This window comes from Streptomyces sp. NPDC030820 (genome assembly GCF_055572075.1).
The window spans coordinates 166,159-216,600 of sequence record NZ_JBVIEB010000002.1 but is presented as its reverse complement, the minus strand read 5'-3'; the positions used below and the strand labels follow the sequence as shown (position 1 = coordinate 216,600).

The following is a 50,442-nucleotide window of genomic DNA, read 5'->3' as shown; positions in this document are numbered from 1 at the left end:
CCCTTTTTTTCGCCCCGTGCGTCTCTCTTCTTGTTTGTCTTTTTTGGGGGTGGGGGGGGGGGGGGAGCCCCCCCCCCCCCCCCCCCCCCCGACGCGGTTCGGGAATGGTTCTATGATCGAAGCAGTGTTTTCCGCTCAGCCTCTCCTCATGGCGCTGCTGGTGACGATTTCTGCGGTACTGGCCACGACAGGCCTTTTTCTTGGCCGCAGGTTCAATCACCCAAAACGCTTCTTTTGGGCACTGGCGGGAGCCGGACTGGGCATCGCGATCTCGGCAACGCTCACACCGGCCAAGGAGTCATCGGGCTATTCGGGCACATGCACGATCAACAAGGACCTCCTCCAGTCCATGGACACCGAGCAGTGGCTCTTCAACCTGCTGCTGTTCGCCCCGGCTGCTCTCTTCCTGATCCTGGCAGGCGCCTCACGCATGAGCTCCGTGGCAACCGTGGCGACCATGTCGATGGCCATAGAGTTCACGCAAGCCACGCTGCCGGGGATCGGGCGCGCATGTGACAGTGACGATTTCGTCGCGAACACTCTCGGCGCAGCGATCGTCGCAGTAGTGATCACCGCTTCGTCATCTTTGAGGGGCGGCTTTCATGCGAGCCGGCCCAAAGCCGGACGGCATCGTCGAGCATTCGTGGTCCACGGCGCCGCCATCGCACTGGTGGCCGTCACGGGATTCTCCACGTTGACCATGAATTACGTGGACTCGGACACCCCCATCAAGGAAGCGAGTTCGAGTCAGGAGCGAAAAGTTTCGCGCACACTTGCGGCACTTTTCGGCTCCAGCCCCAGGCTCACAAGGACTCAGGTCTCGAACCTGCCGAATAGTTACGAGCCGGGACAGCAAACACTTATCGCCTCATGGCAGAGCGGAAACGCAGAGTTTTCCTGGCCGAGCGCCAAGATCCATAAGATATGGACCAGCGAAGGAATAGCCCTCCGCGGGCCCAGACAGGGCTCGAACATCTCCAGTGGGTCCGCGGCGAAGTCCCTGGCCTCCTGGCTCGTCGCCAGGAGTTTTCCGTGGGCCGCCGCAGCCACCAAGATTTCCGCTGCGCCGGATCCGCAGTTCTCGCAGGCCTGGCGCGTTGCCTATCAGCAGAAGCAGAATGACATCACCATGCCGCTTCTGTTCGATGTGACGTTCTCCAAAGACGGCCGTCTTATGGAGCTCACGGCGGAAGACAGTCCGGTACCGAACCGTGTCCCACCGGCCAAGGTGCCCCTGAAGACGGCCTCTCGTACAGCTGCATTGCATGCGCCTGCACACTGGCTTCAGTCAGCCGCAGAGCTCAGGCTTGTCAAAGAAGGCACGGATTGGGTCACCGCATGGGATTTCACGTATGTCCGGTCGAAGGACGCCAGTAATTCCTACAGTCCGCTCTCCGTGCTGGTGAACGCCACCTCCGGAAAGTGGCTTCCTCGGGACGGCTCCGGGATCGATTGACAGTCTTCTTGCCCAGCGCGGGATGCGTGACGGTTTCTCACACCTCTCGAACCGGCGCCACACACCTACGACTTGGGCTCGAAGGAGGCCGTGAGCGTCTTCCACGTGTCCTTGCGCAGCTCGCTGTCCCAGTTCGCGGCCTTCGCGGTGTACATCATCCCGTACCCGAGACGGCCGTTGACCACGAAGCCGCGGTCGATGGCACGGTATTTGGTGCCGCCGTCGACGTAGGTGAACTCCCAGTCGGCCGTGTTCCAACCGCGGTAGTCCACCTTCTCGATGCGGATGCGCTGGTACTGGGACCGGATCATCGCGTGTTCCTGGTTCTCCCAGTCCGCCACCGGGTCGGACTTGGGAGCACTCGTCCATCCGATGAGCAACGTCTGCCCGTCCGGACCGGCGTAGTGGTCTCCCGCGCGGCCGGTGGACTGGTACGACCACCCCTTCGGCAGCCCGATCGAGTACCCCTGACCGCCCTTGCGGGTCGACGCCACCGGCGCGCTCCCGCCGCCCTTGGCACCGGACGCGCCGGAGGAGCCGGCCGAGCCGGAGTCGTCGGTGGACGCGCTCGCGTCGACGCCGGCGCCCGACGTGGCACCGGTACCGCCGGTCGACGGGCTCGCCGCGCCCGTCCGCGTCCCGCTGCCCGTGCCCTTGGCGCCCTTGTCCCGCTTGGTGGACGCGCTCGCGCTCGCCGCCGTCCTGGCCCCGCTGCTCTTGTCGTCCTTGCCGTCGCCGCTCAGGGCGAAGGCCAGGATGATGCCGAGCACCGCGAGGACGACCACCACGGCGGTGATCACCAGCGTGCGCTTGGGCACCACGTCGGTCAGCGGCGCCCTCGGCACCGGCCGCGGCGGCAGGTCCAGGTCCGGCGGCGGCATCACGGGCCAGCCGGAACTCGGCTTGTTCGCGCTGGAGTTCGGTCCACCGGCGCCACCGACGGCATGGGTGGCCGGACCCGCCTGTCTCCCGGCGGATCCGGCGCCGCCCCCGCCGGAGACCGTGGGCCGCGCTCCGCCCGAGGAGGACGTGGGCCGCGCTCCGCCGGGGGAGGCCGGCCGCGTCCCGCCCTGGCCGGCAGGACGTGCCCCGCCCGCGGTGGCACCGCCCGCGCCCGTGGCCGCACCGGCACCCGGCGCGGCCGAGTCGCCGCCGTTCTTCGTCCGGGCGGACGCGGCCGACGTGGCCGCCCCGGCCGCCTTGCGGACCGAACGCAGCGCGCCGCGCAGCTTCTCCCCGGCCTCCTCGCCCCGCCTGCCCTCGGACGAACCCGGCTGCGGCGGCAGCGGCACCACGCGCGTGGCGTCCATCGGCTCCGGCTCGGGTGCGTGGATCACGGCGTTGAGCATGGCCCGGGCGCCCGCGTCGTCGAGCCGCTCGGCCGGGTCCTTGGTGAGCAGGCCGTAGATGACGTCCTTGAGCGGGCCCGCGTTCTTGGGCTCCTCCACGGGCTCGGTCATCACCGCGGTGAGCGTGGCGATGGCCGATCCCTTGTCGTACGGGGGCACGCCCTCGACCGCCGCGTACAGCAGGCCGCCGAGCGACCACAGGTCGGCCGCGGGCCCCGGCTTGTGGCCGCGGGCGCGCTCGGGGGAGATGTAGGAGGGGGCGCCGACGAGCATGCCGGTGGAGGTGATGGACGGGTCGCCCTCGACCTGCGCGATACCGAAGTCGGTGAGCACGACCCGGCCGTCCTCGGCGATGAGCACGTTCGACGGCTTCACGTCCCGGTGCAGGATGCCCTCGCGGTGCGCGGAGCGCAGCACGTCGAGGACGGCGAGCCCCACCTCGGCGGCCCGCTTGGGCTCCAGCAGGCCGTCCTCGCGGATGACCTCGGCGAGGGACTTGCCCTCCACCAACTCCATGACGATCCACGGCCGGTCGTCCTCGTCGACCACGTCGAAGACCGTCACCGCGCTGTTGTTGCGGATCCGGGCGATCGCCTTGGCCTCGCGCAAAGTGCGCGTGATCAGGCGCCGCTTCTCCTCCTCGTCGATGTTCGACGGGAACCGCAGCTCCTTGACGGCGACCGTCCGGCCCAGGGTCTCGTCCTCGGCGCGCCAGACCGTGCCCATGCCGCCCCGGCCCAGCACGTCTCCCAGCCGGTACCGCCCGGCGAGGAGACGACGCTCGCTCTTGTCCTGACGAGTCCCCTGACGAGATGTACCCGCCCGCTCCGCCTCCGACATGCGTCCCCTCATACAACCCGCCCTGACCGAGGCTCCATTGTCTCTCACCCGACAAGTGCCCAACGCCCAGGGGGCCCTTCGTCTCAGGCCGGATCCGGTGCACCGGTTTCGGGGAAATGCGCCTGGTTTCGGCGGGGGTGACGGGCGTTCGGCTGTCCCCGGCGCCCGGCTCATGGGGCGGCTCCGGCCGCGCTCGCTCAGGTGAACGGCACTATGTCCGGCGCGCCCAGCCTCGCCGCGTCCGCCGTCAGGTCGTCGGGCTGGCGCTGGGACTCGCGCTCGGCCTCCACCCGCTTCTCGTAGTGCTCGACCTCGCGCTCGATCTGGTCCTTGTCCCAGCCGAGGACCGGTGCCATCAGCTCGGCCGCCTCCCGGGCGCTGCGGGTGCCCCGGTCGAAGGTCTCGATGGAGATACGGGTGCGCCGGGTGAGGACGTCGTCCAGGTGCCGGGCGCCCTCGTGCGAGGCGGCGTACACCACCTCGGCGCGCAGATAGTCGTCGGCCGCCTGCAGGGGCGCGCCGAGGGCGGGGTCGGCGGCGATGAGGTCCAGGACTTCCTCGGCCAGGGAGCCGTACCGGTTCAGCAGGTGTTCCACGCGGGCCACGTGGAGCCCGGTACGGGCGGCCGTCCGGGCGCGCGCGTTCCACAGCGCCTGGTAGCCCTCCGCGCCCAGCAGCGGGATCTCCTCCGTCACGCTGTCGGCGACCCGCGTGTCCAGGCCGTGCACCGCCTCGTCGACCGCGTCCTTCGCCATCACGCGGTAGGTGGTGTACTTGCCGCCCGCCACGACCACGAGCCCCGGCACCGGATGGGCGACCGTGTGCTCGCGGGACAGCTTGCTGGTGGCGTCGGACTCGCCGGCGAGCAGCGGGCGCAGGCCGGCGTACACCCCCTGCACGTCGTCGCGGCCGAGCGGGACCGCGAGCACCGAGTTGACGTGCTCCAGCAGGTAGTCGATATCGGCGCTGGACGCGGCCGGATGGGCCTTGTCGAGGTTCCAGTCGGTGTCGGTGGTGCCGACGATCCAATGTCGGCCCCAGGGGATGACGAAGAGGACGGACTTCTCGGTGCGCAGGATCAGGCCGGTGGTGGAGTGGATGCGGTCCTTGGGCACGACCAGGTGGATGCCCTTGGAGGCGCGGACGTGGAACTGGCCCCGCTCCCCCACCATGGCCTGCGTGTCGTCGGTCCACACCCCGGTGGCGTTGACGATCTGTTTGGCGCGGATCTCGTACTCCCCGCCGCCCTCCACGTCCTGCACCCGGGCACCGACCACGCGCTCGCCCTCGCGCAGGAACCCGGTCACACGCGCGCGGTTGGCCACCTTCGTGCCGTAGGACGCCGCCGTGCGCACCAGCGTGGCCACGAAGCGGGCGTCGTCCATCCGGGCGTCGTAGTACTGCAGGGCGCCGACCAGGGCGTCCTTCTTCAGGCAGGGGGCGACGCGCAGGGCCTGACGGTGACTCAGATGACGGTGCAGGGGCAGGCCCCGGCCGTGGCCGCGGGCCATGGACATCGCGTCGTAGAGCGCGACGCCCGAGCCGGCGTAGAGCCGCTCCCAGCCCTTGTGCTGCAGCGGGTAGAGGAACGGCACCGGCTTGACCAGGTGCGGGGCGAGCCGCTCCAGGAGCAGGCCGCGCTCCTTGAGGGCCTCGCGGACGAGTGCGAAGTCGAGCATCTCCAGATAGCGCAGACCGCCGTGGATCAGCTTGCTGGACCGGCTGGAGGTGCCGGACGCCCAGTCGCGGGCCTCGACCAGACCGGTGGACAGGCCACGCGTGACGGCGTCCAGCGCGGTGCCCGCGCCGACGACCCCGCCGCCGATCACCAGCACGTCCAGCTCCCGCTCCGCCATCGCCGCCAGTGCCTCGGCGCGCTGCGTCGGCCCCAGAGTCGCTGTCCTCACGCTGCCTCCCGCTGTCGCAGACTCGCTCGCGTCGGCCGCACCCCGGTGGGCGAAGCCCGGTTCATCCCCTCCTCATGCCCAAATTCTGACCGGCTTGCCCGACTTCAGCCACCACGCGTTCCCAACCTGTGGACAACTCGCGCACAACCCTCGGAAGACACACGAACAGAATCACACATAACAGTCATATGTGTACCTAGTCTGACATTGCACGCGCTCATCCTGTCCACAGCGGTTGCGCGCCTGTCCCGCTTCGGCTATGGGAAGGACCGCCCCACGCCATGCCCGCAGACCTCGCCGTCATCGGACTCGGCCCCTACGGCTTGCCGCTCGCTCAGGCCGCCGTCGCCGCAGGCATCTCCACCGTCGGTTACGCCACCGGCCCCGAGGCCGGCTCCCTCAGCCCCGCCGAACTGCGCCGGATGCACGCCGCGGGCTTCCGGCCCGGCACCGACCCGGCCCAGCTCGGCCGGGTGCGCACCGCGGTGATCTGCGCGCCGACCCCGCGCGGCGCCGACGGCGGACTCGACCTCGGCCAGGTGGAGGCGGCCGCCCGCACCCTCGCCGAGCGGCTGCGCCCGCACACCACCGTCATCCTGGAGTCGCCGGTGCTCCCGGGCACGACCGACGAGTTCCTGCGCCCCCTGCTGGAGGAGGGCTCGGGACTGCGCGCCGGCCGCGACTTCCACCTCGCCTACTCGCCGAGCCGGGTCGACCCCGGCAACCGCGACCACGTCCCCGCCAACACCCCCAAGGTCATCGGTGGCCTCACCCCCGCCTGCACCGAGTCGGCCGCCGCCTTCTACGGGCGGCTCACCGACAAGGTGGTACGCGCGCGTGGGCTGCGCGAGGCGGAGACCGTGCAGCTGCTGGAGACCAACTTCCGGCACGTCAACATCGCCCTCGTCAACGAGATGGCCGTGCTGTGCCATGAGCTGGGGGTCGATCTCTGGGACGTCATCCGGTGCGCGGAGACCAAGCCCTTCGGCTTCCAGGCGTTCCGGCCGGGCCCGGGCGTCGGCGGGCACGGGGTCGCGCAGGACCTGACCGGGCACGCCACCCGCACCCTGCGGATGGTGGAGCTGGCCCAGCAGGTCAACAGCCGGATGCCCCGGTACGTCGTCCAGCGCGCCGCCACCCTCCTCAACGAGCACGGCAAGTCCGCCCGTGGCGCACGGGTGCTGCTGCTCGGCGTCACCTACAAGCCCGATCTCGCCGACCTGCAGGGCACACCGGCCCAGGAGATCGCGATCCGGCTGATGGAGCTGGGCGCCTCGGTGAGCTTCCACGACCCCCTGGTGGCCTCCTGGAGCGTGCTGGACCGCCCGGTCCCGCGCGCGGACTCGCTGTACGAGACCGCCGCCGACGCCGACCTGACGATCCTGCTCCAGCAGCACCGCACCTACGACCTGCAGGGGCTGTCGGTGAAGGCGCAGTTGCTGCTGGACACGCGCGGGGCCACGCCCACGGGGGCGGCGCACCGGCTCTGAGCCCGGTCACGAACGGAAAACAGCCGGGGGCGTTGTCGTCCCCGGCTGTTAATCTCCCCCGGACTCGCCGCACACGCGTGTGCCGGGGGTTTTCCGTTTCCGTCCTTCAGTTGTGCTCCATATCGGGGGATTTCTGTCATGAGCCAGTCAGCTCCACCGCCGCAGTCGCCGCAGCCCGGTCCTGTCGACGGCAACCCGTACGCGCAGCAGGCCCCGGCCGGCACGCCCTACCCGCCGCAGCCGGGCGCCCCGGTCGGCCCGGCGGGCGCTTTCGCCCCGCCGTCGCCGACCGCTCCGGCCCGGAACAACGTCCTCCTCGGCATGGTCGCCGCGGTCGTCGCCGCCGCGGTCGCCGCCGCGCTCTACGGCCTCGTCATCGGCGCCACCAAGCACGAGATCGGCTACGCGGCCGTCGGCGTCGGCTTCGTCGTCGGTGTCGCGGCCGGCAAGGTGGGCGGCCGTAACCCGGCGCTCCCCGTGGTGAGCGCGATCCTCGCGCTCGGCTCGGTGTACATCGGCCAGCTGGTGGGCGAGGCCATGATCGGCGCCGACCAGCTGCACGTCGGCTTCAACCAGCTGTTCTTCCAGCACTTCGACGTGGTCCAGAAGGTCTGGAAGGACGACGCCGACCCGCTGACCTTCCTCTTCTTCGCCATCGCCGCGTTCGCCGCGTTCTCCGGCGCCAAGAAGGCCGCCGCGTAACGCCTTCCCGCAAGCGGCAGGGCCCGGCCACCTCGTCGGTGGCCGGGCCCTGTGCGTCGTACTGCTGCGGTGGGCGCGTCAGCGGCGGTGCTGGCTGTCCGCGACCGTCACCTCGACCCGCTGGAACTCCTTCAGCTCGCTGTAGCCGGTCGTGGCCATCGCGCGGCGCAGGGCGCCGAAGAAGTTCATCGAGCCGTCGGGGGTGTGGGACGGGCCGGTGAGGATCTCCTCGATGGTGCCGACCGTGCCGAGGCCCACCTTCTTGCCGCGGGGCAGCTCCTCGTTGACCGCCTCCATGCCCCAGTGGTGGCCCTTGCCGGGCGCGTCCGTGGCGCGGGCCAGCGGGGAGCCCATCATCACCGCGTCGGCGCCGCACGCGATCGCCTTGGGCAGGTCGCCGGACCAGCCGACGCCGCCGTCCGCGATCACGTGCACGTACCGGCCGCCGGACTCGTCCATGTAGTCACGGCGGGCCGCGGCCACGTCGGCGACGGCCGTGGCCATCGGGACCTGGATGCCCAGCACGTTGCGCGTGGTGTGGGCGGCGCCGCCGCCGAAGCCGACCAGCACGCCGGCCGCGCCGGTGCGCATCAGGTGCAGGGCCGCGGTGTAGGTGGCGCAGCCTCCGACGATCACCGGGACGTCCAGCTCGTAGATGAACTGCTTCAGGTTCAGCGGCTCACTCGAGTGGGAGACATGCTCCGCGGAGACCGTCGTACCGCGGATGACGAAGATGTCCACACCCGCGTCCACGACCGCCTTGGAGAACTGGGCGGTGCGCTGCGGGGACAGCGCGGCGGCCGTGACCACGCCGGAGTCCCGCACCTCCTTGATGCGCGCGCCGATCAGCTCCTCCTTGATGGGCGCGGCGTAGATCTCCTGGAGGCGGCGGGTCGCCTGCTCGGCGGGCAGCTCGGCGATCTCGTCCAGCAGCGGCTGCGGGTCCTCGTACCGCGTCCACAGGCCTTCGAGGTTGAGCACGCCGAGGCCGCCCAGCTCGCCGATGCGGATCGCGGTGGCCGGGGAGACCACGGAGTCCATGGGGGCGGCCAGGAACGGCAGCTCGAAGCGGTAGGCGTCGATCTGCCAGGCGATCGAGACCTCCTTCGGGTCCCGCGTACGGCGGCTGGGGACGACGGCGATGTCGTCGAAGGCGTACGCCCGGCGGCCGCGCTTGCCGCGCCCGATCTCGATCTCAGTCACGTCTCTAGGCCTTTCCCTATGCGTTGCAGCGCCTTCCAGTATCGCCGACGGGTACGGCAGAAGCCCTCCGCGGGGACGACAACGGCGGCCCCGGATGCTCCGGGACCGCCGCTGGATGTGCTTCACGCGCGCGTGGAGGCGCGGTCGTGCCGCCTGGGAGCTACCTCTTGCTGCTGTAGTTCGGCGCCTCGACCGTCATCTGGATGTCGTGCGGGTGGCTCTCCTTCAGGCCCGCGGAGGTGATCCGCACGAACCGGCCGTTCGCCTGCAGCTCGGGCACGGTCCTGCCGCCGACGTAGAACATCGACTGGCGCAGACCGCCGACCAGCTGGTGCACGACGGAGGACAGCGGGCCGCGGTAGGGCACCTGGCCCTCGATGCCCTCGGGGATCAGCTGCTCGTCGGAGGCGACGCCCTCCTGGAAGTAACGGTCCTTGGAGAACGACCTGCGGTCGCCGCGGGACTGCATCGCGCCCAGCGAGCCCATGCCGCGGTACGACTTGAACTGCTTGCCGTTGATGAACAGCAGCTCGCCCGGGGACTCCTCGCAGCCCGCGAGCAGCGAGCCCAGCATCACGGTGTCGGCACCCGCGACCAGGGCCTTGGCGATGTCGCCGGAGTACTGCAGACCGCCGTCGCCGATGACCGGGACCCCGGCCTCCTTGGCGGCGAGCGCGGCCTCGTAGATCGCGGTGACCTGCGGGACACCGACGCCGGCGACCACGCGCGTGGTGCAGATCGAGCCGGGGCCCACGCCCACCTTGATGCCGTCGGCGCCCGCGTCGACCAGGGCCTGGGCGCCGTCGCGCGTGGCCACGTTGCCGCCGATGACGTCGACGCCGGAGGAGTTCGACTTGATCTTGGCGATCATGTCGCCGACCAGCCTGGAGTGGCCATGGGCGGTGTCCACGACGATGAAGTCGACACCGGCCTCGATCAGGGCCTGGGCGCGCTCGAAGGCGTCACCGGCGACACCGACCGCGGCACCGACCAGCAGGCGGCCCTCGGCGTCCTTGGCGGCGTTCGGGTACTGCTCGGCCTTGACGAAGTCCTTGACGGTGATCAGGCCCTTGAGGACCCCCTCGTCGTCGACCAGCGGCAGCTTTTCGATCTTGTGCTTGCGCAGCAGCTCCATGGCCTCCGGGCCGGAGATGCCGACCTTGCCGGTGACCAGCGGCATCGGGGTCATGACCTCGTGCACCCGGCGGCCGCGGTCGCTCTCGAAGGCCATGTCACGGTTGGTGACGATGCCGAGGAGCCGCTTGTCGCCGTCGGTCACCGGGACGCCGCTGATGCGGAACCGGGCGCACAGCGCGTCGGCCTCGGCGAGCGTGGCCTCAGGGTGGATGGTGATGGGGTCGGTGACCATGCCGGACTCGGAGCGCTTCACCAGGTCGACCTGGTTGGCCTGGTCCTCGATGGAGAGGTTGCGGTGCAGCACGCCGACGCCGCCCTGGCGGGCCATCGCGATCGCCATGCGGGACTCGGTCACCTTGTCCATGGCGGCGGACAGCAGCGGGATGTTCACCCGCACGTTCTTGGAGACGTACGAGGCGGTGTCGATCTCGTCGGGTGCCATGTCCGACGGGCCCGGCAGCAGCAGCACGTCGTCGTAGGTCAGCCCGAGTGTCGCGAATTTCCCGGGCACTCCGTCGACGTTGGCAGTCATGACACCTTCCCCAAATGGCCTTGATCGGTGCGGATGTCCATGCTAACGGGAAGCACCGCTAGCAAATTCCACGGTACGGGGTGACTTCAGGCTTCGTATGTTCGTACGGAAGCAGAAGCATGCCTGTTCAACAAAGGGAGCTGCAGGCGCTCCGTACAGGGGTGTTACTGCTCGGCGAGCGCGCGCAGACGGCTCAGCGCCCGGTGCTGGGCGACCCGGACCGCGCCGGGTGACATTCCCAACATCTGCCCGGTCTCCTCCGCGGTCAAGCCCACGGCGATGCGCAGCAGGAGCAGTTCGCGCTGGTTCTCCGGCAGGTTGGCCAGCAGCTTCTTGGCCCACTCGGCGTCGCTGCTGAGCAGGGCGCGCTCCTCGGGGCCGAGGGAGTCGTCCGGCCGCTCGGGCATCTCATCGGACGGCACCGCGGTCGACCCCGGGTGGCGCATCGCGGCGCGCTGCAGGTCGGCGACCTTGTGGGAGGCGATGGCGAAGACGAACGCCTCGAAGGGGCGGCCGGTGTCGCGATAGCGGGGCAGCGCGAGCAGGACGGCGACGCAGACCTCCTGGGCGAGGTCCTCGACGAAGTGACGCGCATCGCCGGGCAGCCGCGACAGCCGGGTACGGCAGTAGCGCAGCGCCAGCGGGTGGACATGGGCGAGCAGATCGTGCGTGGCCTGCTCGTCCCCGTCGACGGCCCGATGGACGAGCGCACCGATCGCCCCATGGGCCGTGCCCGCCTCGTCGTCGCGCATCGGTCCATGGTGCCTTGTGGCCGTCCGGTCCGTCGCATTGTGCTCGTGGTTGTGCACCGAAGCGTTATGAGCAGGTGCGCCGGCACTCATCTCCTGCGCCCTCCCCTTCCGCTCGACCGACTCGTCCCCGAGAGACTCCACATCTCAAGGATGCGGCATCCGCGCCGAAACGAGCAGCGCGCGTCCGGCAGGCCGACTTGCGCAAGCTCCGCCGAGGCGGCCTGCGGGGTCGTAAGCCGGGGGCGCCGGGCGCCTCACCGGGCGGCGCGGACCACGGCTGTTGACGGAGTGGATCTCCGTACGCGCGCGTGGCCGACCATCCGGCCGGCCGCCTGCCGCGCGACTGCTCGGATGTGACCGGGTCCACCCCGCGAGCGCCCCTCACGGCCGCGCCCACGGGCAACCGGAACACCCGTCACGGCATTTCACCGGCACCCACCTCCGTGAGCGGACCGGAACCCGGACGCGTGGGCACGACGGCAGGGCCGAGGGGTGCGATCGCCCAGGCTGCGCGTGGGCGCCGCGTCGAGGGACGGGTCGAGGGACGGTCCGTGGTCCGGGCAGCGCGTGCACGCCACACGCCGTGCGCGGGCGATCGTCCACACAGGAGCAGGGCGCCCCGCCCGCAGGTGGTCGTCCGCACAGCGCATGGCCGCCGCGCCCCGCGGCAACGGAACCGCAGCGCGTTTCGGTGCACGCGTGCGTGCCGCTCTCCGCAGGGCGGTCGCCCACGCCAGGCACCGCACGGCTGGGGCATAGCCGAGCAGAGAGGCGCCGTCGCCCACGCAACGCACCGCACGGCAGGGCACGACGCGCCGGTACGGCAGCTGAGCCGCAGGACGTTTCCGGGCACGCGGGCGTACCGCCCCCCGCAAGGTGGCCGCCCACACCGGCACCGCATGGCTGGGGCATAGCCGAGCAGAGAGGCGCCGTCGCCCACGCAACGCACAGCACGGCTGGGCAGAACGCGCCCGGCAGCGGAGCCGCAGGGCGCTTCCGGGCACGTGGGCGTGCCGCCAGGGTGCGTCGATGGGCCTCGGGACCGGCAGCGCCTCCGAAGGGCGCGGTCGGCCGGCCCCGCGCTGGGCCAAGGCACGGTGCTCCGGTGCCTGAGCCCGGCGCGGTGCCGTACGTGCGTCGCGTTCGGGCCGGGACTCCCCGAGGGGGCCGGTGAGACATCCCGCTGCTGCCAGGGGAGGCGGATACGTGCCCGGTGCCGGGCCGGCCCCGCCTGCCCCGCAGGGCTGGGCACTGCCTACCGGACCAGTCCCCAGCGGAAGCCGAGCGCCACCGCGTGGGCCCGGTCCGAGGCGCCGAGCTTCTTGAACAGGCGCCGCGCGTGCGTCTTGACGGTGTCCTCGGAGAGGAAGAGCTCGCGGCCGATCTCGGCGTTGGAGCGGCCGTGGCTCATGCCCTCCAGGACCTGGATCTCACGCGCGGTGAGCGTGGGCGCGGCGCCCATCTCGGCCGAGCGGAGCCGGCGGGGGGCCAGCCGCCAGGTGGGGTCGGCGAGGGCCTGCGTCACCGTGGCGCGCAGTTCCGCGCGCGAGGCGTCCTTGTGCAGGTAGCCCCGGGCGCCGGCGGCGACCGCGAGGGCCACGCCGTCCAGGTCCTCGGCGACGGTGAGCATGATGATGCGCGCGCCGGGGTCGGCGGACAGCAGGCGGCGCACGGTCTCCACGCCGCCCAGGCCGGGCATGCGCACGTCCATCAGGATGAGATCGGAGCGGTCGGCGCCCCAGCGGCGGAGGACTTCCTCGCCGTTGGCCGCCGTCGTCACACGCTCGACACCGGGCACGGTCGCGACCGCGCGGCGGAGCGCTTCTCGGGCAAGCGGGGAGTCGTCGCAGACGAGGACGGATGTCATGACCGCCCTCCGCAGCTGATGCGCGTCACCTTGAGCCTCCAGGCTGGTACGGAATCGTCACCTGTGCGGTCGACCGTCTCGGACGCCTGCCCGAGCGCTTCTGTTTTCAACCGCCTCCGCACTCTCAACGACGGTCACTCGAAAGAGTTACGGGGCTACGTGCCGTCTTCGGCACTCTACGTGAGGGTCTCGTCACGGTGCAGACGTGGACATCAGACCCTCAACTTTTCATCACAACTATGCCCCGTTTGGCCCCTTTTCTTCCCGTTTTGCGGTGTCTGCGGCTAGATTCGCAATGAGTCATATTTTCATCTCCTTAGACCGGAGATGTACGGTCGTTGGCACCGTATCCGCTCAGAACGGCTACAAGGGGTCACGTAATGGCAGATTTCTCCCGCCTTCCCGGACCGAACGCGGACCTGTGGGACTGGCAGCTGCTGGCTGCCTGCCGCGGCGTGGACAGCTCGCTCTTCTTCCACCCCGAGGGCGAGCGCGGGGCGGCTCGGAGCGCTCGCGAGAACTCGGCCAAGGAGGTCTGCATGAGGTGCCCGGTCCGCGCGGAGTGCGCGGCGCACGCACTGGCGGTGCGCGAGCCGTACGGCGTGTGGGGCGGCCTGACCGAGGACGAGCGTGAGGAGTTGATGGGGCGCGCGCGCAACCGCCTGGTGACGGCTTCGGCCGCCGGCGCGGACACCGCCCCGAACCACTGAAGGAACGTTTCAGCACCTACAGCCCGCTGGGTGCGCTCATGTCCACCACCCCAGGGCACGCTGCGTCACCACGTGCGTGCCCTTGACTCTGCCGACGCTCGCGTCTGACTCTGCCGACGCCCGCCTCGCGTCAGCCGCGCCCCGTCGCCCGGGCCAGTTGTTCCACCGTCGCCGCCACGGCCGGCACCTGTGCCAGGTCGGGCAGGGTGAGGGCGACGATCTCGCGCCGTACCGCCGGTTCCAGGCGCACCGCGCGCACACCCCTGGGCCGTACCGACTCCACCGCCAGCTGGGGCAGTACGGCGACGCCGAGGCCCGCGCCGACCAGGCCGACCACCGCGGGATAGTCGTCGGTGGCGAAGTCGATGCGCGGGGTGAAACCGGCCCCTTCGCACACCTCGACCAGCTGGCCGCGGCAGCGCGGGCAGCCCGCGATCCAGGGCTCCTGGGCCAGCTCGCCGATGGCGACGCTCTCCGCGCGCGCGAGGCGGTGCCGCTCGGGCACCAGCGCCACCAGGCGGTCCATCAGCAGGGGCCGTACGACCAGGTCGTCCCAGTCCTCGGCGACGGCCGCGCCCTCGTAGCGGAAGGCCAGGGCCAGGTCGCAGTCGCCCTCGCGCAGCAGCTCGACGGACCTCGGGGGCTCGGCCTCCTCGAGGGAGACACGGGTGCCGGGGTGGGCGGCGCGCAGGGCGGCCAGGGCGGTGGGGACCAGGGTGGAACTGCCACTGGGGAAGGAGACCAGCCGGACCCGGCCGGCCCGCAGGCCCGCGATGGCGGCGACCTCCTCCTCGGCCGCGGTGAGCCCCGCGAGGATGCCGGCCGCATGTCTGACCAGGGCTTCGCCGGCCTGGGTCAGCCGCATCTCGCGGCCGCTGCGGACCAGCAGCGGGGTGCCGACCGAGGTCTCCAGGGCCTTCATCTGCTGGCTGACGGCGGGCTGGGTGCAGCCGAGCTCGCGCCCCGCCGCCGAGAAGGAACCGGTGGCGGCGACGGCGCGCAGGACGCGGAGATGACGGGCCTCGATCACCCTTCGAGCATAAGGGCAACTTGGGGTTCGCTGGCGATATTCGCTCGACGCTTTGAGGTTGGTCTCGTATCGTGCGGTCATGAAGCTCCTTTCGGTCAATCTGGGCCGCCCGCAGCCGGTGCCGTACACGGACCAGGCGGAGGGTGTGACAGGCATCGACAAGAAGCCGGCCGACGGGCCGGTGCGAGTGGCGCCGCCGGGCCCCAAGGGCGTCGGCGCGAGCGGGCTGGCCGGGGACGCGGTCTGCGAGCTGCGGCACCACGGCGGGGACGACCAGGCCGTGTACGCCTACGCGCGCGAGGACCTCGACGACTGGGAGCGCGCACTCGGCCGACCGTTGGCCGACGGGTGCTTCGGCGAGAACCTGACGACGGACGGTCTGGACGTCTCCGGGGCGCTGATCGGCGAGCGCTGGCGGATCGGTTCCGGGGTGGTCCTGGAGGTGACCTCGGGCCGGATCCCGTGCCGCACGTTCCAGGGCCATATGGGCGAACGCGGCTGGGTCAAGAGGTTCACACAGAAGGGCGTAACGGGTGCCTACCTCCGGGTGATCGAACCGGGTGAGATACGGGCGGGCGATCCGATCGAGATCGTGCACCGGCCGGATCACGGGGTGACGGCTGCGATGCAGTTCCGCGCGGTCACCACCGAGCGGGAGCTGCTGCCGCGGCTGCTCGCGGCGGGCGAGGCACTGCACCCGGAGGCGCTGAAGAAGGCTCGCAAGTACGTGGCGGAGCAGCAGGGCTGAGAAGCCGTCAGCGATGATCCCGGTGGTCCGGCACGGGCGAGGCACCCGTCAACCGGTCTGCGGGTCCGTCGTGGCTGCTCGTGCCCGCGCGGCGGTAGCCGCCAACTCCCGTGTCCGAGGGGAGCGGACGCGCTCGCTCCGGGTCAATACCCTTGGGCCATGACAACGGCTCTGATTACGGGATCGACCGCGGGGATCGGTGCCGCGTTCGCGCGGCGGCTGGCGGCTGACGGGCACGACCTCGTCCTGGTGGCCCGGGACACCAAGAGGCTGCGCGAACAGGCGACCGAACTGCACGACCGGCACGGCATCGAGGTGGAGGTGCTGACCGCCGACCTGGCCGAGGACAAGGGCATCGAGGCGGTGGCCCACCGCCTCGGCGACCGGAAGAACCCGGTCGACCTGCTGGTCAACAACGCCGGGTTCGGCAACAAGGGCCGCTATCTCGAGGTGCCCATGGCCGACGAGCTCAAGATGCTCAAGGTGCACTGCGAGGCGGTGCTCCGGCTGACGTCGGCGGCGACCGAGGCGATGCGCGAGCGGGGCCGGGGCGGAGTCGTCAACGTCGCCTCCGTGGCCGCCTTCGTGCCCCGGGGCACCTACGGCGCCTCCAAGGCGTGGGTCGTGCAGTTCACCCAGGGCGCGGCGAAGGACCTGGCCGGCAGCGGCGTCCGTCTGATGGCCCTGTGCCCCGGCTTCGTGCGCACCGAGTTCCACCAGCGGGCCGGGATGGGCACGGACAACATCCCCGGCTGGATGTGGCTGGACGCCGACAAACTGGTCGCGGCGGCCCTGTCCGACCTGGCCCGCGGCAAGTCCCTGTCGATCCCCGACCCCCGCTACAAGGCGCTGATGGGCCTGGTGAAGGTCACCCCGCGCGGGCTGCTGGGCGGGATCACGTCGAAGACGGGGCGGAAGTACGGGCCGCAGTAGCCACGGCCCGGGTCCCGGCGGGCGCCTCCCGTCCGGCCACCGGCCACGCTGCAGAGCCAGAGCCAGGTGCACTCTCGCCCGGGGCCCCGTCACAGTCCGGGCGAGGGTCAGATGCGCCCTGGCCGCCTCCCGTCCCGTGCCGATCTGCCGAGCCGGGTATTCCGCCTGGGCCGTGGCCCTGTCGGACAAGCCCGGGACTCTCTGTGAGCGACTGCGCGGTCGAAGTCCCCGAGCACGACCATGGCATGCACTAGGTCCCGCACCACCAGATGCAGCGCTCCCCCCGAGCATGCATGACTCATAGTGGCAAAAGACCGGCAAAAGACGGCAAGCGGTCGGCCCGGATATGCGCATCACAGAGCACTAAGCGACAAAAACCAGCAAGTGGGACAATTGTGCCGTCCTATCCAAGCGAAGGGAGCCGGGAGGCGGCGTCATGACCTTCGTACAGCTCATCGAGTGCAGGACCAGCCGGCTGGACGAGATGAACCGGCTCATGGACGACTGGGTCGCGCAGACCAAGGGGAAGCGGACGGCGACGCACGCGCTGGTCGGCAAGGACCGTTCGGACGCGTCGCACATCGTCGAAGTGGTGGAGTTCCCGTCGTACGAGGATGCGATGCGGAACTCGAGGCTGCCGGAGACCGACAAGATCTTCCAGGGGATGGCCGCCCTGTGCGACGAGGTGCCCACGTTCATCGACCTGGACGTCGTACGGGACGAGCGGCTGGCCGAGGACACGGTACGACGGTTCTACGCGGCGCTGCAGGCCCCCGGCGAACTGCCGCCGCTCAACGACCTGCTGGACGAGGACATCCACAGCCACGATCCGGTGAACCCCCAGGACACCATCGGGCTGGACAACGCCCGCAGCGAATTCCGGATGTGGCGCGGGGGCTTCGACTTCACGTTCACGGTCGAGGACGTGCTCACCCAGGGCGACCGGGCCTGCGCCCGGTGGACCTGGAACGCCACGCACAACGGCGACTTCCTCGGCATCCCGCCCACCGGCAGGCAGGTCACCATGACCGGGATGACACTGTTCCGCCTCACGGAGGACGGCAAGATCGCCGAGATGTGGTGGCAGCACGACCAGCTGGGGCTGATGCAACAGCTGGGGGCGCTGGACGAGTTGGAGCAGTAGCCGACGTGCAGTGGAAGGCCCCCGTCGTCGGGGGCTTTTCCGTGCAGCCCGATCGCCGTCCGTGCACGGCCGCTGACCGCACTCCTCGGTCCGCGCGGCCGTAGCGACTCGTCCTGGCCCGCGATCGGATGTCAGAGGGGCGGATTACGATTTGTTCCCTGCCATCGAGGGGGGCACGGGGTCGCGTCGTGTGCTCCTCCTCATCCACTACTCGGAGGTGCTCGGTGCCCGCTGTCCCCAAGCCGACGGCTCCTGCCCCGCGGGAGCGCTGGTTCCAGCCGCGGCGATCCGGGTTTCAGTGGGAGCAGGACGGGCTCGACCACCTCAAGGAGCTGATGCCCGGGACCGAGCCGTTCCGGGCGTGGGTGACATTCCAGTTCACGGGAGCGTCCGGTCGCGTCAACGAGTGCGACGTGCTGATCGCTGTTCCCGGTGGCCTCTATCTCCTGGAGCTGAAGGGCCATCCCGGCAGGGTGGTCAACCACGGCGACACCTGGCAGTTCCATGGTGACCGGGTGCGTACTTTGCGCAACCCCCTCTATCTGACCGATCTCAAGGCCAAAGAACTGAAGGGGCGGCTGGAGCGCGCGGCGCGCACGCTCGGCATGAGCGCCAAAGACGTCCCGTTCATCAAGCCGGTGGTGTTCCTGCACGATCCGGGACTGGTCAGTGAGCTGGACGAGTTCCAGCGGACAGCGGTCTACGGCCGCAACGACGGCACCAGCGGGCTGCCGAAGATCTGGGACGATCTGCTCGGCCGGCCCCCGGAGCGGGAGAGCTGGCGGATCACCCCGCTGATCAGCCAGCGCCTGGAACGGCTGATGCAGACGATCGGCATCAGCCACTCCACCGCGCACCTGCGGTTCGGCGACGACTGGAAGCTCGAACCCCGTGCTCTCGACGCGGGCCCCGGCTGGGAGGACCGGCTGGCGGTGCGGGACGACGGCCTCGTCCAGGAGAGCGGACGCGTCCGTATATATCTTGCCGGCGCGGCTGCCTCGGAGGAGCAGCGCGCGAAGGTGGACCGGGCCGCGCGCCGGGAGTACCAGGTGCTGCAGGGCATCAACCACCGCGGCATCGTGCAGGCGGTGCAGATCCGCGAGCACCAGGGTGGGCCGGCGATCCTGTTCCGGCATCGCGAGTCGGACCTGCGGCTGGACGCCTACCTCGACGCGTACGGCGGGCGCCTCGCCCCCGCCCAGCGTCTCGACCTGGTGCGACAGCTCGCCGAAGCCGTGCGGTACGCGCACAACCGGTCCCTGTACCACCGGGCGCTGGCCGCACGCTCGGTCTATCTCTCGGCACGTGAGGACGGCGGCGACCCCGTCCTGCGGATCGCCGACTGGCAGACCGCGGCTCGTGACTTCGAGACGACGCTGCACCGCTCGCTCGGGGACACCCCCCTGGACGCGGGACTGATCGCGGACACGGCACAGGTGTACCTGGCGCCGGAGACGGACCAGGAGTTCGCCGACCCGGTGGACCTGGACGTCTTCGGGCTCGGCGCGCTCACCTACCTGCTGCTCACGGGCCGGCCGCCGGCTGACCGTCGCAGCGCGCTGCTGGAACGCCTGCAGAGCGACGGCGGGCTGCATCCCTACGCCGTCTCCGACTCCGTCTCGGCAGCTCTGGACGCCCTCGTCTTCCGGGCCACGTCTGCGGACGTCCGGGACCGCCTTGCGTCGGTCGACGAGTTCCTGGAGCTTCTGAGCGCGGCGGAAGCGGACGCAGCGGCGCCGCCGTCGGGCGCCGGGCCGGTCGCCGATCCGCTCACCGTGCAGCCGGGACGACCGCTGGACGGCACTTGGACGGTCGTCCGCGTTCTGGGCACCGGTGCCACGGCCCGCGCGCTGCTGGTCCGCCGTACCGACGCCGAGGACGGGGAGCAGGCCCTTCGTGTCTTCAAGGTCGCCCTCGACCAGGAAAAGGACGCCCGGCTGCTGGCGGAGGCCAAGGCGCTGCAGGAGGTGGGCGGCGGCCATATCGTGAAGCTGCTCGCCGAGCCGCGGGAGCTGGCCGGTCACACGGTGCTCGAGATCGAGTACGCGGGCGGCTTCCGGGCCGAGGACGACCGTGAACCGGTGAGCCTGGGATCCCGGCTGCGGGATCAGGGACCCTTGGGCTACGACCAGCTGGAGCGGTTCGGCACCGACCTGTTCCAGTCACTGGACATCCTGGCGGCTCGCGGAGTGCGCCACCGGGACATCAAGCCGGACAACCTCGGGCTGTTCAAGCGCAGCGACGGCTCCTGGCAGCTGATGCTGTTCGACTTCTCGCTGGCGGACGCCCCGGACCAGGACCTGCATGCGGGCACCCGGGGATACCTCGACCCCTTCCTCGGCGGGGCCGGACGGTCACGCTACGACGATCACGCCGAGTGGTATGCCGCCGCCGTGACCCTGCACGAGATGGCCTCCGGGGAGCGGCCGGTGTGGGGCGACGGGCAGGGCGACCCGCGCATGGTCGCTGACGCGACGCTGCACGTGTCGGCCGAGTTGTTCCCGCAGGCCCTGAGCGAAGGGCTGAAGGCCTTCTTCGAGCGTGCGCTGCACCGGGACGTGGAGCAGCGGTACGACACGTTGCCGCAGCTGCAAGAGGCGTGGCGCCAGGTGTTCCGAAAGGCGGACGCCGCCCGTCCCGCGACCACGCCGGCCACGGTCGGGCTTACCGCGGACGACCTGGAAGACGCCCGGGAACAGGCCGCCGAGGCCGCCGGTCTCAAGACTCCGCTGGCCGCGGCGGGGCTCTCACCGCGCGCGGTGTCGGTGGCCGAGAGCCTGAAGGCCCACACCGTCGAGCAGTTGCTGGACATTCCGCCGCACCACATCTCCCGGGCGCGCGGCGCGGGCAACGCGATCCGCAAGGAGCTGAACCGCCGGCATCGCCAGTGGACACAGAACCTGCGCCGCAAAGCCGCCGCCAAGAGGCCCGTGGCACTCCAGCCGGACGCACCGGAAGAGGTCCTGGAGTCGATCGACACCCTGGCCGCGCGTCTCACGCCCCCGGAGGGCAAGCGCCGCGCCCGGCCTCGCCCCGACGTGGTGCGCGCGACCCTCCAGCTCCCGGGTGTCCTGGAAACAGGCGAGCCGCTGGAACCATGGCCGGCGCAGAGCCTGATCGCGAAGGCCCTGGGCATCAGCCAGCCGACCGTTTCCCAGAACCAGCAGGCCGCGGTCGAGCAGTGGGCCGGGCTGCCCTGGCTCAGCCGGGTCCGCGACGAGCTGGTGGCGATCCTGGCAGACCGGGACCGTGTGTCGACGGCGGAGGAGCTGGCTTCGGAGCTTCGCGCCCGGCATGGTGCTGGCACCAGTGATCCGGCCGAGGCCCAGGCCAGGGCGCTGGCCGTGGTGCGTGCCGCGGTCGAGACGGAGATCCGCAAGCGGGAGGACGAGCGGTCCGACGGCGAGCCCGCTGAGGGAGGCGAGGCGCCACCCCGGTTCGCCGTGCAGCGCCGTGGCGGCCGGGTCGTCATCGCGCTGGAGGACCAGCCTGGCGCCGACGACCCCACTCCCGCTGAACTCGCCGACTACGCAACCATGTTGGGTGAGCAGGCAGTGGACCTGGCCGGACGCGATCCCCTGCCCGGTCGCGCCACCGTGCTGCGGGAGCTGCGCGCCGTAGCGGCCCCCGAGGGCATGGCCCCGCTCGCCGACACCCGGCTGGTGGAGCTGGCCGCCTCGATGGCGGGCGGTGTCGCGTTCTCGCCCAGGCTGGAGCTGTTCCCGCTGTCGCTCGATCTGGAGCGGGCCCTGCGTATCTCGCAGGCACCGGCAGGCGTCCGCCCCGACACCGGCATCTCCACCACCGACCTGCTCGCCCGGATCCGGGCACGGTTCCCGGGCCTGTCAGTGCTGGACGAGACGACGTACGTCGAACTGGCCGAGGCGCTGGTGGAAGCAGGATTCCCCCTGGTCTACGACCCGGAGCGGCGCCGTTTCCTCCCCCAGGTGCAGGAGGGTACGGGCAGTCGTCTGAACCTGTCCTCCTCGGTGCTGACCAGCACGAGTTCTCTCTACGCCGCTGCTCAGGGCCGCATGGCCGAGGGCCGGGACCCGAGAGAGGTGCTGTCCGCACGGCTCACGGAAGCCCATCGTCGCGGTGGCTTCCTGGCGCTGACGTTGAAGGGCGCCGAACTGCCGGGCGTCGCCGAGGCATTGACCGAGCGGTTCCACACCACCGCCGTGCCACTGAACGGACTGTTCCTGGACGCGCTCAAAGAGCTGGCCGAGGAGCAGTCGGTGCGCTGGCCGGCCCTGCTGAAGGCGGATGCGAAGTTCACGGCGACGGGCACCCTGGGTGCCGCGCTGGCCTCCTACACCCGGCTGGCGGCGGAACGGGTGCGGCAGCGGGTCGTCGAGCTGGCGGAACGGTCCGGCCCCCGCGCCGTCCTGCTCGCCCATGAGGCGGGTCTGATCGCCCGGTACTGGGAGGCGGGAGGCCGGGAGCTGCTGGCCTCGCTCCAGCAGTCGGCGCGCCGCCCCGCCGATGTCCCGCACGGGTTGTGGCTGCTGCTGCCGGTGGAGGATCCACGGGCCACCCCGACGCTGGACGGGCGGACCGTGGAGGTGGTGGACCGGGCCACGGAGTGGGAGGTGCTGGACGGGCTGTTCCTGAAGAGCCTGCGGATGGCCGGTGCGCCCTCCTGATTGCCCGATTCCGCTTGCCGAGCGTCTTACGAGCAGATTATTTGTATGACGTCGGGTGGGACTGGATGGCTGCCAAGCCAGGGCGACCCAGGGGGATTGGCTGTCATGAACGTCGGTGAAGGGCTACTCGGCAAGAAGATCGTAAAGACCCACCCACCTCGTGGCGGCATGCAGCTCGTCCGCTTGGCGGCCGTGGCGTCGTTCACTTGCTCGCGGTGCGCTCAGACGAAGACGGCACGTTCTGTTGCCGTACGCGGTGACGCCCTGTTCTGCAACGGCTGTTACGGGCGCGTGGAAGCGTTGGCCGCGGAGTCCGCTGAGCGATCGTCGTCCGCGCAGACGGAGGACCCCGCGCACGTCGTCGTCGAGGAACTCGACGGTGGGCTGCCTCACTCGGTGGTCAACACGGGGCTCTCTGTGGAGTGGAAGTTCTACGTGCGTGCCGAACATCTCCTGCACGGCACGTGTCCCGTGCCTGCCGAGATGGCCGCCCGAGCCGCTCCCCAGGAACCGCTGCACCTCTGGTTTCTGCGGGGGCGTCACCGCATACGTCTCCTCGACGAGCAGCAGGGCGCGAAGCTCCGGGTGAGCGGCGGCGAGACCGTGCTGACGGGGCTGGCGTGGCAGCCCTTCGTCCTCCCCGGGACGCGTGTGTCGGTGCGCTGGGACATGCGGAGGAAGCTCCGTCTTGTCTACACACCGCTGGACGAGCCCATCGTGTTCGGCGGTACGGTCGTGCGCTACGCCCACGACCCGCGCATCATGACCCGTGAGCTGGCGGCGTTCGACGCCCGCGTGGACCGGGTAGAAGAACTCGTACTGATCGCCCTGCGTGAGCTCGGGTACCTCGACGAGGGGGGTCGGGCACTGCTTCCGCGGGAGGCGCTGGTCCGCAACACCCTTGAGCGCGCGCAGTCGGAACGACCGGCGAGGAAGAAGGTCCACGGGGCGATCGAGCGGCTCCTGTCCCGCGGGATCCTCACCTGGGAGCAGGGCAGCGTCAACCGGGCAGGCATGCTGCGCTACCCCGCCCGGCGCGGGGAGACGCCGGTGCGGCTGCTCTGCTACACCCCCACGCTCCGCCCGGCGGAACGTGAGGACCTGCGCAAGGACGAAAGCGCCGCGCACAGCGTGACCGCCCACCGCGTCGCGGGACATCTGATGCGCATCGGCCACCTCGGCAAAGGAGCCAGCGCGGAGGCGGAAGCCGCCTATCGAGAGGATCACCAGAGGGCCGGTCTGGCGGGGCCGCACGAGCTGCCCCGCGGTTACACGTACGTTCGTGAGCATGAGCGTGGCATGTAGGCAGCGCGGGACACCGGTCGCCTCTCGTGGGAGTCCAGCGCTGCTCGCCTCCTGGCCGACGGGCCGCAGCACCGGCTGACGAGGGGACGGCCTCACCCGCTGCCGGCGGGACGAGGCTTGGTTTCCTGGGGTCTCGTTCCGCTCGTCTTCGTACGGCCTCGGGCCGTCCCGGACTTCTTCGCCGACTGCGCCGCCTTCTTCTTCGCCAGCCGTTCCGCCTCCTTCTTCTCCCGGGCCTCCCGCCGCCGACGCTCGCGCTGTATTTCTTCCGGGGTCAGTCGCATATAGGCCGACGCGACCTTGACGGGAGTCCGTACACGCCCCTGGTTGCTGTTCTTGACGAATGGAACGTAGGAAGTCCTCCCGCGGGCATCCGTAACCTTCGTCGACTTCTTCCTCCGCCGATTCAGCGGCACGGTCCCGGCGGGACTCGCCGGCTTCTCGGTCCTGACCGGAGCAGCCCCTCCGTTGCGTCGCCGCTCGGCGTCCCGGGCGAACTCCGCGGCCTGTAGGGCACGTCGGCGCTGGAGGTCCTCCTCCTGCTTGGAGAGCCTCGTCGCGGCTCCCTTCGACGTGCCCCCGCCCCTGGCCGACGGGTTTCCGACCCGGGCACTCGTGCCGTTGCCCATCACACCCCCACGCATCACACATCACAGGGCGTCGTAGCCCGTGTCAGCGGTCTCAGTCGTTCAGCAGGACGTAGCAACGCGACCAGTGGACGGTCCACTCGCCGCCCATCTCGTAACCGGCCTCGCCCACTTGCTCGGTCGCCCGTCCCAGGAAGTCCCGCAGCCCTTCCAGGGTCTCGGTGTCCGGGACCTCGCCGCCGGGTGCCGACACGGGTTGGCAGTACACGACGTGCTGCTCTCCCCAGCGCGTCCCCACGATCTGCAGGGTCGGGGTGTCATCGTCGTTCTCGATCGAGGCGCAATAGCGGATCTCGCCTGATTCGTCATTCAGGTCGTCGCCGGAGGAGTCGAAGTCCTCACCCTTGTACAGGGGATGGGTGACGTCGCTCTCGCAGGAGGACCATGTCAGAAGCCACAGCCTGTCCGTGTCCCATCCCTCCGTGTCCAGCTTCCCCTGGGCGGCTTCGGTGAGAACGGTGAGCTCCCGGATCGAGCGCGCGGAGAAGTCCGGCGGGAGTTCGCCGCTCAGGCCGTAGGACGGGTCCTCCCCCATCCCTCCCGGGTAGGTGTTCACGAACTGAAGGACCCAAGGGTCGCCGTCGCCGTCCTCAGGGTCATAGTGGCTGTCGATCTTCGCGTAGCGCTCCTTGTCCGGCTCGCAGTGCCAGCAGAGGCCAGGCATGCCGTCACAGGTGCAGGTGTCCGCCTCGTCGTCCTCATCCCTCTCGTCGGCCTCCTCGTCCACCTCGGCCTCCGGGGACTCCTCGGCGGGCTCCTCGCCCGAAGAGGGAGCGGACCGCGTCGGGTTGAGGAAGACCGCCTCCAGCCGCGCGTCTCCGACACGGCTGTTGGTCAGCGATTCCGGCACCCACCCGCCGCTCGCGTCGACGGGACGTACCTGCAGAGGCAGGTCCCCGTTGCGGTAGAAGGCGATGTCGCTGTGGCTGTCGAGCCACTCGTCGAAGATCTCATCGGTCCCCGGCCTGCCGAGGCCGGTGCACTCGGCCGTGCGGAACAGTTCCCGCGCGGCGGCGCGATCGATGAGCGGAAGGCCCGCGCGGCCTGCCTCGGTTTCGGAGGGTACGGGCATGTCGAACAGCCTCCCGGAGTCTGAGGACCCCGGTAGCGCGCTGGCGCACCCCGGTGATCTGCACTTTCCCACGCACCTCGCGCGGGACGGCCGTCGCCTGCAAGCCAGGATCTGGCGCCGGATCACACGACCGAGCGGGAAGCTAACACCCGCAACAATCTTCCGCAAGATCTTCACAACCCCTTGATTTCGGGGTGACGATCATGAAATCTTGCGGCTTGGCCGACCCGGGCCGAGTGCGACCGGGTCGGGGACAAGCACCGATCTCCCTGCACGAGCTGTAAGGGGGTCTTCGTTCCACAGGAGGCCCTTGTGCGCATCATCGAAGCAGCCGTCACGCCCCGTAACTGGGGCCTTTACCGGACCGCGGTCGTCGACATCCGCTTCCAGCACCGGACCGTTCGCGTGGAACCCCGCCCTTCGGGCACGGCCGACGGTTCCTTCCCGGAACCGGCCGGCGGCGCCACCGTCCATGTGATCACCGCGTGGAACCCCCTTGGCCGTACCGCGTCCGCCGAGGCCAACACCCGCGCCCACCGCCTGTTGCTCGACGAGATCCGCCGCCGGGGCCTCACCTGGTGGTCCGCGGAGGGCGGCGACGTGCACGGCACCCACAGCGAGGAGAGCGTCGCCGTCGTCGGCCTGAGCGACACCGCCGCGCGTGACCTGGGTCGCCGCTTCGGACAGGACGCGATCTTCGCCTGGACTCCCGGTGCCTGGCGTGTCCTGGCCTGCGACACCGGCGCCGCGTCGGTGAGCGGATGGGCGGCGTTCGAGAGGACTGCCACACAGGTGCGGCCAGGCGCTGAGGCAAGCGGGAGGAGAGCGATGGGCATGTACCCGATGCGTACGCCGGACCACTGTCCGCGCTGCGGCAGGCGTCTCACCGGTCCACCGGCCGAGCGCGTCAAGGTCGACGGCTTCCCGGCCGAGGTGACGTATGCGACCGATCCGGTGTGCCGTGCGCGCTGGCACGTGTGGGACAGGACGTCGCCGCTGCGCCGTCTGGCCCGTCCTTATGTGGAGGGCTCGGGGTGACGTCCGGCCGTGCCGGGGTCGGCGCGGGTTCGGGTGACTGTCGGCCGATGTCTACGGCCGCTGTGGCCAGGCTGGCAGGATGGGACGGCGGACCTTGGGGGGTTCGCCGGGAAATCGGTGCATCCGCGGTGATCGCGGGGCCGTGAGCAGGATGAGAGGTGCGGCTGTGACGGTGACCGCTGAGGGGACGCAGGAGGCGGGGGCCTCGCTCGATCGCACACGGCTGCTGAAGGATCTCCAAACGCAGGCGCGACTCCTCGAGGACGATCTCCGGGAGCGGACCGAGAGCGAGCCCGAGTTCCGGGACGCCCTGCGGGTCGAGTACGAGAAGGCCGTCGCTGCGGAGCGTACGGCGGCCATGTACGAGACGTGGCGTGACGAGCGGGTCGTGCAGATCGCCGCCGCGTGGGTGCTGGCGTGCGTCTTCGTGCGGTTCAGCGAGGACAACGGGCTGATCCCGGACGCGTGGCTGTCGGGGCCGGGTGACCGGCTGGCGGAGGCGCAGGACCGGCACGACGCGTACTTCCGGGACAACCCGGCCAAGAACGACCGGGACTGGCTGGAGGAGTCGTTCGACGCGCTGGCCAAGTCCCACCGGACGGTGGAGGGGCTGTTCGACGCGGCCCACAATCCGTTGTACGAGGTCACGCCCTCGTATGAGGCTGCGACGGCTCTGCTCGCGTTCTGGCGGCAGCGGGGCGCGGACGGCGAGATCGTCCACGACTTCACCGACCCCGAGCTGGACACGCGGTTCCTGGGTGACCTGTACCAGGACCTGTCCGAGCACGCCCGCAAGACGTACGCGCTGCTCCAGACCCCGGTGTTCGTGGAGGAGTTCATCCTCGACCTGACGCTGGAGCCGGCCGTGGAGGAGTTCGGCCTCACGCCCGCATGGAAGCACCGGCCGGCGGGCTGGGACGGTGAGGTGTGGGCCGACGGTCCGGGCGGCGAGGAGGTCGTCCGGGGGCTGCGGTGCATCGACCCCGCGTGTGGTTCCGGGCACTTCCTGCTGGGGATGTTCGAGCGGTTGCTGGGGAAGTGGCGGGACGCTGAGCCGGGGACTGAGCCGTGGGTGCTGGTGCGGCGGGCGCTGGAGTCCGTGCACGGCGCCGACAAGAACCCGTTCGCTGTGGCCATCGCCCGGTTCCGGTTGCTGGTGGCTGCGCTGAAGGCGGGTGGTGTACGGGAGTTGAGCGCGGCTCCTGGGCTGCCTATTCGGGTGGCTGTGGCGGACTCGTTGCTTCATGGGCGGGGTGCGGAGACGGTTACCGAGGCTCTGGACACGTTGTTCGCGGAGAACGAGCCGTTCTATTTCCGGACCGAGGACGTGGAGGGGTACGCGCGGGAGGTCGACCTTCTCGGGCGGGGGTCGTATCACGTGGTGGTGGGGAATCCGCCTTACATCACGGTCAAGGACGCGAACGAGAACAAGAACTACAAGGCCGCGTACGACGCCTGTTATCGGCAGTACGCGTTGTCCGTGCCGTTCGCTCAGCGGATCTTCGAGTTGGCGGTGCGGGCAGGGGGTGACCATCGGAATGGTGGGTTCACCGGGCAGATTACGGCCAACTCGTTCATGAAGAGGGAGTTCGGGAAGAAGCTGATTGAGGAGTTCTTTCCGAGGGTTCAGCTTACGCATGTGATTGATACGTCCGGGGCCTATATTCCGGGGCATGGGACGCCGACGGTCATTTTGGCGGGGCGGAATCAGGTGGCTCGGCAGGGTGAGAGTGTGCGGGCTGCGTTGGGGGTTCGGGGGGAGCCGAGTCAGCCGGAGAAGCCCGAGGACGGGTTCGTATGGCGGGCGATCGTGAATCAGGTTGGGGTGCCCGGAAGCGAGTCGGAGTGGATGTCGGTGGAAGACGCGCTCCGAGCGCGGTTCTCGGCACACCCATGGTCACTCAGCGGTGGAGGCGCCGGAAGCGTGATGAAACTCTTGGAGGCCGACACTGGACGACTTGGCAACTCGGTGGACAGTATCGGGTTCGGCGCCGTAACACGTGAGGATGACGCGTATCTACTCGGCAACGCAGCCTGGCTACAAGGGCAGTGGGCAAGCGACAACTACAGGTCCCTCATCGTTGGCACTTCTCTGCGCGACTGGCTGAACGACGGCGGGCAGCCTTCACTATTTCCCTACCGAGAATCCGATCGATCTGCCTGGGTCAGCCAGCCCGCTGAAAAGTTCCTGTGGCCCAACCGTACGCTCCTCAAGCTTCGGCGAGCACTCTCCGGCACCCAAGAAGACCAGGGGCTAACGTGGTTCGAGTACTCAAGCTTCTCGCGCTCTCGATGCTGGTCGCGTCACCTCATTAGCTTTGCGTTCGTTGCTACACACAACCACTTCACCGTGATGCGAGGAGGCGCGGTTCCTATTCGTTCCGCGCCGGTGATCAAGTTGCCAGAGGGTGCGGATGAAAATCGGCATCTGGAGCTGCTAGGGGTGCTCAACTCCTCGGCCGCTTGTTTCTGGCTCAAGCAGGTCAGCCAGGGCAAGGGCGGCAGCGGCGTAGGCTGCGGCATCAAGGATGAAGCGTGGGAGGAGCGCTACGAGTTCACCGGTACTAAGCTCCAGGAGTTCCCGCTGCCCAGGGAGCTCCCCCTCGACCTCGGGCGTGAACTCGACTCCCTTGCTCAGGCGTCAGCCAAGCACGCCCCCTCCGCCCTGACCGACAACGCCGTACCCACCCGCGAAGCCCTGGACGAAGCACGTCGCGCCCAGGAGCAGATCCGTGCCCGGATGATCGCGTTGCAGGAGGAGCTGGACTGGACCGTCTACGGGGCCTACGGGCTGCTTACCGCCGAGGAGGTCGCGCGGACCACCACTGATGACGTCCCGGAGGTCGCCCTCGGTCAGCGGGCTTTCGAGATCGTGCTCGCTCGGAAGGTGGCCGCCGGGGAAGCCGAGACCGCCTGGTTCGAGCGCCACGGGTCCACCCCCACCACCGAAATCCCCGCCCACTGGCCCGAGGCATACCGCAAGGTCGTCCAGGCTCGTATCGACCTCATCGAAGCCAACAAGGACATCCGCCTCATCGAGCGCCCCGAGTACAAGCGCCGCTGGTCCACGGAACCCTGGGAGAAGCGCGAGGCCGCTGCTCTCCGGAACTGGCTGCTCGATGCCGCCGAGCGGGAAGACTTCTGGTTCGAGGAGCGGGACGGGTTCACAGTGCCTCGCCCCCTCACCGTCAACCAGCTCGCCGACGCCCTGCGCCATGACAAGGACGTCCACGCCGTGGCCGAGCTGTACGCCACCGACCACCTCGGCAAGCGGGACGCCTCCCTCGCCACCGTTCTCGCCGCCGTGATCGACGCGGAGCACGTGCCCTACCTCGCCGCCCTCCGCTACAAGGACTCTGGCCTCCGCAAGCGTGCCCAGTGGGAGCAGGTCTGGGAGCAGCAGCGCGAGGAGGACCGCACCGGGCAGCGGCTCGACATCAAGGTGCCGCCGAAGTACACCAGCGCGGACTTCCTGAAGAACTCCTACTGGTCCAACCGAGGCAAGCTGGACGTGCCCAAGGAGCGGTTCATCTCCTACCCCGGCGCCTCCCCCGACTCCGACGGATCCCTCCTCCTCGGCTGGGCCGGCTGGAACCACCGCGACCAGGCCGACGCCCTCGTCGGCATGATCCGCGACCGCGTGGAGAACGGCGGCTGGGCCAAGGAGGACCCCCGCTTCGTACCGCTGCTCGCCGGTCTGCGCGAGGTCCTGCCCTGGGTCCACCAGTGGTACGGCGAATACGACGAGGAGTGGGAGGGCAACCCCGCCGAGGAGTTCCAGTCCGCCCTGGAGACCGGCCGTACGGAACGCCAGCTCTCCGAGTCCGACCTCGTCAACTGGCGCCCCGAGAAGAAGTCCGGCGGGCGCAAGAAGAAGAGCGAGTAAGCGAAGAGGGGCGGTCGGCTGCCGACCGCCCCTCCTTGCTCACCTCAGCCGCGCGCGGCCATCCGCACGAACGCGGCCCACTCATCGGCGCCGACGGAGAAGAACGCCTCCCCCGGCCGCTTGGAGTCACGGACCAGCACGGCCGTACCGGCGTCCGCGACCTCGACACAGTCACCACCGTTGCCCGCGCTGTAGCTGCTCTTGAACCACCGCAGTGTGTCAGCGGCAGGCGCGGGACTGCCTGTCTTCATAGCTCTCCCAACAGCTTCTCGACGAAGGCCAGCGACTCGCGGGGAGTCAGCGCCTGAGCCCGGAGAACGCCGTACGTCGCTTCGAGCGGGCTGACCTTCTTCGGCTCCGCGTACAGGGCACTCACGTCCTGCACTTCCATGTAAGCCATCCTGCGCTGATTCTTCGAGTGGATCAATGTGAACGGCCCAGCGAGACCTGCATGTTCATCGCGCCCCATCGGCATGACTTGCAACTCGACGTTGCGTTGATGCCCGTAGAGCAGAAGCTGTTCCAGTTGGCCCCGCCAGACATCGCGGCCGCCCAGAGGCCGCCGAAGCACATGCTCGTCAATAACAAAGCTCAAGAGCGGAGCTGGACGCCGACCGAACAGCTTCTGCCGTTCCATACGCGCGGACACGCCCTGCTCGATGGCCTCCTCGTCCAGCAGCGGGCGCCACATACGGAACACCGCACGCGCGCACTCCTCCGTCTGCAAGAGGCCCTTCACCACATGGTTCATGTAGGCATGCAGCTCGACGGCCTCCGCCTCCAGTTGCACGTACCGCCGGAAGAACGACGGATACCGAGCCTTGGCCACCTCCTCCTTCATGGCCACCAGCACACCCCGCGCCCCCAGCACCCGGTCCACCGCGTCGATCAGCTCCGGCTTGGGGATCCGCCGCCCCTGCTCCACCGCCGCGATCTGCGCCTCGCCGTACCCGACCCGCTCCCCCAACTGCGCCTGAGTAAGCCCAGCAGCCTCCCGCAGCAGCTTCACCTGCCGCCCGAAACATCGCAGGAACTCCCCGCCGGCCTCTCCCCCCACCCCCGCGCCCGAGTCCGCCCCCGACTCCATACGACCCTCCTCGCCCACCGCTCACTGTCGTGATCGCAGAGTAGGAGCGGCGTACGTCAACCGATCGCAAACTCGGGCAGGTTGACTCGTGTGAGTGAACGCCGACCAGCGAAAGCTTTCTTCACTCAACGCGTTCATGTGCGCACTCTCCGTGCGGTACGGTCACCCCACAGCACACAAAAAACTCGGCCCCCGCAACGGCGGCAACCGTTCGCGAGGGCCTGAACCACCAGTGGAAGTTAGGGCTCCCACCGTGATTTACCGGCACCATATCGCGCCCCCGCGCGCCTACACCCAGTTCTCCCACGACATCATCCGGCACCCGCGCCTGTCCTCCGACGCGGTCCGCCTGCTGACCTGGCAGCTCTCCCTCCCCCAAGGCACCCGGGAATCCCTCTCCCGCACCGCCGAACGAGCCAACATCGGCGCCTGCGCCTTCACCCGCGCCAAGCGCCAGCTCAAGGAGGAAGGGTTCGTACACGAGAGGCGTGTCCAGGGCTCCGGCGGTCACTGGACCACCCAACAGCTCGTCTCCAACGTGCCGTTGAGCCCTGCGGAAGCCGCTAAGCTCCTCGCCCGCATGCCTGTATCGCCGCCGCAGGTCGCACCGAGTGCCCTGCATCCGGCGGCCGGTGAGCGGACCAGTCGGCTCACCGACGGTCTTCCCTACGGCGACACCCATGAGAACACCCACAACCAACCCCCCAAACCCCCCGAGGACGCACCCGATGCCCCCGCACCCGCCGAAGCCCCCGAAGCCGCGCACACCTCGTCAGCCCCGGAAGCCCCGCAAGCCCAGGTAGCCCTCGCGAACCACCGGCCCGATCCCTCGCTCCCCCACCTCGAAGAGGCCCGCACCCTCGCCGCCTCCTACCGCGACCTCGATCCGGCCCTGCGCGCCATCCCCCGCGCGATGCACGCCGAGCTGACAGACCTCACCGCGCGCTGGCTCGTCGCCGGACACCCGCCCGCCGCGATCCGCGCCCACATCCTCCGCAACCTCCCCGACGGCGACACCCGCGTCCACCGCCCCGGCGGCCTCCTGCGCTACCTGCTCCGTGAGACGCCGCCACCGTCCCGGACCCCAGCCGCCCCGGCCGCCCCGGCCACCCCGCCCGCACCCCACCAGCCCGCCGCGCAGGACCCCGCACCCGGCCGCCGTATCTCCCCCCGCCTCACCGGCGCCCGGGAATGCGAAGGCCCGCACGTCCAGCCCACCCTCTTCCGGCCGCTCGGTGACGAAGCACTCTGTCCGCGCTGCGCAGACACCAGGTCGGCCTGGTCGGCCGGCCACCAACCGGCTTAGGCAGGGCCGGATCCTCCGGGTGACGGAAGGAGCACACGGGCGCCCATGGACGCCCGTGCCGTCTACTCGCGCTCGGTGAGGTCGTCGCCCCTCTCCTCTCCCCTCACTTGCGCACGACCGGCGCCCCCACCGCACCGTGAGCCGACGCGAGCGGCCCCACGAACGTGATGCGCAGAAGTCCCACGTTCGAGATGTCCAGGCCCTTGAGGGTGTAGGACTTGCCGTACTCCAGCGTCTTCGAGTACAGGACCTTTCCGGTGCCTTGATCGGCCACGGTCAGTTCCAGCGTCTGGGTTTTGTCGCTCCCCGGAGAATCCGCGGCGATTCCGAAAGTCCCGTCGAATTTGGTGTACTTGCCGGCCAGCTTCATCTGGAAGTAGCCGTTGTCGTTCGCTCCGCACGCGATCGAGCAGGTCAGAACGAAACCTGTCCTGAAGGACTGGTTTCCGATGACCACGTTGTCGGCGCTCCAGGTGGCGCATATACCCAGATCGCACCCGTCCCCGGAGTCCCGGAGCCCGTCCGGAAGGTTTCCGCCCGACAGCTCGACCCGCACCGGAGGCGCCTCGCCCTGTTCCGTGCTGGTGCTGCCCCCGTCGGAGCTTCCGCTGGAACCGGTGGTGCCGTCCGTGCCCGAGTCCCCGCCCCCTTGCCCTCCATTGTCGCCGCTGGGCGTGGAGGTCTCGGTCGACGGCGTGTCGGTGGGTGAGGACTCGCCGCCGGCGGCGGAAGAGGTGTTCTGCCCACCCGAGGAGTCGCTGCCGTCACACACCGAGCCCTGCGCACAGACACCGGCATCCCGGCCCGCGTGTTGGTTGATGGTGGTGTCCTTGCACGATGTGGCGGCAAGGGCGCACAGCGCCACGAGGGCGAGCCCTGGCGCCACTCTTCGCCATGTCTGCGTCATGTCCGTCCCCCGCCTAGCACTGCGACTGAATGCAGACTTTGCCGTCCCTGCCCGTCTTCTGGGTCACATGATTGGTATCCGATTTCATCAGGCCGGTGAGGACGGCCCCGATGATCACGGCCAGCGCTCCGAGCACAGCGACGATGATCTTGACTTTGTGGTCCGTGGTGAAACCCGCCATTTCAGAACCCCCCTGCATAAAGCGGAGGTTGATGGTGACACATGTGTCCGGTTGATCACCAGGAAATGCAGGGGGCGTACGATCCTGTGTCCCGCTCGTTACCGGTCCGCCCTCTTTCTTCCCTGCCTCAACTCCCCCGCATCCCGGAGCAGTCGCCGTATGCCGCCCCCACCGTGGGGTCCGGTCCTCACATGACTCCCCGATGTCAGAGGCCGCTGGCAGCATGCACACCATGGGAGCGAGACACGACAGCGACGAGGCGTACGTCGTCGGCCTGTGCAACCGGGTTCTCGGCGAAACGGCCCTGACGCAGCACAGGTTCGACTGGCTGCTCGGGGACCCCGGAACCGGGGGCCGGCGGGTCAGACTGCCGGTCGACGCGTACTGGCCCGGTCACCAACTGGTGGTGGAGTACCGGGAGCTGCAGCACGACCAGGCGGTGCCGCACTTCGACAAACCCGACCGGCTCACCGTCAGCGGAGTTCACCGGGGCGAGCAGCGGGCACTGTACGACGCGCGCCGTGAAGCCGAGATCCCCGCCCACGGACTGAGGCTGGTCGTGATCCGGCCCGCCGACCTGGATGCGGACGGGCGCGGGCGGCTGCGGCGCAACGAGGAGGCCGACCTGGCCTGCCTGCGGAAGATCCTGGCCCGGGACAGCGACGAGGACCGGGTCACCGACGCCTTCCGCACCTGGCTGCTGGCCGAGGACTGGACGCCGGTCGAGCCCACGGACCATTGGACCGACCTCGAAGCGGTGCGCGGCGACGAGCGGCTGATCTGCGAGGCCAAGGGCCGCACGAGCGACAAGGGCATCGACGCCGACATCGCCTACGGGCAGTTGCTGCGCCGCATGACGAGCCAGGACGCCCGGATACGGTACGCACTGGTCGTACCGTCCTCGTCCGTGAAGGCAGTCGAGCGCGTTCCGGGTCACGTCCGCGACCTGCTGCGGATCGAGGTGTACGAGGTGACGGACGACAACAGGGTGCGGCGGCTGTCCGCGTGACCGTGCCCGCGCCGACGGGACGCGGTTCGAGTGACGCTCGCCCCGACAGGCCCGACACCATCGCCCGCCGCCCCGACAGAGCGCCGCAGTGGGGGCGTCACACCTGGTGAGCGGGGGTGGCGGCGCGGGATCTTCGAGGCATGACCACTTCCCCCCGTCGGGAGCGACGGGCCGCGCTCCCGCTCCCGCTCCCCGATCAGACGGTGTTCTCCTTCCGCTTCACCTCCTCACCGCGCGGTGCCCGGCTCGCCCGCAGGCTCGCCTCCTGCCAGATGGACGCCTGGGGTTGGCGCCACGGCACCCCCGCGCACGACGCGGTGGAACTGATCGTCGCCGAACTGGCGGCCAACGCCGTCACCCACGGGCTGGTCCCGGGCCGGGACGCCGAGCTACGGCTGAGCAGGCAGGACGGCGGGGGCCTGGTGCGGATCGAAGTGAGCGACACACGCGAGGAGGGGCTGCCCGTGGTGCGGGACACCGAGGGAGAGGAGGACGGCGGAAGGGGGCTCGTCCTGGTGGCGGCACTCGCCATGGAGTGGGGCGCGGTGTCCCGCCTCGGCGCTCCCGGCAAGACCGTGTGGGCCGTCGTACCCACCGAGTGTGGACGAGAAGGAATCCGAGGCCGGACGACGGTGGACGGCATGCCGCGGTCGATGAGCTGACCAAACTGAACCAGGAGGGTCGATCACCGCTCGAAGGACGCCGCCCTCACGGCGGCAGGTGAACGGCACCGGTGCGGCCCTCCCGTGGGACATATGCTGCTGAGGAACCTGATCCGGCCGGGCGAGGGCCGGCTGCACCGCCTGGGAGGACGGATGCTCACACGGCTCGAGGTCGACGGCTTCAAGAACCTTCCGGGACTCACGGTCGAGCTGGGTCCGTTCACCTGTATCGCGGGCGAGAACGGGACGGGCAAGTCCAACGTCTTCGACGCGATCCAGTTCCTGAGCCTGCTCGCCGACCGTTCCCTGATGGAGGCGGCCCAGGAGGTCCGGGGCACTCACGGCGAGCGGCACGGCGACGCACGCGACCTGTTCTGGAACGGTTACGACGAGGGCACGCACCGGATGCGGTTCGCCGCAGAGATGCTGGTACCACCGCAACCGGTCGAGGACGATTTCGGACGGCCGGCCGTACCGACGACGTCCTTCCTGCGCTATGAGCTGGAACTCGGCTATCAGCCTCCCGCGGGAGCCGAGAAGATCGGCAGACTGTCACTGCTGCACGAAAGCCTGCGGCACATCAAGCAGGGCGACGCGCGGGCCCGGCTCCGCTTCCCCCACTCCAAGGCGCGGTTCCGCGACGCGGTGGTCACCGGACGGCGTTCCGGTGTCTCCTACATCTCCACCACGGTGGAGGGAGCCGAGTCCGTGATCCGCATCCACCAGGACGGGGGGAGCCGTGGCCAGCCGCGCCCCGCGGCGGCATCGCGAGCCCGGGCCACGGTTGTCTCGACGGTCAACACCAGTGACGATCCCACCATCTTGGCGGTGCGCCGCGAAATGCAGTCCTGGCGGCGGCTCGCCCTCGAACCGTCCGCGCTGCGCAGCTCCGACAGCTACACCGGTTCACGGTCGATGGGCCCCGACGGGCTGCACCTGCCGGGCACCCTGTTCCGCATCGCGCTTCATACCTCGCCGGACGACCCCGCCCAGGTCTACTCACGCGTGGCCGGCCGGCTGTCCGACCTGTCGGGCCTCCAGGTGCGCACACTCGACGTGCAGGAGGACGACGTACGAGAACTGCTCACCATCAGGCTGCACGAGATCAGCGGCATGGTGCTGCCCGCCCGAAGCCTCTCCGAGGGAACACTGCGGTTCCTCGCCCTGTGCGTGCTGCTGGAGGACCCCGAGATCAGGGGCCTGGTGTGCATGGAGGAACCGGAGAACGGAATCCATCCGGCCAACCTCTCGGCGATGGTGGACCTCGTGCGGGATCTGGCCGTCGATCCGCAGGAGACCCCAGGAGACGACAACCCGTTCCGTCAGGTCCTCATCAACACGCACTCTCCCGGCCTCGTGCAGCTCGTGGACTCCCAGGATCTGCTCTTCGCCGACACGGCCGCCTTCCGGACAGACTCCGGGCAGGTGACCCGGCGGCTGAGACTGCGCCCGCTGGCCGGAACCTGGCGGGCGGCAGGCGGGACGGGTGACTACGTCACCAAGCTCGACATCCTGCCGTACCTGGAATCACCACCGGACGCGCAGCTCACCCTGGACGTGGACGGGCGGGCCGCATGACCGTACGTGTCCTGTTCCTGAGCGAGGGCACCAGCGATCAGGGCCTCGTAGCCCACGTTGAGGGGATCGCGGCGGATCTGGGAGTTCCTGTGACGGTCAGCGCACCGGACTTGCGTTGGCTGCGGTCCTCGGCGGGACACTCCGTCGCGGACAAACTGCGCACGGCAAGGGATCTCGGGTCCACCTACGATCTCGCGGTGGTCCAGCGGGATGCGGACGGCGGGTCACCGGACATCCGCAAAGCAGAGATCGCGGACGCCATCCACGAGACCTGGCCGGGCCTCGCTCACGTTCCGGTCGTACCGGTGCGCATGCTCGAAGCCTGGCTCCTCCTCGACGAGCAGGCCATCCGGGAAGTGGCCGGCAACCCTCGAGGACGTATACCACTGGAGTTGCCGAAAGCAGCCGCTGTGGAGCGCATCGCCGATCCGAAGCAACGCCTCAAGGACACCTTGGCGAAGGCCAGCGGCTGCAAGGGCCGACGCCTCGCGGACCTGCAGCAGCGCTTCCCGCGAAACCAGCACAGACTGCTCGACCTGCTCGACCGCAACGGGCCGGTGGGCGAGGTTCCCTCGTGGCAGATGTTCGTGGCGGATCTGTCCGCCGCGCTGCGCGGCCTCTGATCCGGGTGGCCTCTCGCCACCGCGCGGCCATCGCGACCGGCCTGTGAAAGCACAGAGCCTGGTCGATGACCGACCGGTGACTCCGGGGTCCGCAGAGCCGGCCGAGCTGGCAGGATATGGAGGAGTTGTAAGGGGCACGGATTTCACCGGGGAGCGGGAGCAGCCGATGGCCAGGGGTGGCGAGACGGTCGTACTGAGGGACGTCCTCGACATCAAGGAGGACGTGTACGCCGGCGACTTCAAGGTCGAGTTGTCCCAGGGGTTCAAGGGCGACTCGGCCGGGCGGGTCGAGGAGTACGTCGTCACCCCGCAGCTGCGGGAGGAGTTCGACAAGGCGCTGAAGCTGGTCCGCGGCGCCGTGCGCAAGAACGCCTCGTACGCCGCCTACCTGCACGGTTCTTTCGGTGCCGGTAAGAGCCACTTCCTGACCGTGCTGCACGCCGTGCTGAACGGAGACGCCTCGGCGCGGGCCAAGCCGCGGCTGCGCGAGGTCATCGCCGAGCACGACGAGTGGCTGCGCGGGAAGAAGTTCCTGATGGTGCCGTACCACCTGGTGGGCGCGGCCAACCTGGACGAGGCGCTGCTCGGCGGGTATGTACGGGCCGTACGAGACCAGCACCCGGAGGCGCCCACCCCGACCGTGTTCCGCTCCGATGCGATGCTGGCCGACGCCCGGCGGATGCGCGAGCAGCTCGGGGACGACGCCTTCGTACGGCTGCTGCCCGCCGACAGCGGCGGCGCGGCCGGTGACGGCGACGATGACGAGCTTCAGGTGATCGGCGCCGGCGGCGCCTGGACGTCCGGTGAGCTGGACGACGCCTTCGGCGCGCCCGCCGGGGACTCACGCCGTGAACGCCTGGTGTCGGCGCTGCTCAGCGGTCCGATGCAGTCGTACGCGCAGAGCGCGCGCGGCGACGCCGCCAAGTACGTGCCGCTGGAGAACGGGCTCGCCGCGATCAGTCGGCACGCGCGTGCGCTGAACTACCACGGTGTCGTGCTCTTCCTCGACGAGCTGGTCCTGTGGCTCCAGGCGCACATGCGGGACCGCACCTTCGTCAACAGCGAGATCCAGAAGCTGGTGAAGCTGATCGAGTCCGGTGACGCCGACCGGCCGGTGCCGATCGTGTCGTTCATCTCGCGTCAGCGCGACCTGTCCCAGCTCGTCGGCTCCGACGTGCTCGGCGCCGACGTCAAGGCGATGGAGCAGGCCCTCGAATACCTCAACGAGCGGTTCGACACCGTCGATCTCGAAGACCGCAACCTGCCGGAGATCATCAAGGAGCGCGTGCTCAAGCCGCTCCCCGGCAAGGAGACGGTGCTGGAGAACGCCTTCGGCGGGGTCGACCGGTCCAACCAGCAAGTCAAGGACATCCTGCTGGACGGCGGCGGCGCCACCCACGCCGACTGGGCGGACTTCCGGGCCGTCTACCCCCTCTCCCCCGCACTGCTCAACGTGCTCGTCGCCCTCTCCGGCGCCCTCCAGCGCGAGCGCACCGGTCTGAAGCTCGTCCAGCAGCTGCTGCAGAGGAACGCCGATGCCGCCGTCGGACAGCTGATCCCGCTCGGGGACCTGTGGGACGTTCTGATCGACGGCAGCGGTGCCGCCTTCACCGACAAGCTGAAGCGCGAGTCCGACGCAGCCGTGAAGTTCTACGCCAAGGCGCGCGGTCATCTGCTGGAGAAATACGGCTCGGACACGCACACCGACTTCCGCGCCGACGACCGGTTCGTGAAGACGCTGCTGCTCGGCGCGCTCGCGCCGGACGTGCCCGCGCTGCGGCGGCTGACCGGGGCGCGGCTCGCCGCCCTCAACCACGGCTCGGTGCGCTCCCGTACCGTGCCCGCCGGAGACGTGGTCGTACGGCGTATGCGGGACCTTCAGGCCGCGTTCCCCTCCGAGGTGCGCTCGGACGGCGAGGCCGACCCGGTGTTCTCGCTCCATCTGTCCGAGCTCGACATCGAGCCGCTGCTCGACGCCGTCGCCGAGGAGGACAAGGCGGGCGTGCGCCGAGTGTGGCTGCGCGACCGGCTGTGGGAGGCGGTCGGCGTGCGGGACGGGCAGTTCGTCGCCGAGAAGGAGATCGTCTGGCGAGGCACCCGCCGGGTCGCCGAGTTCGTCTTCGGCAACGTACGGGACCGCGCGGACCTGCCCGACGAGCAGTTCACCCCCGCCACCGCCGGCAATGTGCGGTTCGTCGTGGACTACCCCTTCGACGACGGCGACCACTTCCCGAGCGACGACTTCCACCGCGTCGAGCAACTGAAGAAGGACGGGGTCACCGCGCCGACGCTGGTGTGGCTCACCGACTTCTTCTCCGACCAGCGCCGCGCCCAGCTCGGCCGGCTCATGCGCATCAACTTCCTGCTGGAGCGCGACCGACTCACGGACTACACCGGGAACTTCCCGCCCGACGACCGGGCCAAGGTCCGGCGGCAGCTGGAGGTAGCCCGCGACACGCTCACCGACCAGCTCACTGGGGCCCTGGCCGAGGTGTACGGGCTGGCTCGGCCGACCGACTCCAACCCCGGCCCCGAGGTCCCCGACGGGCGCCATGTGCTCTCGCTCCAGCCGGAGTTCGCGCAGCCCCGTGAGGAGGGCGGCAAGGGTTTCGAGGCGAACGTACAGCACCTGGCCGACGGCATGTTCTCCGCGCTGTATTCCAAACACCCCGACTTCGGGCTCGACGGCAAGGGCCAGCGCAAGGCGGTGACGGCCGCCGAGCTGCGCACCGCCCTGGAGTGGATCACAAGGGCGATGGACGAAGGCGGGCGCGCCCAGAACGTCGACAGCCACCACCTGAAGACCGTCAAGCGCATCGTCGAACCGCTGGAACTGGGCACCGTGCACGACGGACCGCTGGTCATGCGTCAGGACTGGCGCACCCGGATCAACCAGGCCGCCGCCGCCCACAAGCAGCGCGGCGACCTCAGCGTCGAGGAGATCCGCACCTGGATCACCAAGGACCTCGGCTACGGCGGGCTCGACAAGCTCACCGGCAACCTGCTCATCGCCGCCTACGCACTGCTCGACGACCGGGCGTGGGCCTTCCAGGGCGGGCCGGAGCGCGAGGCGCCCGCGCTGCACGAGATCGGCCCCGGCTGGTCGTTGCGCGCGCAGCCACTGCCCAGCGAGGACGAGTACGCGGCGGCCCGCGAGCGGGCGGCCCGGCTGTTCGGCGTCCCGGCGAAGCCGAACATGTACGCGCGCAACGTCAACCGGCTCGCCGAGGACATCCGCGCCAAGGCCGAGACCTGGGAGAAGCAGGTCGCCGGGGTACGGGCCTCGCTGGACCGGCATGCCGCGCTGCTCGGCCTCGACACTCCCGACCAGGCCGCCCCGCGGGTTGCGATCCTGCGGGAGGCCGCCGGGCTCCTGGCCCGGCTGACCCGGCACGGCAGCGACGCCACCGCGCTCGTCCGCGAGCTGGCCGGAGCCTCGTACTCCGCGAGCGAGCGGGACCTGAACACGGCGATGGGCAGTGCCGGCGAGGTGCTGGGGGCGCTGGACGACGCCGCCTGGCCCGTGCTGACCAACGTCCGCGGGCTGACCGGCCGCGAGGACGGCGTGGGCGACCGGGCTCGACGGCTCTTCGACGAGATCGCCCAGGCCGCGCACGCCTCCGAGTTCGAGCGCTCGCTGGTGCCGGTGCTCGGCGCGGCCGGCGAGAAGGCCAACGCGATCATCAATGCCGCGCTCCAGGTGGAGAACGTGTTCGCGCCGCGGCAGGAGCCCGCTCCCGGTGCGCAGGACATCCGGGTGAACGAGCCAGACGTGCCCACCCATCACCCCCGGCCGGAACCGGCTGCCGTACCCGCGCAGCCGGAGCCCGCGCCCGGCGAGGGGACGGAAGCACCGGCCCCGACCCGCCGGTCGGGACGCCGGCTCATCGCCGCCGGTGGTGCCACCCCGCTGGAGGAGCGCCTCGCCGGCGAGCTGGCCGGTGTCCGGGACGACATCCGGGCCTTCCTGGCCGCCCACCCGGGCGTCACGGTGGAGGTGAGCTGGCAGCCGGTCGACTCCGCCGACTCCGGGCAGGGCATCGAGGGGGCTCGCTGATGGCGGCCCGGCCCGCCGCGGGGCGGCGCGCCATCGAGGTGCTGTTGGAGGCGGAACTGCCGCGCGCCGAGGGGCGTCGGCTCGTGCTGGTCGACGCCGTGTGGGCGGGCGGCGAGGAGGAACGCGAGTTCACCGTGAAGGTGGGCGAGACCGCCCGGCGCGTGCACGTCACCGACCAGGACTCGCCGCTCGGTATCGCCGAGGCGTGGCGGCGGCACACCACCGACACGGATCCCGAGGGGGACAGCGTCCTGGTGGTCACCGGCAAGGTTCCCGCCGACCAGCTCGGCTGGGACCTGCGCGGGCACGCGGTGCGGCGCCGCCCGCTGGCCGTCGAGCGGGCCGACATCGTCAAGCAGCTGTTCGGCGCCGGTGACCTGGACACCCGGATGGTGCGGGAAACCTGGCTGCTCGACGCGTTGCTGGAGGCCGAGCCGACCGGGGGCTGGCCCCGAGCGGGCTCCGTACTGACCCGCGACCAGGCCGTGCGTGCCCTCCTCGCCGCCCGCATCGGCCTCGGTGACACCCGCGACGAATCGCTGGACCTGGACGCCGACACGCTCTTCGACTGGAGCCGTACCCCGGCCGGTCCCCGACGCTACGCCGAACTGCCGGAGCAGGAACGCGCCGGTCTGGCCGCGTGGTTGGAGCAGGCGACCGGCCCCGCCGCGCCCACGCTGCTCGCCCTCGCCGCCGACGGGCGTGGTGCCGACGCGCTGCCACTCGGTGCGCTCGCCTCGGCCGCCCTGGCCTGCCCGTCCGCCGCCGATGCCGGATTCGCGCTCGGCACCCTCTTCGGCCGGGCGCTCGGCTCCTTCGACGCACTCGCCCCCTATGCGACAGCCGCCACCGGTGTCCTCAGCCGGTGGATCGCGCAGGCGGAGGCGGGCGGCAGCGCGGGCGCGGACGCGCGGGCCCGCGTCCTGGCCGTGCTGGAGCGGGCCGACCAACTCGCCCAGACCGCGCTTCTGACCGGGCTCCTGGCCGGGGACCGGCTGCTTCCCTCGGGGTACCGTGCCCGGCTGCGGGCTCTCGCCGCGGCGCTCGACGGACGGCCCGGCCCCGCACAGGCAGCGCTTCGTGACCTCGCCGACCACCAACTGGCCCTCCTCCACGCCGACTCCACCGAGCGCGCCCGGACCGCCGTACGCCTGCTGCGCTGGCTCGACGCCCCGCAGCCCGTGCTGGACGCGGTCGGCAGCAGTGTGCGCCACCACCTGGACTCCACCGGCTGGGTCGACCTGGCGACCGGCATCCTCGCCGAGGGCGACGCCTCGCGCGACAGCGAGGTCGGCGAGGCCTACCACCGGCTGATCAGCCGGGTCCGGGACCGGCGTCGGCAGCTCGACGAGCAGTTCACGGCGGCCCTTGCCACATGGACGGAGGCGGCCTCCCAGCAGGCTCCGAACGGTGCGCTGCTGATCGAGGAAGTCCTCGCGGAGGCTGTCGCACCACTCGCCCGTGACGGCGGGCGGCCACTCGTCCTGGTCCTGGACGGGATGAGCGCCGACGTGGCCATCGAACTCGCCGCCGGACTGGACCGACGGGCCTGGACGGAGATCGTGCCGACCGCGCCGACGGGCGGTCGTCCCGGCCGGCTCGCCGCGGTCGCCATGCTGCCGACCCTGACCAAGATCAGCCGGGCGTCGTTGTTGTCCGGCGCCCCCGCCGAGGGCGGGCAGGACGTGGAACGCGCCGGATTCACCGCCTTCTGGAAGAAGCGCCGACGCGAGGCGGTGCTCTTCCACAAGGGCGGCTACGAGGGCACGGCCGGGCACCGGCTGGCACCCGAACTGCTCGGCGCCCTCGCCGACGAGAAGCAGATCGTCGGGGTGGTCCTCAACACCATCGACGACGCGCTCGCCGACGGCCGGGAGAACGGGCGCGCCCGCTGGCGCATAGGGGACATCGCGAAGCTGGCCGACCTGCTCGGCGCCGCCCTGGGCGCGGGCCGTCCCGTCCTGCTCGTCTCCGACCATGGACATGTCCTGGACCGCAGTCCCCGCGACGCCGGTCCCACGGTGGCCGACGGCGTGCAGGGCGCCCGCTGGCGCATCGGCGCGGTCGAACCCGGGGAAGTCGGACTCTCCGGACCACGCGTACGCGCCGCAGGCGGGCGGATCACCGCCGCCTGGCGGGAAGACCTGCGCTACACCGCCCGTCAGGCCGGGTACCACGGCGGTGCGTCGCTCGCCGAGGTGACCGTGCCGGTCCTGGCGTTCATCCCGGCCGGCAGCGAGATCCCCGCGGGCTGGACGGCCCTGCCCGCCGAGAGCACGGCTCCGGAATGGTGGCTGGGCGGCTCCGAGCCCGCGAAGCCGGAATCGCCGGTGCCGACACCTCGTGGCAGGAGCACGCGCAAGCAGCAGCCGCAGTCCGAAGGGCTGTTTCCGCAGCCGGGCCATCGCACGCTCGGCGAGCGAACGGTACGCAGCAAACCCTTCGAGAGCCAGCGCGAGTTCGTGCGGAACGCACCCACCAACACGGCGGTTTCCGCCGCGCTCGACGCGCTGCTGGAGGCCGGCGGCAAGCTGTCCCCGGCCGCCGTCGCCGCGGCCGCCCAAGCCGCCACCGGAAAGTCCGAACGGAACCCGCAGCGGTTCGTGACCATGCTCGAAAGGCTGCTCAACATCGACGGCTACCCCGTGCTCCAACTGGTGGAGTCCGGCCGTACCGTCCACCTGGACAGAGAGCTGCTGCGCCAGCAGTTCCCGGGAGGCACCACACCGTGAGTACCCCGACCCCCGACCCGACGGGTGGCTCCGCCATCAGCACAGCCCGCGCCCGGGACGTCGTCGACGCGTTGCGCCGCGGCACCGTGCCGCAGCAGGGACTCGGGCTGTTCGCCGTCGGCCTGGACCGTTTCGCGGACGCCCTCGACGACGACCTCGCCACCGTCGCCCGCGGCGGCTCGGCCTTCCATGCGCTGCGTGGAGAGTACGGCTCCGGAAAGACGTTCTTCGCCCGCTGGCTCGCCGAACGGGCCAAACGACGCGGTCTGGCCGTCAGCGAGGTGCAGATCTCCGAGACGGAGACCCCCCTGCACCGGCTGGAGACGGTCTACCGACGGCTCACCGAGCGGCTGACCACCTCCACCCATCCGCCGTCCGCGCTGCGGGCCGTGATCGACTCCTGGTTCTACGCGCTGGAGGAGGAAGTCCTCGACGCCGGGGACGCCGACGAGAGCGACGAGGCCGGTCTCGCGCGGGCCGTGGACGAGCTGCTCGAACTGCGGCTGGCGGACGTGGCACGCACCACGCCCGCCTTCTCCGCAGCACTCCGGGGGTATCGGGAGGCCGTCGCCGCCGGTGACGGAGCCCGTGCGGAGGCACTCATCGCCTGGCTCGGCGGACAGAAGTCCGTGGCGGCCTCCGCCAAGCGAGCCGCCGGAGTCCGTGGCGACCTCGACCATTTCGCCGCCCTGGGTTTCCTTCAGGGACTGCTGACCGTCCTGCGGGACTGCGGGCATCCCGGTCTCCTGCTCGTCCTCGACGAGGTGGAGACCTTGCAACGAGTGCGCGGGGACGTACGTGAGAAGTCCCTGAACGCTCTGCGCCAGCTCCTCGACGAGATCGATGCAGGCCGGTTCCCCGGCCTCTTCCTGGTCATCACCGGCACCCCCGCGTTCTACGACGGGCAGCAGGGCGTGCAGCGTCTGGCACCGCTCGCCCAGCGCCTGGCCACCGACTTCACGACCGACCCGCGGTTCGACTCCCCGCGCGCGGTCCAGCTCCGCCTTCCCGGCTTCGATCTCGCTTCCCTGGGCGAGCTGGGCCGCAAGGTGCGGGGTGTGTACGAGGCCACGGCCCGTCATCCCGAGCGCGTCGCGGCACAGGCTGACGACGGCTATCTGGACGAACTGGCGCGTGCCGTCACTGGTTCGCTCGGCGGCAAGGCCGGTATCGCCCCCCGGCTGTACCTGCGGAAGCTGGTCGCCGACGTCCTGGACCGGATCGACACGTTCGACGACTTCGATCCCCGCGTCCACTACACGCTCACCGTGAAGGCGTCGGAACTGGACGAGGTGGAGCGCAACGCCGCCGCGGGCGCCGGTGACGTGGAGCTGGAGCTGCCATGAGCGGCGACCCGTTGGACCTGCTCGACCCGATCCTCACCCACCACATCGTCAACTCGCTCGGCTGGCGCTCACTCAGGCCCTTGCAGGAGGAGGCGATCAGTCCCCTGCTGGCCGGGCAGGACGCCGTACTGCTGGCGCCGACCGCAGGCGGCAAGACCGAGGCAGCCGCGTTCCCCCTGCTCACCCGCGCGCAACGGCAGGGCTGGAAGGGAACGGGAATCCTCTACGTCACTCCGCTGAAGGCCCTTCTGAACAACCTGCACCCCCGATTGGAGACGTACGCCGGCTGGGTGGGGCGGACGGCCGAACTGTGGCACGGTGACATCGCCTCGTCCCGACGCCGCAGGATCCTCACGCACCGCCCGGATGTACTGCTGACCACGCCGGAGTCACTGGAGGCGATGCTGGTCAGCGCGCACGTGGATCACCGGGCGTTCTTCGCCGGACTGCACAGTGTGGTGGTCGACGAGGTGCACGCCTTCGCCGGTGACGACCGCGGGTGGCATCTGCTGGCCGTGCTGGAACGGCTGCAGAAGATCGCCGAGCGGCCCGTGCAGAGAGTGGGCCTCTCCGCCACCGTCGGCAATCCGCACGAGCTGCTGGACTGGCTCCAGGGGTCGGGCAGAGGCCAACGGCCGGGGCACGTCATCGCGCCCGGGGTCTCGCTGCCCGGCAGTAGCGGCCTGCCGTCCTCGGCACCCGCGAGCGTCCCGCCGGGTGACATCGAGCTGGACTACGTCGGCTCCGTCGCCAACGCGGCAACGGTCATCGCGGCCCTGCACCGGGGCGAGAAACGCCTGGTGTTCTGCGAGTCCCGGCGCACCGTAGAGGAACTGGGCGAGCAGCTGCGGCTGCGCGGGGTCACCACGTTCCTCTCGCACGCCTCGCTCTCCAACGACGAACGCCGGCGCGCGGAGGAGGCCTTCGCCGAGGCCCGTGACTGCGTGATCGTGTCCACGAGCACTCTGGAACTGGGAATCGACGTGGGCGACCTGGACCGGGTGATCCAGCTGGAGGCACCGGCCACGGTGGCCTCGTTCCTGCAACGCCTCGGACGCACCGGGCGCCGCACCGGCTCCCGCCGCAACTGCCTGTTCCTGGCCCTCACCGACGCCGGGTTCCTGTCCGCCGCGGCCCTGCTGCTCGCCTGGTCGCGTGGCTGGGTGGAGCCGGTGACCGCCCCACCGGAGCCGCGGCACCTGGTGGCGCAACAACTCCTCGCCCTCTGTCTGCAGGAGCGCCGGGTCGGCGAGAACCTCTGGAAGGAGTGGTGGGGCGGCCTCGGACCGTTCGGAGGCGGCGCCGAACCCGTCGTACGGCACCTCGTCGAACAGGGGTACCTGGAACGTGACGGCGGCACGCTCTTCATCGGCCCCGAGGCCGAACGGCGTTTCGGCCACCGGCATTTCATGAACCTGACGGCGTCGTTCACCGCGCCGCCCGAGTTCACCGTGCTCAGCGGTCGAACGGAGATCGGCCGTACCGATCCCGACCTGCTCACCGAGGAGGTCGACGGACCGCGCAAGCTGCTTCTGGCCGGGCGCAGTTGGCTGGTGACCTACATCGACTGGCGACGCCGACGGTGCTTCGTGGAGCCCGTGGACGAGGGCGGGCGCGCCAAGTGGAGCGGCTTCGGGCCGGACCGCGTCCGCTCCTTCACGCTGACCCGCGCTGCCCGCGAGATCCTGCTCGGCACCGATCCCCCGGTGCGGCTCACCCGCCGGGGCGAGGCGAAACTCGCCGAGGCCCGGGAGACACACCTGGACGTGGTGCACCCGGCCGGGACCGTCATCACCCGCCGCGGGGACGACGACGTGCGCTGGTGGACGTGGGCCGGACACCGGGCGAACGCCACGCTGGCCGCATCGCTGCCGTCCGTCGTCCTGCGCCACCGCTTCGTCGACGACCGCTTCGTCCGCCTGCGCGACGACGCGACCCCCGCGTCCTGGCGGACGGCCGTCGCCGACACCGAGCCGGGCCTGACCCTCCCCGAGGTGGACACCCGTGCGGTCCGCGGCCTGAAGTTCGCGGAGGCCCTGCCCCAGCGGCTCGCGCAGGCCACGCTCGCGGCCCGCCTGGCGGACGAGGAGGGAGCCCGAGCGGCTCTCACAGAGCCCGTACGGTTCGTCAGAACCCTTTGACCGGCGCAGCGAACCGTGTGACCGGCCACCCGCCGGACCTTGACCCGGAAATGGATCCGGCGGGGCAGGCGCGAACCCGCGCGGCCGCCACAACGCACGGTGCCCAGTCCCCCGTAGGGAACTGGGCACCTTCGGCTCAGCTCAGCGCAGCGCTCAGTGGGCGTGGCCGTGGCCGTGGCCCGCGGCGGCCGGCTCTTCCTCTTCCTTCTTCTCGACGACCAGGGTCTCGGTCGTGAGCAGCAGGGAGGCGATGGAGGCGGCGTTCTCCAGGGCGGAGCGGGTGACCTTGACCGGGTCGATGACGCCGGCCTTGATCAGGTCGCCGTACTCGCCGGTGGCGGCGTTGTAGCCCTGCCCCTTCTCCAGGTCCTTGACCTTGGAGACGATGACGTAGCCCTCCTGGCCGGCGTTCTCGCCGATCCAGCGCAGCGGCTCGACCACGGCGTTGCGGACGACCGCGACACCGGTGGCCTCGTCGCCGGCCTTGTCGAGGTTGCCCTCGAGGACCTTGGCGGCGTGGACCAGGGCGGAGCCACCACCGGAGACGATGCCCTCCTCGACCGCGGCGCGGGTCGCGGAGATGGCGTCCTCCAGACGGTGCTTCTTCTCCTTCAGCTCCACCTCGGTGGCGGCGCCGACCTTGATCACGCACACGCCGCCGGCCAGCTTCGCGAGGCGCTCCTGGAGCTTCTCGCGGTCCCAGTCGGAGTCGGTGTTCTCGATCTCGGCCTTGATCTGCGCGACGCGGCCGTGGACGTCCTCGGACTTGCCGGCGCCGTCGACGATCGTGGTGTCGTCCTTGGTGACCGTCACGCGGCGGGCGGAGCCCAGCACGTCCAGGCCGACCTGGTCGAGCTTGAGGCCGACCTCCTCGGAGATGACGGTGGCGCCGGTGAGGATCGCCATGTCCTGCAGCATCGCCTTGCGGCGGTCGCCGAAGCCGGGGGCCTTCACCGCGACGGCGTTGAAGGTGCCGCGGATCTTGTTGACGACCAGGGTCGACAGGGCCTCGCCCTCGACGTCCTCGGCGATGATCAGCAGCGGCTTGGAGGCGCCGGCCTGGATGACCTTCTCCAGCAGCGGCAGCAGGTCCTGGATGGAGCTGATCTTGCCCTGGTTGATGAGGATGTACGGGTCGTCGAGGACGGCCTCCATGCGCTCCTGGTCCGTCACGAAGTACGGCGACAGGTAGCCCTTGTCGAAGGCCATGCCCTCGGTGAAGTCCAGCTCCAGACCGAAGGTGTTGGACTCCTCGACGGTGATGACACCGTCCTTGCCGACCTTGTCCATCGCCTCGGCGATGAGCTCGCCGACCTGCTGGTCCTGGGCGGACAGCGCGGCGACGGCGGCGATGTCGGACTTCTCGTCGATCGGGCGGGCCGAGGCGAGCAGGTCCGCGGAGACGGCGGCGACGGCCGCGTCGATGCCCTTCTTCAGGGCGGCCGGGGAGGCGCCGGCGGCAACGTTCTTCAGACCCTCGCGCACCAGCGCCTGGGCCAGCACGGTGGCGGTGGTGGTGCCGTCACCAGCGATGTCGTTGGTCTTGGTGGCCACCTCCTTCACCAGCTGCGCGCCGAGGTTCTCGTACGGGTCCTCGATCTCGATCTCGCGGGCGATCGTGACACCGTCGTTGGTGATGGTGGGGGCGCCGAACTTCTTGTCGATGACGACGTTGCGGCCCTTCGGGCCGATCGTCACCTTCACCGTGTCGGCCAGCTTGTTGACGCCGCGCTCGAGGGCGCGACGGGCGTCCTCGTCGAACTTCAGGATCTTCGCCATGACAGCGGGAGCCCTCTCGGAAATCTGTGGGTGAAAGACGAACTGCGCCCCGGGCGCCCGGCTTCTTTATCGGTCGCGGGGGCCAGGGGCGCAGCTCAAAAGCAATGGATTGCTTCGAGGTGGTCTTACTTCTCGATGATCGCGAGCACGTCGCGAGCCGAGAGGACGAGGTACTCCTCGCCGTTGTACTTCACCTCGGTGCCGCCGTACTTGCTGTACAGGACGACGTCGCCGACCTTGACGTCGAGCGGAAGGCGCTCACCGTTCTCGAACCGGCCCGGGCCCACGGCGAGGACAGCGCCCTCCTGGGGCTTCTCCTTCGCGGTGTCCGGGATGACCAGGCCAGAGGCCGTGGTCTGCTCGGCGTCCAGCGGCTGGACCACGATGCGGTCCTCGAGCGGCTTGATGGCAACCTTGGAGCTGGCGGTCGTCACGATCCGACCTCCCCCTTCGGAGATCTCACGGGGTTAACTGTCTGAGGTGGCGACCAGGTCGATCCGTCGTCGCGGGTGCCGGACCTGCCCGTCGCTTTGTTGGCACTCTCACCTGCGGAGTGCCAGAGCCGAGACTATGACCGGGGTTAGCACTCGGTCAAGCGGAGTGCCAATGCCGTGCGGCGCGTCGGCCGAATCCTGTCCGC

The 50,442-nt window shown here is 70.2% G+C and carries 35 protein-coding genes; 20 read left to right on the top strand and 15 right to left on the bottom strand.

The features are described from left to right. Positions 1-148: 148 nt before the first annotated feature. Positions 149-1,456 (top strand): VanZ family protein, encoded by a 1,308-nt coding sequence (locus ACZ418_RS05610; RefSeq protein ID WP_468357357.1) that lies wholly within the window; start codon positions 149-151, stop codon positions 1,454-1,456. Positions 1,457-1,521: 65 nt separating this feature from the next. Here the strand turns inward: ACZ418_RS05610 and ACZ418_RS05605 are convergent, their stop codons facing one another. Next, positions 1,522-3,645, bottom strand: a complete 2,124-nt coding sequence (locus tag ACZ418_RS05605) for a serine/threonine-protein kinase (RefSeq protein WP_468357354.1) — start codon at positions 3,643-3,645, stop codon at positions 1,522-1,524. 197 nt (positions 3,646-3,842) lie between these two features. After that, entirely contained in the window at positions 3,843-5,552 is a 1,710-nt protein-coding gene (locus ACZ418_RS05600) for a glycerol-3-phosphate dehydrogenase/oxidase (protein ID WP_468357351.1), read from the bottom strand. A 281-nt stretch (positions 5,553-5,833) separates the two neighbouring features. Here ACZ418_RS05600 and ACZ418_RS05595 point away from each other — a divergent pair, with 281 nt between their 5' ends. Both ACZ418_RS05595 and ACZ418_RS05590 read left to right on the top strand, forming a co-directional pair. Continuing rightward, positions 5,834-7,042: a nucleotide sugar dehydrogenase gene (locus ACZ418_RS05595; protein ID WP_468357348.1), complete on the top strand. Its 1,209-nt coding sequence runs from the start codon at positions 5,834-5,836 to the stop codon at positions 7,040-7,042. A gap of 138 nt (positions 7,043-7,180) precedes the next feature. Next, entirely contained in the window at positions 7,181-7,744 is a 564-nt protein-coding gene (locus ACZ418_RS05590; RefSeq protein WP_468357345.1) for a hypothetical protein, read from the top strand. Between the two features lie 78 nt (positions 7,745-7,822). Here ACZ418_RS05590 and ACZ418_RS05585 read toward each other — a convergent pair whose 3' ends face one another. The 4 genes from ACZ418_RS05585 to ACZ418_RS05570 form a co-directional block, all read right to left on the bottom strand. Continuing rightward, on the bottom strand, positions 7,823-8,947 hold the full coding sequence (locus ACZ418_RS05585; protein ID WP_468357342.1) for a GuaB3 family IMP dehydrogenase-related protein: 1,125 nt from the start codon (positions 8,945-8,947) through the stop codon (positions 7,823-7,825). Positions 8,948-9,107: 160 nt separating this feature from the next. Then, entirely contained in the window at positions 9,108-10,616 is a 1,509-nt protein-coding gene (guaB, locus tag ACZ418_RS05580; protein ID WP_468357339.1) for an IMP dehydrogenase, read from the bottom strand. A 164-nt stretch (positions 10,617-10,780) separates the two neighbouring features. Continuing rightward, on the bottom strand, positions 10,781-11,368 hold the full coding sequence (locus tag ACZ418_RS05575; RefSeq protein WP_030641278.1) for a sigma-70 family RNA polymerase sigma factor: 588 nt from the start codon (positions 11,366-11,368) through the stop codon (positions 10,781-10,783). A gap of 1,255 nt (positions 11,369-12,623) precedes the next feature. Continuing rightward, positions 12,624-13,235: a response regulator transcription factor gene (locus tag ACZ418_RS05570; protein WP_003948568.1), complete on the bottom strand. Its 612-nt coding sequence runs from the start codon at positions 13,233-13,235 to the stop codon at positions 12,624-12,626. 380 nt (positions 13,236-13,615) lie between these two features. Here ACZ418_RS05570 and ACZ418_RS05565 point away from each other — a divergent pair, with 380 nt between their 5' ends. Beyond that, entirely contained in the window at positions 13,616-13,945 is a 330-nt protein-coding gene (locus tag ACZ418_RS05565; protein WP_351210476.1) for a WhiB family transcriptional regulator, read from the top strand. Between the two features lie 130 nt (positions 13,946-14,075). Here the strand turns inward: ACZ418_RS05565 and ACZ418_RS05560 are convergent, their stop codons facing one another. Then, the gene (locus tag ACZ418_RS05560) at positions 14,076-14,975 is read right to left on the bottom strand and encodes a LysR family transcriptional regulator (protein ID WP_468357334.1); all 900 of its coding nucleotides are present in this window, start codon (positions 14,973-14,975) and stop codon (positions 14,076-14,078) included. A gap of 79 nt (positions 14,976-15,054) precedes the next feature. Here ACZ418_RS05560 and ACZ418_RS05555 point away from each other — a divergent pair, with 79 nt between their 5' ends. From ACZ418_RS05555 to ACZ418_RS05535, 5 genes are all read left to right on the top strand, one after another. Next, positions 15,055-15,723, top strand: coding sequence for an MOSC domain-containing protein (locus ACZ418_RS05555; protein ID WP_468357331.1), 669 nt, complete (start codon positions 15,055-15,057; stop codon positions 15,721-15,723). A 159-nt stretch (positions 15,724-15,882) separates the two neighbouring features. Continuing rightward, positions 15,883-16,656: an SDR family NAD(P)-dependent oxidoreductase gene (locus ACZ418_RS05550; RefSeq protein WP_468357328.1), complete on the top strand. Its 774-nt coding sequence runs from the start codon at positions 15,883-15,885 to the stop codon at positions 16,654-16,656. Between the two features lie 436 nt (positions 16,657-17,092). After that, positions 17,093-17,800 carry an ester cyclase gene (locus ACZ418_RS05545; protein ID WP_468357325.1) on the top strand — a complete coding sequence of 236 codons (708 nt, stop codon included), beginning with the start codon at positions 17,093-17,095 and terminating at the stop codon, positions 17,798-17,800. 224 nt (positions 17,801-18,024) lie between these two features. Next, positions 18,025-22,446, top strand: coding sequence for a BREX system serine/threonine kinase PglW (gene pglW, locus ACZ418_RS05540; RefSeq protein WP_468357322.1), 4,422 nt, complete (start codon positions 18,025-18,027; stop codon positions 22,444-22,446). Between the two features lie 291 nt (positions 22,447-22,737). Further along, positions 22,738-23,751, top strand: a complete 1,014-nt coding sequence (locus ACZ418_RS05535) for a hypothetical protein (RefSeq protein ID WP_468357319.1) — start codon at positions 22,738-22,740, stop codon at positions 23,749-23,751. Positions 23,752-23,843: 92 nt separating this feature from the next. Here the strand turns inward: ACZ418_RS05535 and ACZ418_RS05530 are convergent, their stop codons facing one another. Further along, positions 23,844-24,035, bottom strand: coding sequence for a hypothetical protein (locus ACZ418_RS05530; protein ID WP_468357316.1), 192 nt, complete (start codon positions 24,033-24,035; stop codon positions 23,844-23,846). Between the two features lie 397 nt (positions 24,036-24,432). After that, positions 24,433-25,470 carry a hypothetical protein gene (locus ACZ418_RS05525; protein WP_468357313.1) on the bottom strand — a complete coding sequence of 346 codons (1,038 nt, stop codon included), beginning with the start codon at positions 25,468-25,470 and terminating at the stop codon, positions 24,433-24,435. Positions 25,471-25,782: 312 nt separating this feature from the next. On the opposite strand from ACZ418_RS05525, the gene ACZ418_RS05520 reads away from it, so the two are divergent. Both ACZ418_RS05520 and pglX read left to right on the top strand, forming a co-directional pair. Beyond that, positions 25,783-26,508 (top strand): DUF3293 domain-containing protein, encoded by a 726-nt coding sequence (locus ACZ418_RS05520; protein WP_468357310.1) that lies wholly within the window; start codon positions 25,783-25,785, stop codon positions 26,506-26,508. A gap of 166 nt (positions 26,509-26,674) precedes the next feature. Further along, positions 26,675-30,394, top strand: coding sequence for a BREX-2 system adenine-specific DNA-methyltransferase PglX (gene pglX, locus ACZ418_RS05515; RefSeq protein ID WP_468357307.1), 3,720 nt, complete (start codon positions 26,675-26,677; stop codon positions 30,392-30,394). Between the two features lie 44 nt (positions 30,395-30,438). Here the strand turns inward: pglX and ACZ418_RS05510 are convergent, their stop codons facing one another. Both ACZ418_RS05510 and ACZ418_RS05505 read right to left on the bottom strand, forming a co-directional pair. Then, positions 30,439-30,645, bottom strand: coding sequence for a DUF397 domain-containing protein (locus ACZ418_RS05510; protein WP_468357304.1), 207 nt, complete (start codon positions 30,643-30,645; stop codon positions 30,439-30,441). Continuing rightward, entirely contained in the window at positions 30,642-31,481 is an 840-nt protein-coding gene (locus ACZ418_RS05505) for a helix-turn-helix domain-containing protein (protein ID WP_468357301.1), read from the bottom strand. The genes ACZ418_RS05510 and ACZ418_RS05505 overlap by 4 nt, the downstream gene beginning before the upstream one ends. Positions 31,482-31,734: 253 nt before the next feature. On the opposite strand from ACZ418_RS05505, the gene ACZ418_RS05500 reads away from it, so the two are divergent. Further along, a complete protein-coding gene (locus tag ACZ418_RS05500) occupies positions 31,735-32,787 on the top strand; it encodes a hypothetical protein (RefSeq protein WP_468357298.1) in 1,053 nt (350 codons plus the stop codon). A 103-nt stretch (positions 32,788-32,890) separates the two neighbouring features. On the opposite strand, the gene ACZ418_RS05495 is transcribed toward ACZ418_RS05500, so the two are convergent. Together ACZ418_RS05495 and ACZ418_RS05490 are read right to left on the bottom strand one after the other, a co-directional pair. Continuing rightward, positions 32,891-33,652 (bottom strand): hypothetical protein, encoded by a 762-nt coding sequence (locus ACZ418_RS05495; RefSeq protein ID WP_468357296.1) that lies wholly within the window; start codon positions 33,650-33,652, stop codon positions 32,891-32,893. 55 nt (positions 33,653-33,707) lie between these two features. Beyond that, on the bottom strand, positions 33,708-33,875 hold the full coding sequence (locus tag ACZ418_RS05490) for a hypothetical protein (RefSeq protein WP_468357293.1): 168 nt from the start codon (positions 33,873-33,875) through the stop codon (positions 33,708-33,710). Between the two features lie 232 nt (positions 33,876-34,107). Here ACZ418_RS05490 and ACZ418_RS05485 point away from each other — a divergent pair, with 232 nt between their 5' ends. The 8 genes from ACZ418_RS05485 (at position 34,108) to ACZ418_RS05450 (ending at position 48,023) form a co-directional block, all read left to right on the top strand. Then, the gene (locus ACZ418_RS05485) at positions 34,108-34,884 is read left to right on the top strand and encodes a hypothetical protein (protein WP_468357290.1); all 777 of its coding nucleotides are present in this window, start codon (positions 34,108-34,110) and stop codon (positions 34,882-34,884) included. A gap of 140 nt (positions 34,885-35,024) precedes the next feature. After that, positions 35,025-35,546 carry an ATP-binding protein gene (locus tag ACZ418_RS05480; protein ID WP_468357287.1) on the top strand — a complete coding sequence of 174 codons (522 nt, stop codon included), beginning with the start codon at positions 35,025-35,027 and terminating at the stop codon, positions 35,544-35,546. 93 nt (positions 35,547-35,639) lie between these two features. Then, positions 35,640-37,124: an AAA family ATPase gene (locus ACZ418_RS05475; RefSeq protein WP_468357284.1), complete on the top strand. Its 1,485-nt coding sequence runs from the start codon at positions 35,640-35,642 to the stop codon at positions 37,122-37,124. Next, positions 37,121-37,747: a hypothetical protein gene (locus tag ACZ418_RS05470; protein WP_468357281.1), complete on the top strand. Its 627-nt coding sequence runs from the start codon at positions 37,121-37,123 to the stop codon at positions 37,745-37,747. Before ACZ418_RS05475 ends, ACZ418_RS05470 begins: the two co-directional genes overlap by 4 nt. 166 nt (positions 37,748-37,913) lie before the next feature. After that, on the top strand, positions 37,914-41,804 hold the full coding sequence (locus ACZ418_RS05465; protein WP_468357279.1) for a BREX-2 system ATPase PglY family protein: 3,891 nt from the start codon (positions 37,914-37,916) through the stop codon (positions 41,802-41,804). Next, positions 41,804-44,536 carry a BREX-2 system phosphatase PglZ gene (gene pglZ, locus ACZ418_RS05460; protein WP_468357277.1) on the top strand — a complete coding sequence of 911 codons (2,733 nt, stop codon included), beginning with the start codon at positions 41,804-41,806 and terminating at the stop codon, positions 44,534-44,536. The genes ACZ418_RS05465 and pglZ overlap by 1 nt, the downstream gene beginning before the upstream one ends. Further along, entirely contained in the window at positions 44,533-45,882 is a 1,350-nt protein-coding gene (gene brxD / locus ACZ418_RS05455; protein WP_468357274.1) for a BREX system ATP-binding protein BrxD, read from the top strand. Before pglZ ends, brxD begins: the two co-directional genes overlap by 4 nt. Beyond that, the gene (locus ACZ418_RS05450; protein WP_468357271.1) at positions 45,879-48,023 is read left to right on the top strand and encodes a DEAD/DEAH box helicase; all 2,145 of its coding nucleotides are present in this window, start codon (positions 45,879-45,881) and stop codon (positions 48,021-48,023) included. The genes brxD and ACZ418_RS05450 overlap by 4 nt, the downstream gene beginning before the upstream one ends. Positions 48,024-48,176: 153 nt before the next feature. Here the strand turns inward: ACZ418_RS05450 and groL are convergent, their stop codons facing one another. Both groL and groES read right to left on the bottom strand, forming a co-directional pair. Next, positions 48,177-49,802 carry a chaperonin GroEL gene (groL, locus tag ACZ418_RS05445; RefSeq protein ID WP_468357268.1) on the bottom strand — a complete coding sequence of 542 codons (1,626 nt, stop codon included), beginning with the start codon at positions 49,800-49,802 and terminating at the stop codon, positions 48,177-48,179. 125 nt (positions 49,803-49,927) lie between these two features. After that, positions 49,928-50,236 (bottom strand): co-chaperone GroES, encoded by a 309-nt coding sequence (gene groES, locus ACZ418_RS05440; RefSeq protein WP_039652762.1) that lies wholly within the window; start codon positions 50,234-50,236, stop codon positions 49,928-49,930. Positions 50,237-50,442: the final 206 nt, after the last annotated feature.

Excerpts from the sequence above, each read along its gene's own strand:
- ACZ418_RS05465 (WP_468357279.1), top strand. The coding sequence starts at position 37,914 with ATGGCCAGGGGTGGCGAGACGGTCGTACTGAGGGACGTCCTCGACATC.
- groL (WP_468357268.1), bottom strand. The coding sequence starts at position 49,802 with ATGGCGAAGATCCTGAAGTTCGACGAGGACGCCCGTCGCGCCCTCGAG.
- ACZ418_RS05450 (WP_468357271.1), top strand. The coding sequence starts at position 45,879 with ATGAGCGGCGACCCGTTGGACCTGCTCGACCCGATCCTCACCCACCAC.
- ACZ418_RS05530 (WP_468357316.1), bottom strand. The coding sequence starts at position 24,035 with ATGCGACTGACCCCGGAAGAAATACAGCGCGAGCGTCGGCGGCGGGAG.
- pglZ (WP_468357277.1), top strand. The coding sequence starts at position 41,804 with ATGGCGGCCCGGCCCGCCGCGGGGCGGCGCGCCATCGAGGTGCTGTTG.
- ACZ418_RS05565 (WP_351210476.1), top strand. The coding sequence starts at position 13,616 with ATGGCAGATTTCTCCCGCCTTCCCGGACCGAACGCGGACCTGTGGGAC.
- ACZ418_RS05525 (WP_468357313.1), bottom strand. The coding sequence starts at position 25,470 with ATGCCCGTACCCTCCGAAACCGAGGCAGGCCGCGCGGGCCTTCCGCTC.
- ACZ418_RS05610 (WP_468357357.1), top strand. The coding sequence starts at position 149 with ATGGCGCTGCTGGTGACGATTTCTGCGGTACTGGCCACGACAGGCCTT.
- ACZ418_RS05570 (WP_003948568.1), bottom strand. The coding sequence starts at position 13,235 with ATGACATCCGTCCTCGTCTGCGACGACTCCCCGCTTGCCCGAGAAGCG.
- ACZ418_RS05575 (WP_030641278.1), bottom strand. The coding sequence starts at position 11,368 with ATGCGCGACGACGAGGCGGGCACGGCCCATGGGGCGATCGGTGCGCTC.
- ACZ418_RS05475 (WP_468357284.1), top strand. The coding sequence starts at position 35,640 with ATGCTGCTGAGGAACCTGATCCGGCCGGGCGAGGGCCGGCTGCACCGC.
- ACZ418_RS05595 (WP_468357348.1), top strand. The coding sequence starts at position 5,834 with ATGCCCGCAGACCTCGCCGTCATCGGACTCGGCCCCTACGGCTTGCCG.
- ACZ418_RS05590 (WP_468357345.1), top strand. The coding sequence starts at position 7,181 with ATGAGCCAGTCAGCTCCACCGCCGCAGTCGCCGCAGCCCGGTCCTGTC.
- ACZ418_RS05545 (WP_468357325.1), top strand. The coding sequence starts at position 17,093 with ATGACCTTCGTACAGCTCATCGAGTGCAGGACCAGCCGGCTGGACGAG.
- ACZ418_RS05490 (WP_468357293.1), bottom strand. The coding sequence starts at position 33,875 with ATGGCGGGTTTCACCACGGACCACAAAGTCAAGATCATCGTCGCTGTG.
- ACZ418_RS05480 (WP_468357287.1), top strand. The coding sequence starts at position 35,025 with ATGACCACTTCCCCCCGTCGGGAGCGACGGGCCGCGCTCCCGCTCCCG.
- ACZ418_RS05555 (WP_468357331.1), top strand. The coding sequence starts at position 15,055 with ATGAAGCTCCTTTCGGTCAATCTGGGCCGCCCGCAGCCGGTGCCGTAC.
- guaB (WP_468357339.1), bottom strand. The coding sequence starts at position 10,616 with ATGACTGCCAACGTCGACGGAGTGCCCGGGAAATTCGCGACACTCGGG.
- ACZ418_RS05505 (WP_468357301.1), bottom strand. The coding sequence starts at position 31,481 with ATGGAGTCGGGGGCGGACTCGGGCGCGGGGGTGGGGGGAGAGGCCGGC.
- ACZ418_RS05470 (WP_468357281.1), top strand. The coding sequence starts at position 37,121 with ATGACCGTACGTGTCCTGTTCCTGAGCGAGGGCACCAGCGATCAGGGC.
- ACZ418_RS05550 (WP_468357328.1), top strand. The coding sequence starts at position 15,883 with ATGACAACGGCTCTGATTACGGGATCGACCGCGGGGATCGGTGCCGCG.
- ACZ418_RS05485 (WP_468357290.1), top strand. The coding sequence starts at position 34,108 with ATGGGAGCGAGACACGACAGCGACGAGGCGTACGTCGTCGGCCTGTGC.
- ACZ418_RS05605 (WP_468357354.1), bottom strand. The coding sequence starts at position 3,645 with ATGTCGGAGGCGGAGCGGGCGGGTACATCTCGTCAGGGGACTCGTCAG.
- ACZ418_RS05510 (WP_468357304.1), bottom strand. The coding sequence starts at position 30,645 with ATGAAGACAGGCAGTCCCGCGCCTGCCGCTGACACACTGCGGTGGTTC.